This is a genomic window from Phenylobacterium sp., assembly GCF_030651185.1.
Classification (GTDB): Bacteria; Pseudomonadota; Alphaproteobacteria; order Caulobacterales; family Caulobacteraceae; genus Phenylobacterium.
Genome location: NZ_JAUSCJ010000031.1, coordinates 108,951 through 165,562 on the forward strand (window position 1 = coordinate 108,951; position 56,612 = coordinate 165,562).

Consider the following 56,612-nt stretch of genomic DNA (forward strand, 5'->3'; position numbering starts at 1 on the left):
TGTCCGACTGGAAGGCCCGGCGGCGGATCAAGGACGCCTCGGCCCGCGACATGACCATGATCGCCTATGACCCCTTCCCGGCCGCCCTGTGCCGCCCGAGCGGCGGCGGGTCGATCCGCACGGGACTGTTCAAGCGCGCCGAGCCGCTGGCGGGCGCCGGCACCTACGCCTTCCTCCACCAGACCCACGGCTGGTCGGCCGAGGAGGTGTGCCTGGCCTATGCTCTGACCGAGCCCGCCTTCGCCTCGGTCCAGGTGGAGCAGTTCCGCGTCGAAGCCATCGAGCGGCTGGCCCTGATCACCGACAAGGACTTGCCCACTGGGGTCGCCGCCCAGATCGAGATGGCCCGTTTCAGCGCCGACACGGGCGAGCAGCGGCGCGCTTAGCACAAAAATTCTAGCAAAAATCGTTACTTACAAGCATCATGCTTCTTTGAAGTGGAGAGAAGAATCGTGCGCTGCGACCTGTGGCCTATCGAGAAGGTCACACGCCGCGCGGCCCTGGCGCTGGTCGCCGCATCGAGTCTCGCCGCCTGCGCGCCGGGCCGCTCCGCCAGGCCCGTCCGACTGATCATCGGCACTGCGGCGGGCGGCGGCAATGACGGCTTCAGCCGCCTCCTCGCCCAGCATCTGCAGCGGCTGACCGGCCTGACCGTCCAGGCCGAGAACGAAGGCCGCGCGGGCGGCAGACTAGCTGCCAGTCGACTCCTGAGCGGGCCGGCCGACGGCTCAATGATCGCTTTCCTACCCACGCCGCTGATCTATGAAAACCTGCTGGCGCCCGCCAACGAGGCCCTGAACTTGACGCAATTCCGCTGGCTCGGCGGGATCGGCGCGGACCGCAGGGTGCTGGTGGTGAACCGGCAGAGCGGAGTCACCGCCTTCGATCAGCTCCTGACCCGTACCCGGCCCCTGATCGTGGCGGCGTCCAGCACCTCGAGCTCCAGCTATGTCGAGCCGCGGATCGTCAGCCTCCTCACCGGAGCCCGGCTGAAGCCTGTCCCTGGCTACAATGGCGGAGCGCGGAACCTGGCGGTGCTGTCGGGCGAGGCCGACGGCGTGATCGGCGACCTGGCCAGTCTCGATCCAATCCTGCAGACGCCGGGCGCCAAGGTCCTCCTGCGCCTCAACGACATGACCGAACCCGCCAGCGCCACCGCGCCCGGCCTCGCCGGCTTGGCGAGAGGCCCTGACGCGGAGGCGCTGCTGTCGCTGATCGCCGCCACCGCCGCCCTCGGACGCATGTTCGCTCTGCCTCCTGGAACACCGGCGGGCATCCTGGCCGCGTGGCGGTCCCGCCTGGACCAGGCCGTGGCCGACCCGGAGTTCCGGACCGCGGCGACCGCGCGCGGCTTCGCCCTGGAACATATCCCCGGCGCTGAGGTGGAAGCCACGCTGAGGCGGCTGTTTGCCCCCTCTTCACCGGTGGGGCCCGCGCTCCGCCGCGCCATGGCGGCCCTGGGCGCCTGATGCAGGCCGTCTTCGAAGCCCTGGCCGGACTGGTCGCCTCACCGACGGCGCTCGCCGCCCTTCTGGCCGGGACCCTGGCCGGCCTGCTGGCGGGTCTGACGCCCGGGGTGAACGGGCGCGCGGGCCTGATGCTGGTGACGCCGATCGCCGTCGGGTTCGGACCGAGCGCCGGAGCGGTGTTCCTGATCGCCTTCCACTCGGTTGTGCACACCTCGGGCTCCGTCCCGGCCATCCTGCTGGGGACGCCGACGTCGTCCACCGAGGCGGCCACCGCCGTCGACGGGTACGCCATGACGCGGCGGGGAGAAGGCGCCCGGGCCATCGGCGCCACGCTCTCGGCCTCGGCTTTCGGAGGTCTTGTAGGCGCCCTCTTCCTGTTCATGGCCGTGCCCGTGGCCCTGGCCCTCATCATCCATATCGGCGCCCCGGAGGTCGCGGCCCTTTCGGCGCTCGGCCTACTTTCGGTGGCGGCCCTCTCCGGGGGCTGGCTGGCGGGGGGATTGATGGCGGTGACGCTGGGGATCCTGATCGCCTGTGTCGGGATCGATCCCTTCTCCGGCGTGCCGCGCTTCACCTTCGGACTGCTGGGCCTGTGGGACGGGGTGAACGCCGCGGCCCTGGTGACCGGCCTCTTTGTGGTTCCCGAGCTGTGCGCCCGCGAGCCGGCGACCCTTCACCCCAATCCGCCCCAGGCCCGGTTGAGCGGCGTCATAAAGGGCTGCCTGGAGGTGGTGGAGCATCGCTGGCTGCTGCTGCGCAGTTCGATCATCGGGGTGGTGGTGGGCTTCGTTCCGGGCTTGGGGGCCAGCGCCGCCGTCTGGATCGCCTATGGCCACGCGCGTCAGACCCATGTCACGGCCATCCCCTATGGCGAAGGCGCCATCGCCGGCGTGATCGCGCCCGAGGCGGCCAACAATTCCAAGGAGGGTGGGTCCCTGGTCCCGACCCTCTTCCTGGGCATTCCGGGCTCCTCGGGCATGGGCATCCTGCTGGCCGCCTTCGCCACCCTCGGCATCGAGGTGGGCCCTCGCATGCTGACCAAGACCCCAGAATTCGTTTTCCTGCTGGGCTGGTCCAACATCGCATCCAACCTGTTGGCCGTGCCCTTGTGCCTGTTGCTGGCGCCGGCCATGTCGCGGTTCGCCAACCTGCGCCGCGACCAGGTCGTCCCCGTGGCCCTGGCCGCGGCCCTGGCGGCCACCGCCCTGACCCAACCCGGCGTTTCGGCCATGGCGCAGCTGGTGGTCTTCTCGGCCCTGGGCCTGCTGCTAAAGGGGTCCAATGTTCCCCGCGCCCCTCTGCTGCTCGGCTTCGTGCTGGGGCCTGGCATTGAGCTCGGCCTCATCCGATCGAGCATGGTCTATGGCTGGAGCGCCTTCGCCCGGCCCGGCGTGCTGATCATCCTTGGGCTGGCTGCGGCGATCATACTGGCCACGTCCTGGAGCCGGCCAGGCCTCTCGGCGAAGGAGACCGGCGCGCGCCTGACACCGGTGGCGATCGGCCTGATCGCCTTGGCGAGCGCCCTGGCCGTGGGCTTCGCCACCACCCTGCCCACCACGGCCGGCGGGATACTCTATGTGGCTGGCGGGCTTGGCCTGGTCTCCACCGCTCTGGCGGTGGTGCGGGTCTGGCCCCATTGGACACACGCGCCGTGGGCCGAGGCGCCGGATGGCCCGATCCTGGCCCTATTCGTCGGGGCCCTGGTGATCGGTGGGCTAATCAGCCTGCCGCTGGCGGCTGGGGTCCTGGTCTGCGCGGCCTTGATGCTGCGGGGCCGGGTCGGCTATCCGAAGGCGGCTCTCGTCGCCCTGCTCACCGCAGGCGCGGTGCTTGGCCTGGAGCGTCTTCAACCGTGACCGACAAGACAGCACCGCTCGCACCGGACGATCTGCCGGGCCTGGCCCAGGCGGCTTGGCGGCACGGCGCGCGGCACTGCGTGGCCTGCGGCGGTTACCATCGGGTCTGGGGCACGCTTCGGGCCGCCGGGCTGAATGGCGGGTTGGCCTCGGACGGACCAGACCTCGAACCGCGCATCGCCGCGGCTCTCGCCCCAGGGGCCAAGGTGCTGGTGGCGGGCGCCGCCGATCCCGCCCTCCTGGACCTCGTGGTCCGCACCGCCGCGGGAATCCCCCTGGAGATCACGGTCGCCGATGTCTGCCGCACCCCCCTGGAGGTAATCGGCGAGCTGCGCCCCTATGCCCGGATGAGCGTCAGGACGGAACAGATCGACCTGACCCGGCTCGATCGGGCCGGGCGCTGGGACCTGATACTCTCGCATCTGATGATCGCCCATGTCCCGCCCGGAGACCGCATCGAGGTCCTGACGCGACTGCGCCGCGCCCTCACACCCAAGGGCCGCTTGATCCTGGTGGCCAGGACGATCAGCGGCGCGGCGCGCGAGGATGCGCCCGGCGATGAAGATGCGTGGGTGAACCGCACCCAGGCGCAGCTCGCCGCAAGCGGCCTTCCTGGCCTTGGCGCGCCCGGCGAGTTCGAAGGCCTACTCAGGTCCTATGCGGCGCATCGCACCGAGCGGCTCTGGGACCTGGCGACGCCGCAGGCCATCGCCGATCTGCTGGCGGCCGGCGGCTTCGAGGTGGACGGGTTCGCCAGGATGGCCCGGGCGGGCCGCGACCCGGCGCGGGCCGATGACAAGGCGCGCTACGTCTTCGTCGCGCACTGAGCGCCCTTGGCCAGGATCAGCTTGCGCACTGCATTCTGCATCGGCTCCAAGGCCGCAGCGCTGCGCCCGCGCATGTGGCCGGCGCTCGGCAGGAAGTTCATCGTGGCGTTAGCCTCGAACACCAATATCCGCCCGTCGGCGTCCAGGCTGGCGTCCAAGCCGAAGTAGTCCAGGCCCATCCGGGCGCCGATCTCTCGCAGGGCGGCGCGGGTGATGTCGGGTAGACCCGCGAACCCGCCCTCCACCATCGCCTTGGCTTCCAGGCGCTGGGGGGAGTCATCGCCCATCTCCCGACCGGACCGCCCATGGATGTTCCAGTTTTCCGAGACCACGTGCTGGCGCACGACGATATCTTCGCCCACGAAGAAGAAGCGGGTCTTGCGATAGCCGCCGTCGGCGCGCCGGAAGTCGACGAACTCGGTGAGGTAGTAGTCGTTGGTCCGATCGCCATAGACGTCCTCGATCTCCTCGAGCGACGGCGCGAGCCCCAGCATCTGGCCATTGTGCGTGCCCGTCCGCCGGACGATGGCGGGGAAGCGGAAGTCTGCGGCCTCCACCTGCCGGCGCACGCGATCCAGGGTCGGATTGTGGAGCAGCAGGGTCTTGGGCATGTGGACGTTGTCGATTCCCGCGAGCCGAAGCGCGACCTGATGGCGGCGCGTCTGCAGGATGGCCCGGCCCGGATCGATGATGGGAAGCCTCAGCTCAGCGGCGAACTTCTCGACCACCGCCAGGGTCCGGGGGTGCAGGTCGGCGTCCGAGACCATGTTCCAGAGGACGCTGACGTCGCCGATTTTCCACCGGCGCGCCTTGCGGAAATAACTGGGGCCCAGGTGCAGCCGCCCCGATTTGAACTCACCCTCAGGCAGCAGTTTCAGCACCTTGTCAGCGTCATTGTTGCCCAGCAGGGGGACCACGCCCTCCTGGTCAAACTGGATCGTTCGATCGAAGTCGTTGCCGACGATGAACCCCACCCTCAGGCTGTTTTCGCTCAAAACCGATACCTCGCCCCGAGATAGAACTGCCGCCCGGTGTGGGTGTAGTCCTCGGAGTTCCGGCGCTCGATGGAGATCCAGCGGTCCTCGAATTCGTCGGTGAGGTTGATCCCCTCGAAGGTCAGGCTGAATTGCTCGCTGATCTTGTAGTTGGCCGAAAAGTCGACGTTCAGCGTGCTGTTCTTGCCCCGGGCGTCGTTGCCGTTGCCGCCCGGGACCGCGGCCAGATATTCGTCACGATAGGAGGCCGACACCCGGGCGCTGAGGCGAGTGTCCTCGTAGTAGAGCGTCGCGTTCCACGAGCGCGGCGACAGGCCCACCAGAGGCAGGACCGTGGTCGCCCGCGGGACCACCGAGGAGTCGGTGATGTAGGTCACCGTGGAGTCGGCGTGGGTGTAGTTCGCGATGCCGCCGAACCGGTCGAAGGGCGCGGGCAGGAAGCTGAACGGTCCCTGCAGGTTGATCTCGTATCCCTTCAGTTCGCCCCCGGCGGTGTTGAGCAGTTGGGTCACCAGGAAGATGGTGTCTGGGCCGTTGCGCGTGGTCAGCAGGCTGACCGGCAAGCCCGTGGCGCTGTAGGGCATCGTGGCGGCCGAGCTCTGAATGTAGGACTGCAGGTCCTTGTAGAAGACGCCTACGCTGAACTGGGTTTCGCTCGCCCGATACCACTCGAAGCTGAGATCGAAGGTGTTGGCCCGGACCGGGTCCAATAGCGGGTTGCCGATGGTCAGGGTGTGGGCGGTGTTGTTGATCGATCCGCCCGGCGTCAGGCTGGGCAGCTGCGGGCGCGCCATCACCTTGGCGGCGGCGACGCGGACCAGGACGTCCTCGCGCGGCTCCAGCACCAGGTTCAGCGCTGGCAGGGTGTCGTCGTACTTGCGCGACACCGCCACATAGTTGGTCCCCACATAGCCGCGGGCGATGCTGGTGGTGGACACGCGCCGGACCCCGAAATTGCCGCGCAGGGGCATGCCGAACACCGAGGTTGCGAAATCGGCCTGGACATAGAGCCCCAGGTCCCGCTCGCCAACTTCGCGGTTGGCGGCGCGTTGGTTGTCGGTGCTGACCCGGAAGTCGCCAAAGGCGTTGACGCAGTTGCAGTAGAGATCGACGAGGGCCGCGATCTTGGCCACATCCGGCGCCAGCCAGGCGTTGGGGGTTCCGGCCGGCGCGCCCAGGCCCCGCCCGAAGCCACTGACCAAGGTGCTGATCTGCGCCAGGGCGACGCCCGGCAGCGGGACCGCGGCGTCCTGTAGGCCGTTGACCGTGTTCTGGCGCCAGTCGGCGGTGACGAACCGGTAGTCCTTGAACAGCAGGCCGCCCTTCAGGGTCAGGCCGTCGGTTAGCTTGAACTCGCCATCCACCCCCAGCGTCTTGAAGCGGTTGGAGGTCTTGTTGGGCCGCTGGCGCAGCAGGGACGGGAAACCCTGGGCCGCGCTGGAGCTGAACTGCCAGTTGGACGGATCGGTGACGTCGAAGTTGTAGTTCAGGACCGGCAGGGTTTGGCTGGCGGAAAAATCGTAGCTGTAGCCGTCCTGATTATAGCGGTCGAAGGAGACCGTGGTCTGGACCGGATTGTCCTGGATCGACCGCGACTGGCCGATCACCGCCTTCATCTTGAACCGGCTGCTGAACTCGTGCTCCAGCCGCAGGGATAGCTGGCTGAACTCGCTGGAGAGTTCGTCGTAGCGGACCTCGCTGCGGATGTCGGTGTCGTCGAAAGTCGCGCTCACCATTTGGTTCTGGGCGCCGAACACCGGGTTGCGGACCAGAGTCTGCTCCAGCCGGGTCAGATAGGTGGTGAGGTATTCTTCCTGCCGGGTTCCGTCGAACAACGCGAACAGCGCATCGAAGGTGAAGGTGGTCGCCTCGGTGGGGGCGAACTGCACCGCCGCCGTGGTCCCGTAGCGCCGCCAGTCGTAGGTCAGGCGCTCATAGCGCGGGATGCGCGCGTGCCAGGCCGAGTTGACTGGACTGTACACGCCCGCGGGGCTGTTGCAGGCGCCGGCGTTCAAGAAGCAGCCGCCCGAGTTGGTGGGCACAGAGGGGTTCTCCCAGCGACCGCTGGTGGCGCCTTCCTCCAGGATGTTGCGCGCGCTGTAGGCCACCGAGACCAAGGCCCCCAGCTTGCCGTCGAACCAAGTGTCGGAGATCAGGGCGGTGGCACGGGGGTCGGCCTTTCTCGACAGGTCGTTGTAGCCATATTGAAGGCTCCCCGCAGCGTGGAAGCCCGGGTTGTCGAACGGTCTGGCGGTGGCCAGGTCGATGGTGGCGCCCAGCGACCCCTCCTCCACATCGGCGGTCTGCGACTTGCGCACCGTCACGCGGTTGAAGAGCTCGGAGGCGAAGACCTGGAAGTCGAAGCTGCGGCCCCGGTTGGCGCCGCCGGTGGTGTCCTTGCCCCCGGTGGTGGCCAGGGCCTCAAGGCCGTTCAACCGCACGCGGCTGAAGTCCCCCGGCAGGCCCCGCACCGTGATGGAGCGGCCCTCGCCGCCGTCCCGATCGATGGCGACGCCGGGAATCCGTTGCAGGGCCTCGGCCAGGTTCAGGTCGGGGAAGTCGGCCATGTCCTCGGCGTTGATCACGTCGACGAGGGCGGTCTCTTTCTTCTTGATCTCGATGGCGCTGGCCAGGCTGGCGCGGAAGCCGGTGACGATGAGCTCATCCACCTCACCGGTCTGGGCCTGCGCCTGACCCCCGGCCAAGACGGCCAGGACCGCGGCCACACCGGCGTGCGCCCACGGCTGACGCCGATGTTCGGATTTAGGCATAGGTCCTTGAATTCCCCGGTGGAGAGGGGGAATGGTCCGCCCCTCACACGAATGCAAGCGTCGCCGTGAGCGGAGAAGTGACTATTTTTAGGCCGGATGTCCGACATCCGCCCCTGCGGCCAAGCGCGCCGGAGCTTGACCCGCGGCCTTCGGCTCCCTAGCTCTCAGGCGAACGTTCTGACGAAAGATCCGTCCCATGACCGACGCCGCCAACGCCAACCCTGTCCACGAGTTCATCAGCCGCACCGTCACAGACAATCCAGTGGTGCTGTTCATGAAAGGCGTGCCTGAGCAGCCCCAGTGCGGCTTCTCCGGCATGGTGGTCCAGGTGCTCGACCATCTCGGCGTCGACTTCGTGGGCGTGAACGTCCTGCAGGACGCCTCCCTGCGCGACGGCATCAAGACCTTCAGCGACTGGCCGACCATCCCGCAGCTCTATGTGAAGGGCGAGTTCGTCGGCGGCGCCGACATCGTCAAGGAGATGTTCCAGGCGGGCGAACTGAAGCCCCTGCTGATCGAACAGGGCGTGCTCGCGGCCTAACCAGCCGGTGACGCAGCTTCTCGAACCGCCCGTAGGCCAGCAGGTCTTCGAGGCCAGCTTCACGCCGGAAGCCTCCGACATCGACGCCAATGGCCACGTGAACAACGTGGTCTATCTGCGCTGGATCCAGGACATGGCCACCGCCCACTGGGCCGCCCGCCAGCCGGCGGAGGATCAGTCGCGCTGGGCCTGGATCGTCCTGCGCCACGAGGTGGACTACCGCCGCGCCCTGCTGCCGGGCGAGACCGCGCACGCCCGCACCTGGGTGGCGAGGAAGCCCGAGGGGCCGCGCTTCGACCGCTATGTCCGGATCGACGGTCCTGACGGCGCCATGTGCGCCCAGGCGGTCACGTCCTGGTGCCTCATCGACGCGGCCACAGGCCGCCCCAAGCGCGTGCCTCAGGACATCGTCGACCGCTTCATCTAGAGCGGGATGCGAAAAAGTGGGAACCGGTTTTTCGCATCAATCCCGCTCTAAACATAAGGAAGCGATCACGTTTATGATTTTGGATCGGTTCGATCCAAAATCATAAACGTGATCTAGCGGCTCAGTTCCCCGGCCCGGTCCACGGATAGAACGGGTTCAGCAGGAACAGCGGGGTGCGGCCCGCAACCCCCAGCTCGGCATAGGTGAAGGTCAGGTCGGTGTGGCCCATGGCGAAGGACTTGCACGGGTCCAGGCGCTTGCGGCCGAAGGCGAGTGTCACCGCGTCCCCCTTCCGCTCCACGAAGAAGGCGAAGTCCTCCTTCTTGGTGCAGCCGTTGGAGGCGACCCGGATGGTCAGGGCCGCGCGCCCGGCGCTGGCCGAATAGAGCGGCTCGAGCTCTCCCAGGGACGAACCCGCGGGCGCGAGGATGGGCGGTGCGGCGGTGGCGCAGCCGGCGAGCAGGCTGAGCGCCCCGATCAACAGAAGACGACGATGCATGGGCGCACTCCGCCACAGATCGCGCCCAAGCAAAAGGCCCCGGATCGCTCCGGGGCCTTCGCAAACTCGCGAGGTCGAACTCAGATCAGGACGAATAGAATTCGATGACCAGGTTCGGCTCCATCTTCACAGCGTAGGGAACTTCGCTGAATTCCGGCTGGCGGATGAACTTGGCGGTCATCGCCTTGGTGTCCATCTCGATATAGTCGGGGGTGTCGCGCTCGGCCGACTGGATGGCTTCCAGGACCAGCGCCATGTTCTTGGAACGCTCGCGGACCGAGACGATGTCGCCCGGCTTCACGCGATAGGAGGCGATGTTGACGCGCTTGCCGTTCACCAGAACGTGGCCGTGGTTCACGAACTGACGGGCGGCGAACACGGTCGGCACGAACTTGGCGCGGTAGACGATGGCGTCCAGGCGCGATTCCAGCAGGCCGATCAGGTTTTCCGAGGTGTTGCCCTTGCGGCGGTCAGCTTCCTCGTAGGTGCGGACGAACTGCTTCTCGGTGATGTTGCCGTAGAAGCCCTTCAGCTTTTGCTTGGCGCGCAATTGCAGGCCGAAGTCGGAGACTTTCTGCTTGCGGCGCTGCCCGTGCTGGCCGGGGCCGTACTGGCGGGAATTCACCGGGGACTTCGGACGACCCCAGATGTTTTCGCCCATCCGGCGGTCGAGTTTGTACTTCGCAGAATGCCGCTTGGACATAGTAGCTCTTTCAACACGATCCGGGCCGGCGCCTTCATCAGTGAAGGCGCGATTTCAACGGCGGCGTCCAGATCACCCGTCATAGGTGTTCACAGCCGCCAGGGTGACCCGGCGGCGCGAAGGGGCGGTTTATGTCGTCGCAGCCCCTCTGAGTCAACCTCAGTCGGCGAGGACCACCGGCGGCAGGCGGTAGCCGCCCTCCAGCAGTTCCGTCTTCGGCAGATAGGCCCGCATGAAGAGGGCGAAGGGGCCGGCCGGGGCCGGCAGCCAGTTGGCGGTGCGCTCACCCCCCGGGGCGGCGTGGCCGATCCAGATGTCCAGGGAGCCGTCCTCGCCCATCACCAGGCCCTCGGTGCGGTCGCCGATGGCGTAGCGGTTCAGGGGGTTGTCGGTGAAGAAGAACTGACCGTCCTCCGTCGCCTCATAGAGGCTGAGCGACCAGAAGGAATGGACCGGCAGCAGGCCGCCGGCCGGGAAGTGCAGCCGCCAGGACTTGTTTCCGTCGAACAGGGCGCGCGGCAGGTCGCCTTCGGCCCGCATGTACATGGCCTCGGCCGGCGGCAGGGCGGCGAGCCCCGACACCGCCACGGAGGCCCGCAGGCCGTAGTCCTGGGCGAAGTCGCCCAGCCGCGCCGACGGGTAGGACCAGCCGTCGGTGAAACCTGCGCCGGAGAGCCCGCCCTTGCGCGCGGCGACCCGGGCCTCGGCCACGCCGGCCTCGATGGCCGCGGCCTCCTCGGCAGAGAACCGCTTGGCGTCGAAGTCGGCGAGGCCCAGGGGCGCCATGCCGGCGAGGAAGGCGCGGTCCTCCACCTGCGGCGGGTTCACCGCCATCAGCTGGGCGGCGGTCTCGAAATACTCCCCCCAGGGGGCGCCGCGATGGGCGAAGGGACCCGGCGGCGTCGCGGCGGGGCCCTGCATGGACAGCCCATGCTGCACGGCCTTGGCGCCTTCCACGTCGTGCGGCCCGTCCACCAGGATGCGGGCGAGCGCCCAGACGTGGTTGGTGGGCGAGCGGACGACATTGGGGCCTTCGGCGGCGTCGGTCGGCCCCACCAGGGTGAAGGTCCCGCCGCCCGGTCCGGTGGTGCGGGTCCCCAGGATGGCGAAGTTGTTGGTGTAGGCGTCCATCAGGGCCAGGGAGAAATAGCGCTCGCCGGTGGCGGGCACATTGATGGTCACCGGCCCCTGGGACAGGTCCACCTGGGCGGTGGAATAGAAGGTGTCGTTGTTGGGGGTGGTGACCGCGCGGGCATTGTGGTCGGCCAGCCGGCGCATGTGGCCAAAGACGTTCATTGGCGAGCCGCCCGCCAGGCCGCGGGCCCGGGTGGTGGCGATCTCCACCAGGGGCAGGGTGAAGAGCCAGGCGTCGCGGGCGGCGGCCTGCAAGGCGGCCAGGTCTGTCTTCGCCATCGCGTTCCCCCTCTAGCGGCCCACCCGTTCGGACAGGGCCTGGGAGGCGGCCTTGGCCTCCTCCCACCATTTGGCGACCATCTCGCCCGCATCACCGCGCTTCGCAAGCCTCATCCCCTGGCCGGCCCACAGCGAGAGCATGTCGGCCTGCCCCGCCTTGGCGGCGGCGGCGCGCAGGGGCTGGGTCAGGCGGTTCTGGACGGGATAGGCCGGGACCAGATCCTCGACGGCGCGCATCTCGCGCATGAAGCGGTTGTCGATGCCGCGCGCAGGACGGCCGGTGAAGGCCCGCGTCAGGCGGGTGGGATCATCGCCGGCGGTCTCCAGGGCGGCGCGCCAGGGCGCGCTCACCGCCGTCTGGTCGGCCAGCAGGAAGGCGGTGCCCATCTGGACGGCGTCGGCGCCCAAGGCCAGGGCCGCGGCCACGCCACGTCCGTCCATGATCCCGCCCGCCGCGATCACCGGGATGTCCACGGCGGCGCGGATGGTGGCGACAAGGGCCATGGTCCCGACAAGGCTCGCCTCCGTGCCGGCCAGGAAGTGACCGCGATGGCCACCCGCCTCCGCGCCCTGGGCGCTGATCCCGTCGGCCCCGACGGCGGCCCACGCGCGCGCCTCGGCGACCGTGGTGGCCGTGCCGACCACATGGCTGCCCACCGCGTGCAGGGCGTCGACCTGGGCCTTGGTCAGGATGGAGAAGGTGAAGGAGGCCACGGCGGGCGCGGCGCGCACCAGGGCCGCAAACTGAGCCTCGAAGTCCGGGGCGTAGTCATTGGGCTGGGCTGGCGGCGGCGCGCCGAGCTCGGCGTACCAGGGCGCGAGCCGCTCCAGCGCCGCGTCGATGACGTCCGTGCCGGGCGTCGCCACCGGGTTGATGAACAGGTTCACGCCGAAGGGCCGATCGGTCGCCGCCCTCAGCGCCGCCACCGCCGGCTCGATGTCGGCGGGCGCCAGGGCCCCGGCGCCGAGCGCGCCCAGACCTCCGGCCTGGGACACCGCCACCGCCATCTCCGGCGACGACGCGCCCACCATCGGCGCCTGCAGGATCGGGATCGGCAGGGCGTGCAGGAAGGCCGCAAAGTCCATGACGCCTACTCCGTGGCTTGCTTGGCCTTTTCCCGCGCCAGCTTATGCAGGGCGCGGCCGCGGCCCTTGGATAGGGCGGTGACGACCCCGCGGAAGGTGCGCACCTCCTGGTCGGAGAACCGGGCGCGGCCGAGCGCCGAGCGCAGGTTCTGCATCATCGACGGCTTCTTTTCCGGCGGATGGAAGAAGCCGGCGGCGTCCAGTTCGCTCTCGAAGTGATCATACAGGCCCTGCATAGCGGCGGCCTGAGCCGGCGGCGGGGCGTCGCGGAAGATGGCGGGCGCGCCGGTCTCCTGGGTCATCCGCCACTCATAGGCCAGGATGATCACCGCCTGGGCGAGGTTCAGCGACCGGAAGCGCGGATCGATGGGCAGGGTCACCACCGCCTGGCACAGCGCGATGTCGGCGGTCTCCAGTCCAGCGCGCTCGCCGCCGAACAGCAGGCCCACATTGCGGCCCTCGGCCACCTCGTGGATCAGGTTCGCCGCCGCCGCGCGCGGGGTCAGGATCGGCAGCTGCAGCTCGCGGGGCCTGGCCGTTGTCGCATAGACCAGATGCAGGTCGGCGATGGCCGCCTCGACGCTGTCATAGACCCGGGCGGCGTTCAGCGGCCACTCCGCGCCCGAGGCCGAGGACCAGGCCCGCTCCTGGGGCCAGCCGTCACGGGGATTGACCAGGCGCAGGTCGGCCAGGCCGAAGTTCGCCATGGCGCGCGCGACCGCCCCGATGTTCTGGGCGAGTTGCGGCGCGTTGAGGATGATGCAGGGCGGGGAACCTGTGGACATGGCGCGTTTTCCGTCCCTGCCCTCTTCATGGCAAGTGCGGCGTGCGAAGGTGATCCCATGAAACTCTCCGGTCTGGCCGTTTTCGCCGCTCTCACCCTGGCCGCCTGCGGCTCCGGCTCGCCCCAAAGGGCCTCGGAGACCCCGCCCCTCAACCTTGCGCAACTCACCACCGAGGTGTCGCAGATCGCCGAGCGGGCGCGGCCCGGCGTCCTGGGGGTCGGCCTGATGAACCTGGAGAGCGGCGAGAGCTGGGACTTCAACGGCGAGCGCCGGTTCCCCATGCAGAGCGTGTTCAAGGCGCCGCTGGGCGCCGCCGTCCTGGCGGAGGTGGACGCCGGCCGCCTGAGGCTGGAAGACACCCTCACCCTGGCCGAGGAGGACCTGTCCCCACCGCTGAGCCCCATCGCCGACGCCTATCCGGCCCGGCGGGACTACACGGTGCGCGAACTTCTGGTGGCCGCCACCGGCGCCTCCGACAACACCGCCGCCGACGTGCTGATGAAGCGGATCGGCGGCCCCGGCGCCGTCACCGCCTGGCTGGTGGGCAAGAAGATCGACGAGATCCGCGTTGACCGCTACGAGCGCCAGCTCCAGCCCGACAGCGTCGGCATGGCCTCCTTCCGCCCCGCCTGGAAGGGCTCGCAGGCCTATATGGCCGCCTTCAACACGGTGCCTCCGGCGGCGCGCCGCAAGGCCGTGGCGGCCTATCTCTCCGATCCGCAGGACACCGCCACGCCGCGCGGGACGCTCAACTTCCTCGACAAGCTGGACGACGGCGAACTGCTGACGCCCGCCTCCACGAAGCTGCTGCTGCAGATCATGACCGACACCACCACTGGCCAGGACCGCCTGAAGGCGGGCTTCCCGCCGGGCTCTAGCCTCGCCCACAAGACCGGGACGGCGCGCACCGATCAGGGGATGAACCCCGCCCTAAATGACGTGGGCATCGTCACCCTGCCTGACGGGCGACGCTACGCGGTGGCGGTTTTCCTGTCGGGCTCGACCCTCGACACCGCCGAAAACGAAAAAATCGTGGCTGACGTCGCGCGCGCAGTGACCCGGGGCGTGCATTGATGTTCCTTGGCTGAGAACGCCTTGCATCTAAACGGCTCTGGGCGCTTCCGCGCCCTTTGCGTCGAGGCCGACGCCTAGTATACGGCCCCAAAGCCAATTTTACGCCCCGGAGCGCATCGCCCTCATGGCCAAGATCAAAGTCGCCAATCCTGTCGTCGATATCGATGGCGATGAGATGACCCGCATCATCTGGCAGTGGATCAAGGACAAGCTGATCCTGCCCAATCTCGATATCGACCTGGCCTATTACGACTTGGGCATGGAGAGCCGCGACGCCACCGACGACAAGATCACCGTCGAGTCGGCCGAGGCGATCCTGAAGTACGGCGTCGGCATCAAGTGCGCGACCATCACGCCGGACGAGGCCCGCGTCGAAGAGTTCAAGCTGAAGAAGATGTGGAAGTCGCCCAACGGCACGATCCGCAACATCCTCGGCGGCGTCGTCTTCCGCGAACCGATCATCTGCCAGAACGTGCCCCGGCTGATCCCCGGCTGGACCCAGCCGATCATCATCGGCCGTCACGCCTTCGGCGACCAGTACCGCGCCACCGACTTCAAGGTGCCCGGCCCCGGCAAGATGACCATCAAGTGGGAAGGCAAGGACGGCCAGGTCATCGAGCATGAGGTGTTCGACTATCCGGGCTCCGGCGTGGCCATGGCCATGTACAACCTGGACGACTCGATCCGCGACTTCGCCCACGCCTCCTTCGCCTACGCCCTGCAGCGCACCTATCCGCTGTATCTCTCCACCAAGAACACGATCCTCAAGGGCTATGACGGCCGCTTCAAGGACATCTTCGCCGAGATCTTCGCCGCCGAGTACGCCGCGCAGTTCAAGGAAGCCGGCATCACCTACGAGCACCGTCTGATCGACGACATGGTGGCCTCGGCCCTGAAGTGGTCCGGCGGCTTCATCTGGGCCTGCAAGAACTACGACGGCGACGTGCAGTCCGACCAGGTCGCCCAGGGCTTCGGCTCGCTGGGCCTGATGACCTCGGTGCTGATCACCCCGGACGGCAAGACCATGGAGGCCGAGGCCGCCCACGGCACTGTCACCCGCCACTTCCGCCAGCACCAGAAGGGCGAGAGCACGTCGACCAACTCCATCGCCTCGATCTTCGCCTGGACGCGGGGTCTGGAACATCGCGCCAAGCTGGACGGCAACGCCGAGCTGGACCGCTTCGCCCGCACCCTGGAGCGCGTCTGCGTGGAGACCGTGGAAAGCGGCTCGATGACCAAGGACCTGGCCCTGCTGGTCGGCGACAGCCAGGGCTGGCTGACCACCGAGGGCTTCATCGACAAGGTCGCGGTGAACCTCGACAAGGCGCTCGCCCAACCGGCCTGAGCCGACAGCGCGGACCGCGCCTTGCGGCGCGGTCCGGCTAGCCGATCTATCTGAACAGGTTCAGCACTGTCGCCGACGAGGTGTTGGCGATCGACAGCGCCTGTACGCCCAGCTGCTGCTTGGTCTGCAGCGAGGTCAGCCGCGCGCTCTCGCGGGCCAGGTCGGCGTCCACCAGGTTGCCCACGCCGGCGTCGATGGAGTCCTGCAGCTTGCCGACAAAGGTCAGGTGGGCGGAGATCGCCTTGGATCCCGTGCCCAGCTTCGACAGCGACGTCGAGACATTGCCGATCGCCGTCCCGACGTCGGTCACCATCTGCTCGGCCAGCGCCTGGGTCCCGACGGACGAGGTGTTGGCGAGCCCGATGCCACCGAGCGAGAGATCCTGGGCCACGACCGTGATCTTCGAGGTACCGTCGTCATTGGCCAGGGCCGCGATGGTCGTGCCGCCGGAACTGATCATGTTCACACCGTTGAAGGTTGCGTTGGAAACCGACTTCGCGACCTGATCCCGCAGGGCCTTAAAGTCCTCGTTGAGGGCGGTGCGCGACGCGGTGTCGAGGCTGGAGTCAGACGCGGCCAGCGCCTTCTCCTTCATCTGCAGCAGGAGGTCGGAGACCGCCTCGCCGCCGGCGATCGCCACGTCGACGGTCGATTGCGAACGCTGGAGGGAGTCGCGGACCGCGTTCAGGGACGAGGAGGTGGCGCGCTGGTTCTGGGCGATGGCCCAGATGGCGCCGTTGTCCTTGGCCGACGCGATCTTCTTGCCCGTGTTGATGCGAGCCTGGACTTCCATTAGCTCGCCACTGGTCTGATTGAGATTCTGTAGAGCGATCATCGCCCCGATATTGGTATTGACGCTATTCGGCATCTTACAAACCCCACATTTTTTAGGTTTCATCCACTATTTTTAATGGACGTGAGCATTTTTGCTCTGCCTTATCTATAACGTGTGAGTCTTTCGGTCCGACTAAGAGAGCATTGAGAAATCGTGAATCGAAATTCGATTGACGACGATGCGGACGAAGTGTCGCATCCAGCAGCCCGAGCGCGCCATCACACCTGCAAACCGAGACCACGCTTGGCGTAACGGCGTTTTGGCGGACGAAGACTCCGGCCGGACTCGCCCCGGACCCTGTGCCGACTCGTCGCCAATCAATTCAAACCTTCGAAATCTTTGACCTGCTCAATTCAAGTCTTCGAAAGCTTTGAGAGAGGCGGCGGCGGCTGCCGGCCAGGCCCGAGAGCCCGGTCGGTCAGGACGATGTCTTGCCGGTCTTCAGTCGTTCGGGATGGGCAGGCGGGTTGATCAGTTCGGCCCGCTCCTGAGCGGTGACGGGACGCCAGCGGCCCTCCGGCAGGTCCCCCAGCTTCAGCGAGCCGATCCGCACCCGCAGCAGATCGACCACATGAAGGTCCACCAGTTCGCACATCCGGCGGATCTGGCGGTTGCGGCCTTCCTTCAGGACAAAGCGCAGCAGCTGGTCTCCGATCAGGGTGACCTTGGCATGGCGCAGCTGGCGCCGGTCCAGCTGCAGGCCGTGGCGCAGCATGGCCAGCTTCTTGTCGGTGATCTGTCCCGTCACCTTGACCCGGTACTCCTTCTCCAGGTCGGACTCCGGGCCGATCACGGCCTTGGCGACAACGCCGTCCTCCGAGAGGATCAGCAGGCCGCGGCTATCCATGTCCAGCCGGCCGACCGGGGCCAGCCGGTTCTCCAGGCTCGGGATCACCGCGTCGGCGCCGAACAGGGCGCCGGCGGTCAGCAGCCGCACGGCCGGAATCTGGTTCGGCTCGGGATGGGCCGAGACGATCCCCACCGGCTTGTTGATCACCACCGTCAGGGTGGATTCCAGCTTTGACTGAGCGCTGTCGCTCAGCACCAGGGTCTGGCCCGGCTCGATCTTGCGACCGGCGTCCTCGACCGTCTGGCCGTCGATGGTCACCAGGCCCTGCAGGATCAGCCCCTCGGCCTCGCGCCGCGAGCACACCCCGCTCTGGGCCAGCCAGCGGTTGACCCGCTGGGGCTCGGCTTCGTCATAGATCTTGGTCCAGGCCATGGCCGCTCTCTAGCAGCCGGCGCCCGGCCGCGCCAAAAAAAGAGGGCCGCCCCTGAAGGAGGCGGCCCAGTCGATGCTCGACTTGGAAGGTCGTCTAGAAGCGCTTGGTGACGCTGAGCTTGTAGGTGCGGCCCAGCGGATTGGCCGTGGCGGGATCGTAGCTGAGGTCCCGGCGGGCGAAGGGCGGATCGGCGTCGAACAGGTTGGCCACCGTCATCGTCGCCGTGGTCTCCCACGGCAGGCGCACGCGATAGGTGACGTCGGTGGTCACGAAGGCGTCCAGCTTGGCGCCTTGCGGCAGGATGTAGCCGAACACCGCGCCGTTGGGCCCGAAGATGTTGGTCCCCCCGAACCGGCCGTCGCGGGCGTCCTGCATCGAGTCGATGTAGCGCAGCGTCGCCCGCACATTGTGGATGTCGCGGCTGTACTCGGCGAACAGGTTGGCGCGCAGCACCGGGAAGGACGAGCCCCCCGCCGTACCGCCGTGCGTGCCGGCCAGTTCCTGGGCGTTCTGGACCTGGATGCCCTCGATGAACGAGGCGCCATTATCGTAGGCCACCAGATAGGAGCCATCGAGACCGAAGTTCATGTCCCCGCCCAGAACGTCGTCGGCCCGGTAGGTGGCTGCGAAGTCGACGCCGGAGGTCTTGGTCCCGGTGCCGTTGATGGTGGTCAGCCGCACCCGCTGGATATTGTTGGGCGCGCAGATCCCCGACTGGAAGGTGAAGCGCGCCACCAGGGACGCGAGACCCGGGGTGGTGCAGCCGTTGGGCAGGGTCGTCGACGCGCCGTTCGGGAAGATGGTGGCCAGCAGGCCGGCCCCGGATTCAGCCTCAATGGTGTCCTTGAAGTCGAAGGACCAGTAGTCGACCGTGGCGTTGAAATTGCCGAACTTGAAGATGGCGCCCAGGTTCAGGGTGTCGGCGGTCTCCGGCTTCAGGTTCGGATTGCCGCGGGTGTCGAAGGCCCGATACCCGCTGGTCTGGGTGATGAAGGCCTGGGTGGTGTTGGCGTCCGGCAGCAGGTTGGACTGGGTCGGCGCGCGGAAGGTGGTGCCGGCCGAGGCCCGGAAGGCCAGCCAGTCGGTGGCCTGCCAGCGGATCGCCAGCTTGGGGTTGGTGGTGGAGCCGACATCGCCGCTGTGCTGCTCATGGCGAACCGCCAGCTGGAACGACAGGTCATCGGTGATGGGAACCTGCAGTTCGCCGAAGGCGGCCAGCACGTCGCCCTCCAGGTCCTGCTGCGAGAGCGGGCCCAGGAAGCCGAACACGCCGTTGCCGAAGCCGGTGGCGCAGGTGGTGACGTTCTGCTCCGGGCAAGGGTTCAGCGCGATGTTGTTGATCGCGTTGACGTCCCGGCTGAAGCCGTTGCCACGGTACTGCGCGCCCGCCGCCCAGCCGATCTTGCCGGCGCCGAAGTCGATGCCGAGCTGGCCGCTGACCACCGCGTCCACCACCGTCAGCGTCGTCTCCGACTGGTAGCCATAGGGCTGGAACAGCCACTGGCCGATGGCCTTGCTGTTGGCGTTGGCGGCCGCTGAGCCCGCGACGTAGTTCGGGTTGACCTCGCCGCTGGCCGCATTGGCCGGGATGCCGGTGGAGAAGGGGTTGTAATAGAGGCAGTTGCCGACGCCGGCGACGCCGCCCTGGACGCCGGGCGCGATCGGATCGGTGTCGCAGCCGGGGCCGCCCAGGCCATTCAGGGCGTAGTAGAGCCGCGCGACCGGGATGTCATAGGTGACGATATCGCTGCGGTTGATCATGTGGGTGGCCGCCACATCCCAGCCGATACCGTTCTCGAACTGGCCGTTCAGCCCCACCGAGACGCGGATGCCGTCGAAGAACCGCTGGTCAGGCTTGGAGTCGCCGGTCAGCGGATTGCCGCCAGCGCCATAGGGCCGCCAGAGCAGGATGTTGGCGGCAGTGAAGCCCGCGGTGTTGATCGCCGTCTGCTGGGTGGTGGTCAGCTGGCCGAATAGGCTGCCCGGCAGGCAGGCCGCGACGCCGGCCGTGCCGCAGAGGCCCGGGTTGCTGCGGGAGATCAGGAACGAGCCCGAGGCCGTGCCCGGACCAAAGGCCTGGGTCGGACCATAGGAGGGCGAAGTGCCCTCATGCGGCACGTCGTGGCTGGCGTAGAGGGCTTCGGCGTGGAACTTGGTGGTCTCGGTCAGGTCCCAGTTGAACTGGGCGTAGAGCTGATAGTGCTCCTCGGTCTCCACCAGATTGTTGAACCGTCCGAACTGGAAGTAGCAGCTCTGCGTGCCGGCCGCCGAGGTGACCAGGGTGTTACCAAGCGCCGTGCAGCCCGGATCGATGATGCGGCTGGTCCCGGAGACATAGGTCCCCGGATTGCCGAAGCCCGACCAGCTGCCGTTTGGGTTCTCCAGATAGGAATTCACCGCCCAGTCGCGCTCGAGGGTGTCGAGCTCCGACCGGTGGCGGTAGCCGGCCGAGATCAAGGCGTCGCCCCGGTCGCCGACCCAGCCATAGTTGGCGCTGATGTTGTAGTCGCCGTCCGAGCCCTCGATGGCCGTATAGCTGCCGGTGACTTCCAGGCCGTTCAGGTCGGTGCGGGTGATGAAGTTCACCACCCCGCCGATGGCGTCGGAGCCGTAGGTGGCCGCGGCGCCGTCCTTCAGCACCTCGATCCGGCCGATGGCGGCGCTGGGGAGCAGATTGGTGTCGACGCCCGATCCGCCGGGTGAGCCGGCCAGCCGGCGCCCGTTCATCAGCACCAGGGTGCGAATGGCGCCAAGCCCGCGCAGGTTGATGTTGCCGGAGCCGGTGGTGGCCTGGCTGGCGAACTGGTTGGTCTCGCCCAGCACGCTCTGCACGCCGGGGATCGACTTGATGATGTCGACCATGGCCGGGGAGCCCTGCTTCTGCAGGTCCTGGGCCGACAGCACATCGACGGGAAGAGCGGCGTCTTCAGGGGTGCCACGGATATAGGAGCCGGTGACGATGACCTCGGCCACCTCGTTGGCGTCCTGCGCCTGGGCCGCTCCGGCGGCGAGACCCGCCCCCAACAGAATCGCGACGGCAGACGCGCCGCGCAGGCTGTCCAATCTCAGCATGGTCTTCCCCTAATAATTCGCTCGCCTCTCACTGGGCGCCGATTGCAAACAGTGTTGTCACCACTTGAACCCAAAGTCCACATCCTGGATTTCTGGTCTATTATTTAGAACTACAAGCCGTTTCGCTATGTGGAACAGCCTGCTAGGCTTCAGGGAGTCGGAGGGGCGATGGACACCACGGTGGCCAAGGGGATGGCGGTTCTGGAGGCCTTGGCGCGCGCCAAGCGGCCCCTGCGTCTGGCCGCCCTGACCGAGCAGCTCGGCCTGCAGAAGAGCAACGTCCACCGGCTGCTGAACACCTTCATGGAGCTGGGCTACGTCCAGCAGGATCCAGAGACCTCCCGCTACTTCGCCTCCCTGAAGACCTGGGAGCTGGGGGCGGGGATCATCTCCACCAACAGCCTGCGTCGCAGCGTGGCGCCCCACCTCCAGGCGATGCAGGAGAAGACCCGTGAGACGGTGATGCTGACCGTGCCGGTGGATGACGAGGTGCTGTTTCTCGACCGCGCCGCCCAGGTCCGCGCCCTCCGCTACCTGCCGCTCAACGGCACCCGGGCCCCCATGGTCTTCACCGCCGCCGGCCGCGCCATCCTCAGCCGCCGGCCAGACCCGCGTGACGCCGTGGCGCGCAGCATCGCCGCCTGCCCCCCCGAGGCGGGATTTGTGCTGTCCCAGGTCCTTGAGGACCTGGAAAAGGCGCGGCGGGACGGTTTTGCGAGCCTGGTCGGCGGCTTCACCCCTTGGGCTCGTGTGGTGGCCGTCGCCCTGCCCGGCCCCGGCGGCGCGCCGGCCGCGGCCATCGCCATCTCCGGCCCCGAGGAACGCATGGCCGGAGACCACCTGGCCGAGGTTCTCGACGTCCTGCTCGCCACCGCCGCCGAGATCGGCGAGGTCAGCCCGGCCTAGGCAGGTCTTCCCTGACCTTGCAGCGGCGGGTTAGAGACCTCCCATGACCCAGTCCGACTCCATCTCGCTCACCCCCGTCTCCGCCGGACGCTGGACCACCTTCGCCGGACCGGAGTGGCAGAACCCCGGAGGCGGGCTGTGGGGCGGCTACGCCATCGGCCTGTTCATCAAGGTGCTGGAGGCCGAGCCCGAGGCGGTGGGCGAGGCCCTGTCCCTGACCCTCACCTATGCCGCCGCCCTGCCCTCGGGCCAGGTGGACATCCGCACGCGGCGGCTGCGGCAGGGCGGTTCGATCGGCGTCTGGGAGGTCGAGCTGCTGGCCGCGGGCAGCGACCAGGTCGGCGTCCACGGCATGGTCACGATGGCCCGGCGACCGGAGACCCCGCCCTTCGCCTTCGCCGTCATGCCCGACGCCCCGGCGCCCGAAAGCCTCCCCAGCCCCGACCACCCCGGCACGCCCCTGCACTATGGGGCCCTGGCCTTCGAGCGCCGAGGCCAGGACACCTTCCCGCCGCAGGTCAGCGGCGATTCCCGCAGCCTCGTCTGGGTCCGCTCGCGCCGCGGACCGTGGGACAAGGCCCTTCTGGGCATGGTCACCGACAACTCGGCCCCGCGCGCCATGTACGCGCTCGGCCGCACCATCAACAACACCACCCTGTCCCTGACGGTCTATCTGCATGCCAGCGTCGAAGAGCTCGCCAAGGTGGGCGACGACTTCATCTTGATCGAGTGCGAGGGCCGGGTCGGCGGCGGCGGCGCCTCGGACGAACGCTCCAGCTACTGGAGCCGCGACGGCAAGCTCCTGGCCACCAGCGAGCAACTGACCTGGTACCGGCCGGTGCAGAGGCGGTCGCCGGAATAGGGTGTCAGAGAAGGCCCGCCTCCAACGCGGCGCGGTGGAACACGGGCTCCCAACCGGGCTCGATCGCCATGACGGAGAGGACCGTGTCGGCCAACACGATCCGTCGGTGGGCGATCTCGAAGCGCGGCTCCCAGGGTAAAGCGTCGACCTCCCCGAGCCAGACTGATCGCACGAGCACCAGCCCCGCCTCCGGGCCCGAGAAGCAGGCCGAACGACAAAAGCCCAAGAGCCTCGCGTCGCCGACGACTGCGCAGGTCTCTTCGAGCACTTCCCGTCTGAAGGTCTCCTCCCAGGTTTCGCCAGGCTCAGGGCGTCCGCCTGGCCAGTCCCAGCGCACGCCGTCGTTGCTTATCAGAATGACCCCGCCATCCTTCGCCACGCAGAAGCCGCACGCGCCATGAGGCACGCCGTCCGGCGCCACCCCCGGCGGATGCCAGGCTGACAACCAATCGCCGCCGTTCGTACGGACGGGAAACGCCTCTCCATCCGCCGCCGGTCTCATGCCCCTACTCCGCCTCCACCGGCGCCAGCTTGCGCCCGAAGAAGTCCAGGGTCGTGCGCATCCGGTGCAGCAGGTGCGTCTGGGTCCAGCCGGCGCGGTGGCGCAGGCCGGGGTACATCATGGTCTCGAAGGTGGTCCCCTGGGCCTGCAGCGCCGCCATCAGCCGGGTGGAGTTGTCGAAGGTGACGTTGTCGTCGGCCATGCCGTGCATCAGCAGCAGGCTTCCGGACTTCAGCCGGCCGACGCGGTTCAGCACGTCGGAATCCGCATAGCTGGCTGGATCGGTCGTCGGCGTGCCCATGTAGCGCTCGGTGTAGTGGGTGTCGTAGAGCGTCCACTCGGTGGGCGGCGCGCCGGCCACCGTGGCGGCGTAGGGGCTGTTCTCCGCCGTCATCAGCAGCAGGCTCATATAGCCGCCATAGGACCAGCCGGTGACCCCGATCCGGGCCGGATCGACGTAGGGCAGCGATTTCAGATAGGCGACGCCCGCCATCTGGTCGTCCACCTCCAGCTTGCCGAGCCGCCGGTCGATGGCGGCCTTGAAGGCCACCGAGCGGTTGGGGGTGCCACGGTTGTCGAGGGAGAAGAGGATATAGCCCGCCTCCAGGTAAAGCTGGTCGGCGGGGTTGTGCCAGAGCTTGCGCACCGTGGCGCTGCCCGGCCCGCCATAGACCTGGACGATCACCGGATAGCGCCTGGCGGGATCGAAGCCGGGCGGGGTGCGCAGCGACCACCAGAGATCCTGGCCATCGGCGGCCTTCACCGTCCCATATGTCGGGGTCCGCAGGCGCGCGGCATAGGGCGCGTAGGGGTGGCTGTGGTTGAGGCTGTTCTCCTCGATCCAGCGGACCAGGCTCCCGTCGGCGTGATAGAGGCCGGTGCGGGGCGGCGTCGCCGGATCCTCGTAGGAGCCGACAAAGGCGCCGCCGGCCTTGGCCATCTTCACCGTCCACCAGCCGCCGGCCGGAGTCAGGGCCTTGGGGTCGCCGCCGCCCTTGAGCGGCGCTTCATAGAGCCGCCGTTCGACGGGATTGTCCTTGAACGCGGTGAAGGTCACCACGCCGCGTGCCTCATCGACGCCGGCGACATCATCCACCGGCCACTGGCCCTGGGTGACGGTCGCGACCCGTTTGCCGGCGGCGTCGTGCCGGTAGAGGTGGCGGTGTCCGCTCTGCTCCGACGACCACAGGAAGCCGCCGTCCTTCAGGGGCCGGAAGTCGTCGGTCAGTTCCACCCAGTGGGGGCTGGTCTCGGTCAGCAGGACGCGGGTCTTGCCGGTGGCGGGGTCGGCGGCCAGCAGGTCGAGCCGGCGCTGGTCGCGGCTCTGGCGCTGGACATAGAGGGTCTTGCCGTCCTTGGACCAGTTGACGCGGGCCAGGTAGATGTCGGTCTCAGCGCCGAGGTCGATCTCCACCCGCTCACCCGTCGCCACGTCTGTGACGAACAGCTCGACCACCGAGTTGGGGCGGCCGACCCGGGGATAGCGCTGATTGACGATGGTGGCCCCGGTCGCCCCGATATCGAGACGCTCCACCACATCAACCCCGGTCTGGTCGACATGGGTCAGGGCGATGCGGCTCTCGTCGGGGCTCCACCAGTAGCCGGTCTGGCGGGCCATCTCCTCCTGGGCGATGTAGTCGGCCGTGCCCCAGGACTTCAGCTCCGTCCCATCGGTGGTGAGCGCCCGTTCCGCGCCGCCCTGCGAGGGCAGGACGAACAGGTTGTCATCGCGCACGAAGGAGACGAAGCCGCCCCTGGGCGAGACCTTGGCGTCGATCTCGTCAGCGGCGGAATTGGTCAGGCGGCTGATCCTGCCGCCCGCCACGGTGTAGAGCCAGAGGTCGCCCTCCACCGGGACCAGGATGAAGCGCCCCTCCTCGTCCCAGTCATAGGCCACCACGCCCCGGGTCTGGACGCCCTGCCGCTCGCGGCGGCTCTTCTCGGCTTCGGAAAGCTCCCGGTCCTCAGGCATCAGGTCGCGCGCATCCAGCAGCAGGCGCGGCTCGCCGCCCGCCACGCCGGCGGCCCAGAGGTCGGTCATCCGTACGTCATCGGCCTTGGCCTTCAGGTAGGTGACCAGGGTCCCGTCCGGCGACAGGGTCACGCCCCGCGCCCGAGGTCCCGTGAGGTCCGGAGCCGCATAGACCCGCTCGGCCGTCAGTTTCTCCGCGTTCGCCGCACCGACCATCAGACCCGCCTACCGCTCCACAAGGCCGGGGATGAAAGGCGTGGTCGGAGCGGTTGGCAAGGGTGAAGCGGAGGGGATGACCACCCCCTCCGCCTCGATCAATCTCAGACCAGTTCGGACGGCTTGAGATTCAGTTCCTTCAACAGCGGCTCGGCATAGTCGACCCGGCCGGTCAGGGTCTTCGGGTCGCCGCTGGCCAGCTGGTAGACCGCCTCGGCGATGTACTCGATGGGTTGCACACGGTCCTTGGACTGCTCGTTGATCAGGCCGTGTACCGCCACGCCAGGGGTGTCCACCAGGCCCGGCGACACCACGTTGACCGCGATGTTGTCGGCATAGACCTCCGACGCCAGGCCGGTGGAGAACCGCTCCAGGGCCGCCTTGCACAGGCCATAGACCGTGCCGCCGCGGCCGCCGCGATAGGGCTTGGCGGGGTGGATGCCGGCGGGCGAGGAGATGTTGACGATGTGGCCGGCCTTGCGCTCGATCATCGAGGGCAGGACCAGCTGCGACAGGTGGAAGGGCGCATAGACCTGCACCTCCATCATCAGCTTGAAGCGCTTCTCGGTGAACTCCACCACCGGGGTGAAATAGGTGATGGCGGCGTTGTTGATCAGGATGTCGATGGGGCCATAGGCGGCCACCGCCTCCTCCACCAGACGCTCCCGCTCGATGGCCTGAGCCAGGTCGGCCTTGATGAAGGTGGCCTCGCCGCCGGCCTTCTTGATGCGCTCGACGGTCTCCATCAGGGTGCCGGGCAGGCGGCTCTCGCCGTCCTGGGCGGTGCGGGCCGAGACCACGACCTTGGCGCCCTCCATGGCCAGGCGGGCGGCGATGGCCTCGCCGATGCCGCGGCTGGCGCCGGTGACCAGGGCGACCTTGCCCTTCAGATTTCCATTGGGGTTGATGCTGGCGGCCATGAAATAACGCCCTCCCTGGGCTTTGTTATGGTTCAAACAATGCGCAAACCTCGCGCTCTTGAGCCGCCCGCGCAAGCCTCTGGCTCGCCTTCTGGGAGGAACCTCTAGGAAGCTTGGCCGCTCATGGTAATCATCGTGCGACTTCAGCGAGGCTTCAGCCCATGTGGCGGACCATCTTCAACCTGATCCTGGTCCTGCTGATCGGGGCCTGCGCAGCCTTCGTCGCCGCCCCCTGGTTCGCCTTCCGCGCCTTGAAGGCCGACGCCCGCGACGGCGACGCGCAGGGCCTGGCCGAGCTGGTGGACTACGACGCCGTGCGCGCGACCCTGAAGACCCAGCTGGGCCCCACCCCCCATGCGACGACCGCGCCCGCCCCCACCATCTGGACCGATCCCATCGGGGCCATGAAGCGGGCGCTCGAACCCCTGACCCCGCCGCCCCCGGCCGTGGAGCGCTATGTCAGCGTCCAGGGCCTGCACGACCTGACCCGCGGCTATGAGCCCGGCAAGGCGCCCCCCGAGCCGCCCATGCCCGACAACCTGTCCGACCAGGTGTTAAGCGCTGTCCAGGAACCCTGGCCCTCCCTGCGCTACTGGGGTCCCAACCGCTCGCGCTTCGTGGTCCGCGCGCCCGACGCGCCCACCCGAGAGACGGTCTTCACCTTCCAGCGGCGCGGCTGGTTTGAGTGGAAGCTGGTGCAGATCCGCCTCCCGGCCAAGGATCAAGCTCAGCCATAGTTCTTGTTTTGTTCTCTCGCTCTGCTAGGCTGGCCGCCAACCAGAGAGGGAGAATTTCATGACCATCGGATACGTCACCATCGGGGCGCTGGATGTCGCGGATTCCCTGCCATTCTACGACGCCGTGCTCGGCGCCATCGGCTATCACCGCGCCTTCCTGGACGGCGGCTGGGCCGGCTACGGCCCCAAGGACGGCGACGCCAACACCTTCATCTGCCCGCCCTTCGACGGCGAGCCCGCCCGGCCCGGCAACGGGATCATGGTGGGCTTCCTGGCGCCCTCCAAGGAGGCGGTCGCCGCCGCCCACGCCGCGGCCATCGCCCATGGCGGCGCCGATGAGGGCGCGCCGGGCCCCCGCCCCGCCGACTCCACCAGCTTCTACGGCGCCTATGTCCGCGACCTGACCGGCAACAAGCTGTGCATCTTCACCAAGCCTTAGCTTGACCGGCGGCGGGGTCGGTCGGATCGTGCCGGCCTCGTCATTCCGGAGCCAAGCCATGCGCATCGCCGCCGCCCTCGCCTGCGCCCTGATGGCCGGCGTCCCGCTGACCGCCCAGGCCGGGGCCTGCAAGGCCTGGAGCGCACCGGTCCTGGCGGCGTCCATCTCCTCCAAGCCCATCGACGAGGCCAGCGGTCTGGAGGCGTCGCGAGCCTATCCGGGTCGGCTCTATCACCACAATGACTCCGGCGATGATTTGCGGTTCTTCATCACCGACATGACCGGCGGCGACCTGAAGATCGTCAACCTCAAGGGTCCGAAGCCGGCGGATATCGAAGAGATGTCCCTCGGCCCCTGCGGGTCGAAGACCTGCCTCTACCTCGGCGACGTCGGCGACAATGCCGGCGCCCGCTCGGAAGTCAGCTTCACGGTCCTGCTTGAGAAAAAGACCTATGCCGCGATCGAGACTCCCCTGCGGGTTGTCCGCGCCCGCTATCCGGACGGGCCACGCAATGTCGAGGCCTTCGCCCTGCACCCCAACGGCGACCTCTTCGTGGTCACCAAGCCCGTCGACAAGCAGATGACCAATCCCGGCCCCGCCTCTGTCTATCGGCTGTCGGCCAACCAGCTGCGCCAGACCGACGGGGTCCAGGTCTTCGCCAAGCTGGGCCAGCTGGACCTGCCGAAACTGCTACCCGACCTGCCCTTCCCCGGTTGGATCCCCACCGGCCTGGACATCAGCCGCGACGGCAAGCGCGCGGTGCTGCTGACCTATATGGCGGTGGTGGAGCTGGGCTTCGACCTGGCCCGCGGCGTGCCGGCCACACTGACCGCCGGCGACAATGTCTCGGTGTTCCGCGCCCCGCCCCTGGCCCAACAGGAAGCCATCACCCTGCTGCCCGACGACAGCGGATTCCTCTACGACAGCGAGGCGGCCCGAAAAGCGCCGACCTTCCCGCTGAACAAGGTGATCTGCACGGCGCGGTAATCGCCACCTGGTGTCATCCCGGAAAGCGCGTTTGCGCTTGTCCGCGACCCAGACGCGCGGGGCGTGCCGGATGCGTCGGTGAATATGGGTCCCGGTCTTCGCTACGCGAAACCGGGATGACACCTTGTAGTTGGTTACCCCAGCGCCGCCTTCACCGCCGCCACGCCCTCGGCCGCCTTGGAGCCGTCCGGAGCCCCGCCCTGGGCGAAGTCGGGACGGCCTCCGGCGCCCTGGCCGCCCATGGCGATCACGGCGGCCTTGGCCAGTTCGGCGGCGTTGAACTTGCCCGCCGCCGAGCCCATTACCGCCACGGCGATGGCGGCCTTGCCGTCGGCGACGCCGACCATGGCGATGACGCCGTCGGGGACCTGCTTGCGGTATTCCTCGACGATGGGACGCAGGTCCTTGCCGCCGACCCCGTCCATGACCCGGGCCATGAACTTGGTCCCGGCGACCTCCTCGATGGCCGCGGCCTCGCCGCCCGAGCCGCCGCCGCCCATGGCGAGCTGGCGCTTGGCCTCGGCCAGGTCCTTCTCCAGCTTGCGGCGCTGGGCGTCCAGCGCGTCGACGCGGGCCAGGACCTCGGCCACCGGGGTCTTGAACTGGTCGGCGAGCGCCTTGGCGACGGCCGCCTGGTCGTTGAGATAGCGCCGCGCGGACTCACCGGTCAGCGCCTCGATACGCCGGATGCCGGCGGCGACGCCGGTTTCCGAGACGATCTTGAAGAGGGCGATGTCGCCGGTGCGGGCCACGTGGGTGCCGCCGCAGAGCTCGACCGAATAGTCGCCGTCACCCTCCAGCGCCTTGCCGAGCGCCAGCACGCGGACGCTGTCGCCGTACTTCTCGCCGAACAGGGCCATGGCGCCGGCCTCGATGGCTTCTTCCGGAGCCATCTCCTTGGTCACCGCCGGCAGGTTCTGGCGGATCACCGCATTGACCTGCGTCTCGATGGCGTCGAGCTCGGCCAGGGTCAGCGGCCCGCCGTGGCTGAAGTCGAACCGCAGGCGTTCGCCGTCGACCATCTGGCCCTTCTGCGAGACGTGGGGCCCCAGCACATTGCGCAGGGCGGCGTGCAGCAGGTGGGCGCCGGAATGGTTGGAGCGCGTGGTGAGGCGGCGCTCGGCGTCCACGGTCAGGCGCACCCGCGCGCCAGGGGCCAGCGACCCGTGCGTGATCTCCAGCACATGGACGTGCAGGTCGCCGGCCTGCTTCTGGGTGTCGATGACGCGCCCCTTGCCGCCGTCCCACTCGGCCTCACCGGTGTCGCCGGCCTGGCCGCCGCTTTCGGCATAGTAGGGGGTGCGGTCGAACAGGGCCTGGACGGTCTGTCCGGCCTTGGCGCTGTCGATCTCGGCGCCCTCGGCCACCAGAGCCAGAAGTTCGGCCGTGGTCTCGACGCTGTCATAGCCGAGGAACACCGTGGCCCCGAGCCGCTCGCGAATGGCGAACCACTCGCCGGCGGCGGACGCCTGGCCCGATCCGGTCCAGGCTTCACGGGCCTGGGCGCGCTGCTGGTTCATGGCGGCCTCGAAGCCTTCCATGTCCACGGTCATGCCCTTGCCGCGCACGGCGTCCTGGGTCAGGTCGACGGGGAAGCCGTAGGTGTCGTAGAGCTTGAAGGCCGTCTCACCGGAAAGCACGCCGCCCTCGCTCATCTTGGCGGTGGCTTCGTCCAGCAGAGCCATGCCGCGGCCCAGCGTGCGGCGGAAGCGTTCCTCCTCCTGGCGCAGGGTCTCGACGATCACCGGCTCGGCGCGGCGCAGTTCGGGATAGGCGGCCCCCATCTCGGCGATCAGTACGGGCGCCAGGCGGTGCATCAGGGGCTCTTCGGCCCCCAGCAGGTGGGCGTGGCGCATGGCCCGGCGCATGATGCGGCGCAGGACATAGCCGCGGCCTTCGTTGGACGGCGAGACGCCATCGGCGATCAGGAAGCTGGTGGAGCGCAGGTGGTCGGCGATCACCCGGTGCGAGGGTCCATTGGAACCGCCGGCCACCAGCGACTTGGACGCCGCGATCAGGGTGCGGAACAGGTCGATGTCGTAGTTGTCGTGAACGCCCTGCAGGACGGCGGCGATCCGCTCCAGGCCCATGCCGGTGTCGATCTGCGGCTTGGGCAGGGGTTGGCGCGAGCCGTCGGCGAACTGCTCGAACTGCATGAAGACCAGGTTCCAGATCTCCACGAACCGGTCGCCGTCCTCATCGGGGCTGCCGGGCGGGCCGCCAGGGATGTGGGCGCCGTGGTCATAGAAGATCTCCGAGCACGGACCGCAGGGTCCGGTGTCGCCCATCGACCAGAAATTGTCGTTGGTGGAGATGCGGATGATCTTCTCGTCCGGCAGGCCGGCGATCTTCTTCCACAGCTCAGCCGCCTCGGTATCGGTATGATAGACCGTGACCAGCAGCTTCTCCGCCGGGATGCCGAACTCCTTGGTGAGCAGGGTCCAGGCGTGCTCGATCGCGCCTTCCTTGAAATAGTCACCGAAGGAGAAGTTTCCCAGCATCTCGAAGAAGGTGTGGTGGCGGGCGGTGTAGCCCACATTGTCCAGGTCGTTGTGCTTGCCGCCGGCGCGCACCGACTTCTGCGACGAGGCCGCGCGCGGCGCGGGCGGGGTTTCGGCGCCGGTGAAGTAGTTCTTGAATGGCACCATGCCCGCATTGACGAACAGCAGGGACGGGTCGTTCTGCGGCACCAGCGGAGCCGACGGAATGATCAGGTGATCATTCTTCTCGAAATAGCCCAGGAAGGCGCTGCGGATCTCGTTCAGGCTCGGCATGGCTCTAGACGCTAGACTTCAAAATGGGACGCGTATTGCGCTGCGATATTGGGGTCCGTTTACGAGACTTGGAGGTCGTCGCAAAGAAAAAGGACGCCCGGACCGAAGTCCGAGCGCCCTTCTCTTGCGTGAACGACCGTGCGGGGTTCGGCCCTTCGCCGTCAGCCACGCGGTTTGCGGGGGCGCGGCGACGGGTTTCAAGGGCCAAAGCGGCCGTTCACGTGAACGGGTGGGAAGGTAACCTGGCGGCGGATCGAAGCCCGTCGCCAGAGCCGTCTATTCCTCGTCTTCGCCCGCCGTGGGACCGACCAGCAGTTCCTCCTGGATGGTCTCCTTGGCGCCGCGGACCTGCTTTTCGATCGCGTCGGCGATGTCGGGATTGTTCTTCAGGAACTCTCGCACATTGTCGCGGCCCTGGCCGATGCGCTGGCTGTTCCAGGAGAACCAGGAGCCGGACTTCTCGATGACCCCGGCCTTGACCCCAAGGTCGATGATCTCGCCCAGCTTGGAGATGCCCTCGCCGTACATGATGTCGAACTCGACCTCACGGAACGGCGGGGCCACCTTGTTCTTCACGACCTTCACACGGACGTTGTTGCCCATGATCTCGTCGCGGATCTTCACCGATCCGGTGCGGCGGATATCCAGGCGGACCGAGGCGTAGAACTTCAGCGCATTGCCGCCGGTGGTGGTCTCGGGGCTGCCGTACATCACCCCGATCTTCATGCGGATCTGGTTGATGAAGATCACCAGGGTGTGGGTCTTGGAGATCGAGGCGGTCAGCTTGCGCAGCGCCTGGCTCATCAGACGGGCCTGGAGACCCGGCAGGCTGTCGCCCATCTCGCCTTCGATTTCCGCCCGCGGCGTCAGGGCCGCCACGGAGTCGATGACGATGATGTCCACCGCGCCGGAGCGCACCAGGGTGTCGGTGATCTCAAGGGCCTGTTCGCCGGTGTCCGGTTGGGAGATCAAAAGATCGTCGAGTTTGACGCCCACCATCTTGGCATAATTAGAATCAAAGGCGTGTTCCGCGTCAATGAACGCCGCCACCCCGCCCGCATTCTGCAATTCTTTGATGATGCTCAACGTCAATGTGGTCTTGCCCGATGATTCCGGACCGTAGATCTCCACCACGCGGCCACGCGGCACGCCCCAGACGCCCAAAGCCGCGTCCAAAGCCAGAGAACCGGTGGATATGACCGGGATATCCGCGATGACCTTGCTGTCCAAACGCATGATGGAACCCTTGCCGAACTGCTTTTCGATCTGTGCGAGCGCCAAATCCAATGCCTTCAAACGGTTGTCTTTTTCCGTTGTATGCGCTTTTTCCTGCACTGCTTTGTCTTGAGCCATGATGCCTCCAGTATTTAAATTATATAGGTTTGAAATTATACTCTTTTAAGGACTCCATTGTCAATCCCAGTAAAAATTAGCCAAAGCCAATACTGCCAGCGCGGCTGTATCCACTTTCAAGACCGTGGGACCCAAAGAAACCGGGATACAACCGTGCTCTTGGGCCAAAGCCACCTCATCCGGAGTAAAATCCCCTTCCGGACCGATCAAAAAAGTCACACTCACGGGTTTTTGATGTTTGTCGAGCACCTCACGGATAGGGGAATTATGCCCGTTCAGCGACGGGATCACAGCCAGCCCCTGCGGGTCAAGACCTTTGAGGGCCTCGGCCAGGGGGGTCATCAGGCTGATACGGGGAATATCAGCCCTGCCGCACTGTTTGGCGGCGTTTTGAACCACCTTCTGAAAACGCTCCTGCTTGGATCTTTGTTTATCGCCGGAAAAAATAACTTCCGTGCGTTTGGTCTTTAAAGGAATGAGGACATCAACGCCCAATTCAGTGGCTTTTTCCAGGATAAACTCAAATTTGGCTTTTTTGGGCACGGCACAGGCCAAAATGATACGGGGCCTTCCTTCCTTGCCCTTTTCCAGCACCGACCTGACCTGCAGGCGCACGGCAGTGTCCCTGACTTCCTCGATCATTGCCAGCGCTTCCCCGCCCTTGCCGTTAAAAACGCAAACCTCGCTCCCTTTTTTCAAACGCAAAACGTCTTTAATATGGTGGATCTCATGGGGATCGGTGATCACAATGACTTTGGAAGCAAGATCCGCCTGGGGACAATAAAAGCGATGCATAAAATTAAGTGGATCGGGGCGGGATCGGCGCCCCGACTTCTCTGGAATTGTTGAAGTCGGGGTCGGCCACCCGCCCTATCAACTGCTCCTATTCGTCGCAGTTGATAAACAGGGCTCCTTCGATCCCGCACAGCTAATCTATAGAAAAAGCAGTGGATCGGGGCGGGATCGAACCGCCGGCCTCATCATTGCGAACGATGCGCTCTCCCAAACTGAGCTACCGACCCGAATTCGTAACTTATTATTTTAGAGCAACTTCCAAATTCTCTTGCGAATCTTTAGTTTTGACAAAAGAACAATGTGCTAAAACTGTGCTATTTCCGAAAGTCAAATTATACAATAAATTGTCCGGTTGTATATTGATTTTCTCAATAGCTGCCCTCATTTGATCTTCGCCCAGGTGCGCGTAACGCTGGGTCATTTGCGGTGTCGTATGACCTAATAACCGCTGGACCGTATACAGGTCAACATTGTTGCGCACCAGCTGGGACGCGAACGTATGGCGTAGATCGTGGAACCTGAAATCAACGATCCCTGCCCTTTTGAGCGCCGTATGAAACGATCTTTTAAAACTCCCAAACGGTTTTTCTGTTTGAGGGTTAAAAAAGATGTGGTCATTGCCGGGCGTACGCTCCACCGTATTTAACGCCTGGCGGACAACGCTGATCAGGGGAATGTGGCGGGAACGCTGGGTCTTGGTCATCGACTCATGGATAAAGATCACGTTCTTTTCAAAGTCCACATAATTGCTGCAGGGCGACTGCTTCCACTTGAGGGAAATGATCTCACCCCAACGCATGCCTGTTTTTAAAGCGATCAGGACAATGATCCTTGTCAGAGGCTGGCAGCAAACCAAAAGACGTTCCTGTTCTTCTTCCGTGAGCCAACGGCAACGGCTATTGTTTTGCGGGAGATTCTTAGTCCCGGCCGCGGGATTGGCCCCGTGAAGCATTCCCCATTCGATGGCGCGATTGAACATGGATTTGAGCGTTTGCAAAGCCCTGTTGACCGTTGCGGGACGCGCACCTTCAAGCCGTCGTGCCATGTATTGGCGGACCATGATCGGATCGATCTGGTCCAATCGCCGGCCTTTAAATTCGGCGATCAACTGCTTGATGGTGTATTCCTGGTTCCTTTTGCCTTTTAACTGCAGCCGGACATGCATTTTGACATACTGCGCGGCGAAATCCTCAAAGAGCAACTTCTCATTCTTTTTAATGTCGAGATATTTACCCTCGATGATGTCCATCTCGATCTTTTTGAGGATACGCTCGGCGCTTTCCTTGTAAGGCGAAACCATCTTCCTGACTTGCCGGCCGCGAGGATCGGCATAACTGATCCCCCACTTGCTGCCGCGTTTGAATATTTTGCCCATTTGAAACCTCCTTATGAAACCTCCTTTCTTGCAAATGGGCCTACCACCAATAAGTTAATAGTAGTATAGGCCTTTGAAAGGAGATTTCAACAGGGATCGATCAGTTATAGTTTTGGGGTTCTGCTTTAACGACTTTCTTCTCCAGCCATAGATCGAGACGCTGGATATCGAAGCGTACCCCGCCGTTGACCTTGTTAAATGGGATCGTTCCCCGGCGGACCCATTTGCGGATGGCACTGATACTAAATCCCAAATAGGTCGCTACCTCCGGCACATTCAAGAAACGTTTCTCCATGTCACTACCTGCCTTCCTTAAACACAAAATCATGCCTGCTGTACCTCGAGGACTTTTTCCTCTTTTACCGTCTTTTTTATTGGATACTTCTCATAAAGCCGTTCCAAACTTACAAATTGAAAATGATCATCCACCCTGCGGCGTTCTGCAATGTAGCTAAGTTTTTTTCTCATCTCCTTGGTATGGCATATATAGATCACGCTTTCATTCTCAACATCTTGTCGTTCACCATAAGCATCAAAGATTTCTCTATAACGATCAACGCTCTTTAACGTACGCTCATATTCAAGAAAGAACTTACGCTCAGTTTTGTCTTGGCGCTTATGCCAAAAAAGAGCATCGGGGATTTTAGGGGTAGAAAAATCATCGCGCCAATCGCTATCCGGCAAAGAACGGATAAAGCTTTCCGAACACCATTTTACTACATTCATGCCGGAATACTGTTCTAGGACAGTACGGATGCGATTGAGCTCTAAGGAATGGGGGACTAAATGAATAACGGGAGCGCGGACTTTAAAATAACACAGTTCAGGAAACCAAATACCGACAAGGTCGTACAAGTCCTGTTTATCAATGTACCAGACGCCATTTTTGACATTGGGACTGTAGTATCTTAAATGGGCGACACCCATCTCATACAAGGTGACCCGGATGGCTTTGGCATTGTCCCTATCAGGATAAAAATGACGGTTGATGTCCTCAATGGTCACGACGCCCTGTTGGGCGATGAACCCGAGGATCTGGAACTTGTGCGGGATGGGTTTTGTGTTTTCCCACATGACCTGAACTCAATATTGGGGGGATATTTTTTAACGGACTGACGGGGGATCAGCTAAAGAAATACTACCAAGAAAGGTAAAATCTGTCAAACATTATTTTAGTTTATATCAATATTTATTGATGTTTCTAAACTATACAGAAGGACGCCCCCGCGGTCCCTTTGGCGGGACAGAACGCGGGGGCGTTTCGTGAAAAGCCACCCCGCCCCATTTCGGGATGGCTTCAAGGAGGTCACTTATTTATCCAACCCCAGGAATAGGGCCAAATTCTCCATTGGCTGAACACTGATAATCACCGGCACAAACCCTGGGGCGTTTTGCAATTGCTCGAGCATGGCGGGGTCGATGTGGAATTTTCCGCCGGAGGCGGATCCGCCTTTGGCGGAGATCCCCCCATCACTAAATCTCATCTCAAAAGCGCTATCCACTCTATCAGAGTTGAAATCAATACCGCCCTTTGCCGAACGCATCGCCGCGTCCGGTCCGCCCTGCTTTACGGCCGCCATGGCCGCGTCGCCTTGGGAGACCGTCATTGCCTTATCCTCAAACTTATCAACCAAAATATTGTACGCCCAGGCAGCTTTTCTAAATTTCTCTGCAGCTGTACGATCCCCCGGATGTGTGTCTGGATGGTATTTATGTGCAGTTTGAGCGTACGCCTTTCTTAAATCGCGTTTTGTTGCTATATCATCCGGGGATACCTCCAGATCTGCATATAGATCTTCAGATCCTTTTATTCGAAGTTTATCTCCGGCTTGTTTTATATCGATTCCCATCTTTTCAAATACTTTCGGGTCCCAAAGTCCATATTCAGCAGTACTTGCCAAGTAGGAAAAAACTTCCAAGATACGGCTTAGTTCACCCAATCTTTCTTTTGCTTCCTTAAGTTGATGGCCATTGATACGGCGATGGATATCCGTTATCAGCCCTTCCCACCGGGAATTAAATTGCTCAAATTCTAACCACACCTCAAAATCCGAAATCATTTTGTATTCATCTTCTAAACCAACTTCCATCAAACGATTTTTGATCGCACTTAAGGCTGCCAATACATGCTGTGCTTTCTGAAATTCCTTATTAGTCATTGCCAGTATAAACTGCCCATGCCCATAGACAGCATCATGGACCGCCCGAAGCAGATCACCCTCTGAATGGGCGCTGTCCAGCTGACGCGCCAAATCATTGGCAACATCGCTTTGTTTCCACGAAGCCACTTGGTTTTCCAAATAGACTTCCGTATCTTTTAGACCAGTGTTACCGATTTCTTGAAACACAAATTGTCTCTTAAGTGAAACAACTTTCTTCCATTGAAAATTATCTGGAAGAACTATATCCAGAGTGCCTCTAAAAACATCATCACTATTTTCGGGCCTTTGTATAACTATCCGAATAGAGTCCTCTTCTGTCATTGGGTCGTACTCCCTGTAGATCACGCCTGGGGCATGTATTTGCCCCTGCCAATAGCCAAGAACCGCCTCACCCGTCTGCAGATGCATCATATCGTCAATATCTTCAACGCCGATCTCTTGCCGGGAAACGGCTTCTTTGGAAACAATTCTGCTTAACTCCTGATATAGCAATTGGGACTGCCGTTGAATGCCTTGCAATGTTCTGCCCATTCTATCCTTTTGACCTTCCGCGAGTAGCTGACGGTCAATCTGGGGTAGAAAAGAATTCAATTTCGCCTCTTGAATGATCCCGTCAATAATTTGGGGTATTTGCAGATCTCCCGCTTCTTTAACCGTCACCAGTTTCATCTGCCTACCCTTCGGGTCGATATAGATGTCCCCTACTTTAGGAGCATTAGACTCATACCTGTCCAGATGTTCGATAAGATCCGAAATATACTGTTCGTCAAACAAAACTCTGATGAAGGATGCTAAAAAATGCCGTTTATTTCTTTCAATAGTTAAATTATCGGGAAAAACGATGTGTTCCAAAATCTCTCGAAGAAGACCGGCATAACTCTTAAAATAAATGATCAGTTGCGTTCCATCTTTATATGTAAAAGCGGGGACATTCTGTCCATCGGCTGTTTGAAAATCCCTCGCTTTTATTCCTATACGCCTGAATGACACTGCGTAGGACTGTCCTTCAATCTCTACAGCCCCATGTGCGGAAATTTCCCTTATAATACCGATCATCTGACGAAAAGCATTATTAAGAAAATTTAAACGATCTAAAATATCTTGGCGTTGACTATCAGAGCGGTTTAATATTTCCTCAAGTTGATCGGCCCATTCACCGATCTGTTCCGGCATTTGAATTTGTGCATTCTTTGCCCGCGCGTCTGCTGTTAACTCCCTTAAAACCTGCGTCCGCCTAATCGCATCGGGTATATTGTCTATATCCAAACCTCCTATGTCATGTTCTCCTGCTTGTTGGAACGCAACGGCTGCTGATTCGATGGATGAAAGTCTCGTCGCATTCATCGCCGCATCCCCTTTAACTGCTTCGGCCCTGGAAACAAGTTCGGTGAGAAATTTCGAATAAAGATAATAGTAAATAAATATTTGTAACATTCTCAAATCCGTCTCTTCTTTGCCCTTTGTCCATCCCTGCGTCTGCGCGTACGGCTCAAGTTCATTATCTATATAATGGCGGATCTCCCTTTTAATGTTCTCAAATTCTTCACTCGATAACTTCACATTAAAGGCCATGTCCTCAATCACAACCCGGTCGGGAGTAGGGGTTTGTGAAGTCCCCCAACCTCTATATCTATCGGTCACATAAATTCCGCCATATGCCGTCTTTGGCGATGTAAAATCAATTATTTTACCTGAACCGTCTTCTTCTACATTCCCATAACGATAACTAGGGCCGCGAAAAACCACAAAAATAGGCGACTTATCGAGACTGCCGTTCCAATCCACACCATCATCGGCATACGACGAAGCTTTGGATAAAAATGTGTTGCGAAGCCTTTCCAAAAACTCATCTTCGATTGCCATTCTTTCTTCATAAGACAGTTCCTTAGCATTTTTATTATATTGATTCCAAGCCTTATTACGCAAGAAGTCTACGGAGTTGATCCCGATCATATACACCCGGTTATAGGCTGGATTCGCTCCGAAAGGATTCTTAGGGTCTGTTTGGAAATACCGTTGTGATACCCCTCGCAAAGTAAAAGGCTCAATTTTCTCAAATCCTAAGTCACGAATACGTTGCTCCTTATCCTGGACAACCTGCCTTACGGACGGCACATCTACCCACATTGCTTGATCCAAATTTCTCTTCACACCTGATACCATAGACAAATTTACTGTCAACCCAACCAGAGAAGCAGCATGCCGTTCAACTGGTATTTTCGTATCCTCAATTTCTATACGCATAGCCATATCAATAAACCCAAAACCGCCCGAAAAATACTTCCTTGGAATCACCTGCTGGGTTACAGGGTCTTGTTCTTCTTTGATATAGTTGTAGACGCCTTTCTTGAAGGCCTTGAGGTATTGCTGGTAAATCCCTTCTACGTCCCCTCTCTGGATTCCCGCTTGCGCGGGAATGACAGAGGAAGAATATTCGACGCCTTTAACCTTGTTCTTGTCTGAATAGACCTGAGAGAGGATGCTGTCTTTTATCTTCTTCTTGTACCAAGTAGCAAGGATAAGAGAGTTGTAGACCTGTCTTAATTGGGCGAAGTTCTTGTTGTCGTTGACTTCCTTGGTCAGTTGGGGGATGACGATCTCGCGGACGATCTGACTACCTAAGGCGTTAACATCCTTGTCGTTCCCATGCTCTGGGTCCCCGACAGAAGCATTCGGGGACGACAAATCCTTGTTGTTCTTTTTAAGAGCCAGATAGTCTTGCTCCAACATGACTTTAAGCCTTGACTCCACCACATAGGCCGTCCCCGCCTGCGCGTTCTCGTACACTACGGCTTTCTCCGGTACGATCCAGACCTTGTTAAACGTATTCACAGGGATGTTCGTGGTCCCGAATTTCTTTACTGCTTCTTCATAGATCCTCTTCCAGAAGATCTTGCCGAATTCATCCTCTGGATAGATCAAAGAGGCGGTGATCTGTTTAAGAAGGTAGTCTTGGGCTAAGAGGTCACGGCCCATTTCGGTTTGGCCAAAGGATTCAGGAACAATACGTTCTTTTTCATAGGGCGACAGGTTGACCCAGAGGTCTTTTTCGGGGACGGTCAGGGAGGCCAGGAAATATTTGATGAGCTTGGAAGACTCCTCTTTGAGCTGGTCATTGCCCAAGGCGGAATCCCCTTTATCCAGGATAAAATCAAAACTGAAGGGGTTATCGGGATGAACCTTGAGACCTTTGAGGACCGGGGGGTTGAATGCAGGACTAAGAGAGACACGGACCCCTGGCGCTGGTAAGAATACCCCCCCCTGTGCCTGGGCTGGTAAAGGGCCGAAGGTATTGACCAAAAAAGCAACGATAATGAGGATGGATAATGGGGTTCGTGCCATATAGTATAAATATGACACTTTTAAGGCCTAAAACAAGGGTTTGGAGCACATTCTGAGGAAACGTTTCCTTCGACGGGCATCAAACAAATTGACTTATTACGAGGTACAAACGCGTTACAGATGGCTTTACAAACAGGTTTATAGTGTATCAAGCGGTTTGTGTGCAAATGGCTTTCCTAAGTCTCCAATTTGCAAGGGGTTTTTGTGGCCTGCGGGCCCCAAAAAGTTCCAGACCCCTCCCCCTCAACCAGTGGGTTGTTAAGAGGGGGAGGGGTCTGGAACAACCCCTAGATGCAAATTGGAGACTGGAATAAAAATGAAGTGAAATAGTTAAATTTTAATAAGTAAAAATAATTGGATAAAAAAATGAAATAATCGATGTGTTAAAAAAATCGGGTAGATTACGAAGGATGGCTTAATTTTGAAGAACTTTTTGAGCTAAACGATGTAATTCTGGGTTAGCCAAGGCAGCCGTTTTCTTTTTGACAGCGCGCGAAAAATATTCTCTTTCAGTCTTTGTCAATGGCTCGCCTTTCAACTTCTTCCTGAAAAGGTCTTTCTGCTTGGAAGAAAATACCTGCGATAAAGCGAACTCCAAGGACATTTCCTCATGCTTGGCGCTCATGCCCCTGGCTTCTTGGTCCTTAAGAGTAAAATAATTCTGGAACATATTCTGAAGGCGGTCTGAATTTAACCGGTAGGACCCGGCCTTGACTTGAGCGCCATGACTTAAAGCCTCTCTAAAGAATTTGACCTGCTCTTTTTGCTTGGTGGTTAATTTACTCTCAAAAGCTCTGGTCCAATCAAGATAAAGGCCATTGGCTTTATACAGGGCTAAAGATAACAAAGATAGTCCCTTTAAAACTTCTTTATCTGTCTTACTTTTTAACAAAGCTTCGACCCGGACATAGTCGAAACCATCCTCCTTGGCCGCATTGGCCAGCATGACAGGAAAACCCTCAAGGAAACGGACATTCTTGGCTTTAACCAACTCTGCCAAGGCCTCGTTCACGTCAAAGCTCTCCTTGCTCTCCAAAAGCGGGTATCCGAGCCGGCTTGCTTTTTCTAATAATTGTTTATTTTTCATGAGATCCTTCCTTTTTAAATACTCCCTCGAAATAGTCCCAATTCTTGATCAACCGCTCTTCCGCCACATCGTATTTGGCTGTTTCGATATACCGTTCTTTCAATACATCCAGATCGATCTCATTGCGCTTGGCCCTGAATAGCGTCAAACAATCTTCAATATCAACGGTCGTCCCGCGAAACAGCTTGCTGATCATAAGATCGTAGGCATTAAGCACGCCCAGGTAAATATGGGACAATTCCTTAATGAGCAAATGATTGTTCTTCTCTAACGGAGATCCCAATAATTCCGTCGTATGGATCCGCCTACCTTTAAAAAGATCAAAGATAAATGCTTCTCCGGGTCTTTGCCACCCAGAACCTGTTACCGGCCGGTATCCCAACTGTTCCAATATCTTGATCAAATAACTGTACTCTTGCTCTACAGGGACAAGCAAGTCCACGTCCTTGGTGGACGCTTTAATTCCCAAAAGAGTCAATGCTGTCCCGCCGCAAGCGATCAAATGGACCTTCTTATTCAAGAATCCATTCCACGCGCTAAGGGTTTCCAACAATTCCTGTTGTGTTAAACGGTATTCCATATTTTGTACGTTTCTATACACTATGTTGTACGATTATGTACAACTACTTGTACTAAAGCATACAATAATTATTGCCGATTGTCAAGGACATTGCATTTTATATGTTCTATGCTGTAGTACAGTTGTTCTATACTATAGAACATACGTGATCTTCAGCACATTTCCAGCACGGCCCGTTTAGAATTTCTGCTTAAACCGATGTGCTCGGGATTTCCCGAATAAAAAGGCTGATCTTGACATCATCAGACCGATGCGCTCAAACGTGCTAAAAACGTGCTGGGTGAAAGGGTAAAACGTGCTATTTTGTAGCAAATCGTGATCTTGAAACTTTACTGCAACTTATTGGTAGTAGACCTATTTGCAAGAATTGGAAGGGGTTACGAAAAGCGGCCCGGGGCGTTGCGAACGATGCGCTCTCCCAAACTGAGCTACCGACCCAGATTCAGGAAGATATCCTAACAAAACCCGTGGGGATTGACAAGATTTTGTTATAGGCCCTGGCTCTGTCCCGGCGGACTGGCCCGGGCGCTGACGGTCACTTCGGGGTTGGAAATACTTTTGGGCTGGCTGGGGTCGGCACGATTGACAATGGTGACTGAAAAAACATTGGCCGTGGCATCAAAAGCCGGGGTCACACTGACAACCGCGCCCACCAGCGTATCGGACGAAAGGCAGGAACTCGGGCCTGAAGCGGCCGTCTTGACGCAGCTGCGCAGATTGGACGCGACCACCGTATAACACATCCATTGATCGTCGCTGTAATCCGCCGGCGTCGGCGGATCGTTCGGCGCATTGGTCGTGATGTTAAAGTCCCGACGGAAACAAAAACCATTGGCCGTTGGAGAGTAACCCTGATCATTCCTGTATCCGGAGATCAAAGACGCATTGTTGATAATGGCGTTGACAACAGCGCGGGTGTTCAGCGTCAGCAAGGTGCTGGCGTTCTGGTTTTGCGCGTTCTTACGGACAGCCGAATCGGAAGAGATCACCCCGATCATGATGATGCCGATGATGATGATGGAAATGAGAAGTTCAGTCAGGGTTATGGCGCGCATAGCGGTCTCACAGATTGTCGGGCCATGTGACATTCACCGTCACGGCACGGGCGCGGCTCACCGGGTCCTCATCAACGCTATAGGTGCAATTGGCAACACCATTAGGACAGGGGCGCGGGTTGGGGCCTGTCTTCAACGGGCCGGTATCCCACGTCCCGGCATCCACTTCGTTGCGCATGTCCTCCAGGACCTTCTGGCCCACGTAAGCCGCTGTCAAAGACCTGTCGGTCCGGGCCGAAGGTTTTTTAATGTTGCTGATGGTGGCTAAAACACCTGTCACGGCAATGACGAAAACAACGGCCGCGATCACGGCCTCTGCGATGGAGAAACCGCCCCGCCATAGGCGGGGTCGGAGCATGAAGAGTCGCATTATAATGTCCTTTTAAGGGCAGTAACCGCTGCAGGTGGGCGTGGCAGAGGCCTGGGTGACGGTCAACGTCATCGTACCTGGGCCCGTTGTACGGGTCGCTGTACAGGAGAACGTGGCCCCGTCCCCCGAGCACGAATAGGTCAAATTGTTGGAAAGGATCCCCAGCCCCAGATTGGAATTGATGGCACTCACATCCCCGCTGCCCGACGCCGGCCAGTAACTGCCGTTGTTATTGTTATAATAGATCTGCTGGGCCGCATAAATGGCGGTCAAATTGACCGTGCCGTCCTTGCGATACGACCTGTCAATGGATTTGGTGTAATTGGGAATGGCAAAGCCGGCCATGATCCCCAGAACGACAACAACGACGATCAATTCCGTGAGCGTAAAACCCCGCAGCCGTTGGAAGGTCATTTCCATGTTTTTATGCTGGCACAGATGGCCCCGGAACAACTGATGGCCCCGGCATCGCTGATGCTCAACGTATACGCGCCCGTATTGCGCGCAATGGAAGCGACCGCGCTGGCATTGTTGGCAACCGTGGGAACGTCAAAATAAGAAGAACTGGGAATGGTGACGTCCAGGGAGGCCAACGTAGTTGCGTAGGCGTCACTATTTTCCAGGGCATATCTTTTTTGCGACAATAATAGGGTGGTCAGCGTCTGGACCCCCTCGCTGGCGGTGTACCGTTCCGTCTGGCCGATATAACGCGGTAAAGCCACCGCGGCCAAAATCCCCAAAATGGTCACCACGATGATGATCTCAATGAGGGTGAACCCTTCATTTCTCCAGTTGCTTGAATTTTCCGGCATAGATCTTGGTGACCGAACCATTGATGTTATAGGTGAACTGGATATAATCCGTTGCTGACGCAGCGCCATTGACCAGCAAGCTTGCTTTCAGGACCGGTGGATCCTGCACGCCGGTACCGCCGGTCCATACATAAGAGAACCGCAGGTTCCCGGCCGGGGCTTTGATGCTCATCTCCGGCCTGGGGGCAACGGCATCATCGTTCCAGTTGTTGCACTTTCTCATGTCGTCAGAGATCCCGTAACAATCACTGACGGATTTTTTGGCCACGCCTAAAAAGTTGATGGCTTCCATGGCTTTGGCCACATCAATGTTCTTGGTGACCTGCGGCAGGGCGACAGAGGCCAGGATGCCCAGAATGATGATCACAACGATGATCTCAACAAGGGTAAAGGCGGATCTGCCGGTGCTGTTCCTGGCGCGTATCATTCTTTTCAACTATTTATTTAACTGCGCAAAATGGCCGGTGAATGCCTTGTCTATGGAACCATTCGAGTGATAGGTGAAAACAACGGTATCGGCGGCAACGCTGATCGACGTAGCTGTTAACGTCGTGCTGGCGTCTGCGTCTACTCCTGTACCTGTAGCGGCAGTCCATACATAAGTAAACCTGAGCGGGTTTGTCACCGTCCCCACAGGAGCCAGGACCCCCATGTCCGGATTGGTGGGGTTCCAGTCATCGCACTTGGTCAGATCCTCGGTGATCGTAAAACAGTCACTGACGGATTTCGCGGCAGCGCCCAACATATTGATGGCTTCCGCGGCCTTGGCCGTCTCCAGATTCTTGGTGATCTGCGGCAAAGCCACCGCGGCCAGAATACCTAAAATGATAATGACGATGATAATTTCGATCAACGTAAAACCACCCCTGTGATCGTGTTTCATAGACCCCCCCTTGTTCTGGTTATATTTCCTTTTAAGTATATCCTTCTGCGCTTGAACCGTCAAACCAAATAGGCGAACTCTTAGCCCCCTCCGGAAAGATTGAACAACGGCAAAAACATGGCGATGACGATCATTCCGATCAGCGCCCCCATAAAAACAAGCATCACGGGCTCGACTAAGGTGCCGAAACGCTTCATGAACGCCTCCACGTTGTTCTGGTAGAACGTGGACACGTGTTTGAGCATTTTATCCAGTTCCCCGGTCTCTTCCCCCACCTTGATCATCTGCACGGCCATGGAGGGAAAAAACCCGCTCTCAGCCATGGGTTCGGCCAGCAACTTGCCCTCGCGCACCGACTCGCGGATCTGGACAATGATCATAGCGCATGTTTTATTGGACACCAATTTCTCGCTGATCTCCAAAGCATACAGAATTGGCACGCCGCTGTCCATGAGGATCGCCATTTGCGAGGCAAAACGCTCAACGATGATGAGTTTATAGATCCCGCCGGCAACCGGCAGGTTGAACATCATGTTCTCAAAGGCCAGCCGGCCGGTATCGGTCTTGACGTACTGCCGGACAAAAAAAATGAAAACGGCAATAGAGGCGACGATCCAGAGGAACTGATGTTTGATGAAATTAAAGGTCCCCAAAACCGCCACGGTCAGCCCCGGCAGCTCGGTCCCCATGTCCTTAAAGATCGCTTCAAATTTCGGCCCGACGAACAAAGCGAAAAAAGCCACCGCGCCCATGGAAATGACGAACAGGACCGCCGGATAAACAAGGGCGGAAACAATGGTGGAACGGAACGCCGCCTGCTGTTCCGTGTAAAAAGTCAATTTGTTCAAGACCATGGGCATGGTGCCGGAGGCCTCACCGACCTCCACCAGACTGACCCAGAACTGGCTAAACACCTTGGGGTGCTTGGCCAAACTGCTGCTCAAAGATTTTCCCTGCTCCACATCATCGCGCACCTGTTTGAGGGCCACGGAAAACACCTTGCTTGCCACCTGGGCGCTGATGACGTCCAGACTGCGCAAAAGCGTGACCCCGGCTTCCAGCATGGTAGCCAGCTGGCGCGCAAAGACCAGCATGTCTTCGATCTTGACCTTATTGTGGGTGAACCCTTCGGAGGCGGAGACCTTGGATCTTGTGGCTGCCATTTTCGGCGAAGCGGGCTTGACGCTTAAAACAAAATACCCGTCGCCCTGAAGTTTTTCCACCAGGGCCTGTTCATGCAGGGCCTCAACAACTGCGGTTTTGGTTTTTCCGACGGCGTCCTTGGCTGTGTAAGAGAACATCGGCATAGGATTATCCCGCAGTGATCCCCAGGACCTCGTCCAGACTGGTGATGCCCTCTTCCACCTTTTTCATGCCGGACTCAAAGAGCGTGTCCATCCCGTTCTTGCGCGCCGCGTCCTTGATCTCATTGTATCCGGCCGAACGGGTGATGAGCAAACGGATCTCATTATTGATCGCCATGACCTCCGCGATGACAACACGGCCCTTATACCCGGTGTGATTGCATTCCTCACACCCTTTGGAGCGGTAAATAAGATCGCTTTTGATCTTATAATCCCCCACCATCTGTCCGGCGCTTTCATAGGGCTCCTTGCATTTGACACACAGCTTCCTGGCCAGCCGCTGGGCTATGATGATCAAAAGCGACGGGGTCAAAAGGAAATGCGGCACGCCGATGTCAACCAACCGTGTCACTGCGGAAGGCGCGTCATTGGTATGCAGGGTGCACAACACCAGATGGCCGGTCAGCGCCGCGCGCGTGCAGATCTGCGCGGTTTCCAGATCGCGCACTTCGCCCACCATGATGATGTCCGGGTCCTGGCGCAAAAACGAGCGCAGGGCCGCGGCAAAGGTCAGGCCGATGTCGTTGCGCACGTTGACCTGATTGATGCCGTCGATCTTAAATTCCACGGGGTCTTCACAGGTCATGATGTTCTTGGAAGGGTCCATGACCCCATTGAGCGCCGCGTACAGAGTGGTGGACTTGCCCGAACCCGTCGGACCGGTGACAAACAAAAGCCCGTAAGAGGCATCGAGCGCCTTGCGGATGAGGGTCAATTGTTTGGCGTCAAAACCAAGACTGCTCAGTTCCAGTTTGACCGCGCCCTTGTCCAAAAGACGCATGACCACCTTTTCCCCCCATACCGTCGGGAGGGTGGAAATGCGCAGGTCCACGGTGCGGTCTTCCAGTTTGGCGGAAATCCCGCCGTCCTGGGGCAGACGTTTTTCCGCGATGTCCATTTTCGCCAGGATCTTGATGCGCGAAACAATGGGCAAATGCAAATGCGGCGCCGGCGGCGGGATCTGGTACAAAACACCGTCGATACGGTAACGGATCTCAAGCTTGTCTTTGAAGGGTTCAATGTGGATGTCGCTGGCCTTCTCGTCAATGGCCTGGCGGATCAAAAGATCGACTAATTTGACCACCGGCGCTTCTCCGGCCTTGGCGATCAGCCGGTCGATGGAAAGTTCGGCATCCGTTGACACCTCCCCTGCCGCCGGCGCACGAATGTCGTCTAAGGACACATAGGTCTTTTCCACGGCCTTATCGAGCATGGAACTCTTCTCATCCCCGCCTTTACTGATGACATAGAACTCGTTAATGGCGCGGGTTAAGTCCGTTTTGGTGGCGATCACCAGATTAAGGTCGCATCCGGTCAGGATCTTGAGATTGTCAATGACGATAAAATCCAACGGATCGAACATCGCGCAGGTCAAAGAATCCATGTTCCTGGTCAACGGCAGGACCAAATTCTTCTTGGCAAAATCGTAAGGAATGAGCGTCTGCAGGTCCTGATCGGCTTTTGGTTTTAAAAGCCCAGAGGCATACGAAGCATAAGGGATCATCAATTGCGTTCCCAGGGTCGTGGCCAGATCCTCTTCCTTGACGGCACCCTGTTTGATCAAAAGATCGCCGATACGCCCCTTGTGCTGTTTCTGGAGGTTGATGACCTCCTGAAGTTGATTTTCCGTGATCAACCCCTGTTTGATGAGAAGCTCCCCGATCCGCGGACGTGACATATTATTTTCCCGGCTCCATGGAAGACAATTCCTTGTTCATCGTGTCGATACGGTCCAATGAAAACGTTCCCTTCCCGGGAACTTCAGGCGCAAAAAGCAGCTTCTGTTTGTTATTCTCATCAATGATATGCGGCGTCATGAAAATAATGAGTTCCCGCTCGGTGTTGCTCTTGTCCTTATGCCGGAAAGCCATTCCCAAAAACGGAATATCGCCCAGGATCGGCAATTTGGTGATCGTATTGGAATCATCCCTGCGTAAAAGGCCGCCGATGATAATGGTTTCGCCGTCGTGCACCTTTAAAATGGACTGGGACCCGCGTTCTTCCGGGTCCTTAAAGGTCTGGGTGCCGAATGTCGCCCCCGTGCGGGCCTGAATGACCTTCGGATAAACAGCCATAAGGATCTCGCGGGTCAATAAATTCGCCTGCGGGGTCACGGTCAGGAATACCCCGGTCTGGACGCGCTCGGCCTGCTGTGTCTGTGTGGACGTGCTTTGGCTGGACGCCGTAATGGAAGAAATGCCAACGGCCTCATTGGTCGATATTTTGATCTCCGCCGTTTCATTGTTCAGGGTCAGCAAACGCGGCCGCGCCAAATTGCGCGTATCCAGCCGCGTGCGCAGAAAATTAACGACCGCTGTCATGCCCACGGTGCTGATCGTGCCCGCCGTATAGGCGACGGTGCCGCCCTCGTTAAGGACCTCCCTCTGGTCGAACGGGATGAACGTGTCCTTGGATGGTCCCTTAAAACTGAAAGGACTATTCCCGAATTTCACTCCCATCAAGTCCGATGTGGTCTTGGAAACGTCGAGCATTTCCACCTCGATCAGGATCTGGGGCACCGGCACATCCAGTTTGGCAATGGTCTCCTCGATCAGGCCGAACTGACTTTCCACGTCGGTCACGATCAAACTGTTGGTGCGCGCGTCTTCAACGAGCGTGCCGGACTTGGAAAGCACCGCCTTGACCGCGGCAAAGATCCCGCCGGAGGAACTCGACGCAGAAGCGCCGGAAGAACCAAAAGAAGAAGGAGCACTGGCAACGATGGCGGACGAACCGCCCAAACTGGAACTGAGGGAATTGTTGGTGATGGAAATGGTATTTTTGATCTTCGAAGACGGGACCGACGCGTATTTCAATGGATAAACGCGCGTCACGGTCTCCCCTTTGGACGAAGGTTTGGAGCGCACAATGAATACATCACTGTCCGGGTCCATAGCATAGGTCAGGTCATTGGCGTCAAGGATCTTGTCCAACGCATCCTTGACCGGGATGTTCTCCATAAAAAGCGTCACTTTGCGCGCGGAGACGTCCTGCGCCGTGATAAAATTCATCCCGGACTGCTGGGAAAATATCTTCAGGACATCCATCAGCGCCGCATCCTTGAAATCCATCGAAACCTTCCTGGAACCGGCGTCGGATCGTTCCAAATTAAAGAACTTTTCTTCAATACCATCGGCCAGGGCCGGATGGGCCAGCGACACCAGCAAAAACGCGCATAAGAAAATATTCATGATTTTCTCCACGGGTGACGGCATTATTATTTTTGCACTTCCACGATAAAATTCTTCCCCTGGGCGTTGAACTCCACCTCGCCTTTACGGATGGCCGCGACATTCGCCTCCTGGACCACATCCCCGATGCCGACCACCAGATCATTGACGATGGCCTGCGGTTTGGGGCCGGCCCACAACACGCCGCTGACCTTCAGCTTCGGCGCAACGAACGGCTTGGGCGGCGGCGTTTGCGTTTTGACGGCCGCGGGAACGGGCAAAGACGGACCGGCTGTACCGGCGGCCTTGGCCGCCTGATCGTTCGTCTTGCCGGCCGGCATTTGAACGGCGAATGGATTTTTCAACTGGGACAAGAATACGCTGAACGCGGACTCATCCATCTGTGCGGGCGCGCTTTCCTCGACGCACAACGCCTGCCAGGGACCTATGAACAATCCGAAAATGAACAGAAATGTTATTCTCATTTTTTCATGCGCACACAAGATACGGAGATCTCCGCCGTCAACGGACCTGTGGCTTTGGCGCTGTCTTTGGCCCCACCGGTATTGGTCCCACCGGTCAATGACTCGATCTTTAAGAAATACGGCGAACGTTCGATGGTCCGCACAAAAGCCAAAAGGTCATTAAATTTTAAGGCGCTGACGCTCAAACGCATGCGGGAGCTGTCATACAATTTTGTGCTTTTTGAAGGACCCGGCGCGTAATTGAGGATCGCAACATTGTTTTGCGCGGCATAGTCGGTGATCTGACCGATCAGTTGCTTGTCCTCCAACGGACCAGGCAAAGCGGCAAAAAAATCTTTTAATGCCTTCAGCGAGATCTTATGCTGGCCGATGACATCCATTTTTTCCTGCAAGAGCTTCATGCCCTGCTGATGCTCTGCGGCCCGCGCACGGTAACTGTCAAAGATCATCAAAAGTCCAATGATGCCCAGCACCACAAAAACGGCAGACAGGGTCCTGTCCTTGTGCGCCAACAATAACGGCAGGATCTTATTGACATCCAGCCCCTTCATATCTTTCATAAGGCCTTCTACGAACAGGTGATCAAGAAATACGTCACCGCAACGCCGTTGATGTCCTGCCTTTGCATGGACGTCAACTGCACTGCGGACAAATACCGCGACAGTTCTTTGCTGGACCTTAAAACCTCCACCAGCCCGTTCACGGAACGCAATTGCTTGTTGGAGTCCTCAGCGTAGACGTAACCGGAGATATCCACCGTCACTTTATCGTCGTTGCCGTAACGCACGTTCAGATCTTTGAGCCATACGCCTTCGGGGAGCGATTGGACCGTATGGGCCAATAAAAACGCCACGTCGGTCTTGATCCGTATTTTTTTGTACTCTTTGAGCTTGCCGCGATTATCGGCGGTCTTCTGCTTGATGTCCTCAACACGGACCGACAAAAATTCGCCCTGGGCTGAAGAAAGGCCGGTCACCTGCGATTCCAGCCCTTTGAGTTTCCATTGGGCCGCGGCAAAAGCCGCGACAAGGACCGCAACGCAAAGGGCTGCCGTCTGCAGAACCGGGATGAACTCCCGGACGTCAAACGGAAGGCCGAATACCGTTGCTTTGGAAGATGCCGCACTTTTCTTTTGGATAAAATTAAAGACCGACATCTCGGGTAAAACGTTGGACACGCACGCACCCAACGCGTACAGACCCTGCGCCTGGCAGGCCTCAAAATGGGCAATGTTCAAAGACTCAAGGAGATGTTTAACAGGAAGGTTGAGGTCATTGCCGACGAGCTTTGCCAATTCTGCGGCCTGCGCACAGGACCCAAGGACGATGATCTCATCGATCTTATCATCGGAGATCTGGCGATCATAATAATCCATCGAATTGTGCGCTTCGTTCAAAAGCCGGCTTTTGACCACCTCCGCGTCCGGTTCGCCCTGGCCGCCCGCCGCGAACAGGGAAAATTCACGCATAAACTGGATGATGCCCCTGTCAAAAAACATCATCCGTCCGACCCGGCCGTCCACATGCAGGATGCAGGTCCTCCGGTCGGTGCGCATATGATTGCGGGAAACCAAGACCTTGGCCAACCCCATGGCTGCGGGCTCCGCCCCGACGACGACAAGGTTGGCCTGCGCGCAAATGCGCTCATACCTGTCCAGGATGTCTTTGCGGACCGCGCAAAAAATGACGCGCAGCTTTTTGATCTTGTCTTCAACGAAAGGGACTGGATGATAAACGAACGCGAGTTCCGACATGCCGAAAGGGACATACTTTTTGACCTCGAATTCAACAAGGCCTCCCAATTCTTCCGGCTTGACCGCGGGGACCGCGAAGGACCTCAGGATAACGTCCTTGGACGGTAAAGACAAATAGACCCTGGAGGGATCGATCTTGTGATCACGCAGGGTCTTTTGCAAGAGGGCAACGATCTGCAGATCTGCGGTCAGATCCGAGGTGAACGGCGAGTCGGGCTGTTTGACGGCATCGCCCAGAGGCACCAAAACAGCCCCGACGGGAAGGTTCCCCTCCGCCTCAACGAGGGTGAAGCTGTTTTCACTCCAAAAAATCCCTAATTTCCGTGGACCAGCCATAAAATCCCTTACAAAAAGATTTATTATATATTTAAAACTATTAGACAATAAGGCCGCGGCTTTGTCAACGGCTTTAGCAGAAATTTTCACCCCGTCGGCGGGAACGATCAGTAGGAGATCTGGACGTTGGTGAGACTGCCCTGGGTGGCGACCGTGGAATTATAGGTCCTGTTATTGGCACTAAAGGTGGTTGTGCCATTGGCAAAGGCGCCCGCGGAATAGGTATTCCAAAAAATACCTTTGGCCAGCTGATCGGCCTGGATCTGCTCCACCTGGGCCTGGGAAGAATTGCTTTGGGTCATGTGCTGGGAAAGAATGCTGACGCTTAAGATCATCATCACGATCACGATCATCAGGACAGTGACCAGGACCATCCCCGATTCATGATCTCTGCTGTTATTCAATTGACCGAACATATCTCACCTTAAGGGTCATGGTAACTCAAACAGCGCGGGCACAGGCACGGATTGCGCATCAAATAATCAAGATACACATGCCCGCAATAACGGCATTGACGGAAATACCCGGCCTCCTGGGCCCTGCGGTCCTGCTCCCCTCTAAAAGTATAGAACATCCAGACCCCCAGCACAATGGCCAAGGACAAAATCAACGCCACGGCAAAGATCGCGCTAAAATCCCAAATGAACATTATCGGGCCTTGTGGGGTTGATCAATATCACGCATGCCAAGCCAGCCGACGAAATAGGCCCCCGGGTACGGGTCAGCCACGGCCCTTTCCACCGCCTTGTCTGTTGCCGCCGTGGCATACACTTCTTCGCGCGGCAATGAAGACCCCGTGTAATAAAACCCGACGGACTCCCGCGGGTTGGGCACGGAAAAACCGACCCAGACGAACGTCAGGACAAGAACGTGCGCCGCAATGGAGATCGCTCCCGCCCCTAAGTCCATGCCGCGGATCATATCATTTCTCCCGGGCCGCGATGATATGGACCCGGCCGGCGTTCAATCCCCGGCATAGGTCCAAAATATCAGCCACCCGCCCCAAAGAAGCCCTGCGATCGACGCGGACAAAAATGACGCTGGGGACATATCTTTGTCCGGCAAGGACCTTTTTAAGGTCATTGAGCGTGACAACCTTACCGTCCAGGTACAAAACATTCTCGGCGGTGATATCAACCGTGGTGCGGTTTTCTTCCGCAGTGCCGGACAAAAGACGCGGCATGCGGACCTCAATGCCCGAGGGGTTGGCAAAAAAAGAATAAAAGCCGGCCATCACAACGGCCAAAAGGCAGAAATTGACCAGCGCAAGGACGACGACCGGATGCAAGGAAGGCACGCGCACATACCAGCGGTCAAACGTTCTCATCGTCGGCGGCACCCCTCTGGGACTGCAGTTCGGACAATTGCTGCAGGACATTGGCGGTTTGAGCGATGGCCGTTTCCACCTGTCCGGCGATCGCGTTGGTGCGAAACGCGCAAAAACTGTAAAAAGCGAACGACACCACTGCCACAAAGAGCCCGGCAACGGTCGTCAACAATGCCTGCCAGACCGCCCCGGCCATGTCTCCGGCGGCCAATGGGCTTAAAGCGTTTGAACGCGCCTGCGCGGCCTGAAAAAGAACGACAAGGGCATTCACGGTGCCTAAGATCCCGACGAGCACGGCCGCGTTGGTCGTAAAGGACAAAATACCCAGGCGGCTGTAAAGGTCATGGGCCCGGCGGGCGAACGTTTCTTCCATCACCCCGGTGATCATGTCGCGGGAAACGCCGAATTTCAATATCCCCGCCTTGAGGACCTCCCCCATCAGGTCCGGGACGGACTCGCAGGACGCCATGGCTTCTTTGAGCGTCCCGCCGCGCAGGACATCCAGGACCTGTTTTTGCCTGGCATCCAGGCCTTTGGCCAGACGGGCCAACTGGATCCATTGACGCAGCCCCGTTGCCAAAACCACGATGGACAACAAAAGCAGCGGCCAGATCATTGGTCCCGCCTTGAACAACAATTGCCAGCCGTTAGCGACGATGACGGTCATCTTTTCTCCTTCCGGGCGATCCAGTCCAGGCGCTCCTGCGCGTAGGCGGACTCATCGGTTTTTAACTGGATGATCTTTTGATAGGTGACTTTCGCGCCGGCCCAGTCCTGACGGTCCTCGAACACCTTGGCCACGCGCAAATACGCCTTGACCACCCATTCGCTTTCCCGGGGACTGTCCAGGGGGATCTTCAAATAATGATCAACGGCTTTGTCATCCTCACCCATCAGTTCACAGGTATCTGCCATGTTAAACAAAAACTCGGCGTTTGTCACCCGGCTTTTTCCCTGGGGCCTTTTCAGCGCCTGCTCGTAGATGCGCAGTTCCTCCGGGTAGTTTTGCGCGGCGCGATAGATCTGTCCCATTTTCAAATACGCGTCGCGCACGTAATCAGGCATGGTCGCGGCGATGCTCGCATAAGCGGCCAGGCCTTTGGGGGCGTCAAATTCCCGCGCGAATATGCCTGCGATCGCCAGCTTGATCTTCGAGGACAGAACAGGATCCTGGGAAACGACGGCTTTGTATTGGGCCAAGGCCAGATCATACGCGCCCTGCACTTCATAGGCCTGGCCCAGCTCATAATGCACCTGATCGATCGCCGGATTATCCGGGAAACGGTCCATGATGGGTTTATAATATTCCACGGCCCCGGCATAATCCCCGTTCTTGAGATAATACTGGGCCAGCCATAAAAGGGCTTCAAATTCCACGTCGGACTTGGGATATTTATAGATGATGATCTTGAAACGCTTGACCGCTTCCTTGATCTGCCCCAGTTCATACTGGCATTTGGCGATGCCGATATCGGAATTCTTCGCCACAATTTCTTCGTCGGGATAAAGCCGCAGGATCTTTTGAAAGACGCGCAAGGCGTCCTCCGGCTGCTTGAGATTCAAATACGAAAGCGCCAGGATATAATTGGCCTCGGGCGCGAAATCGCTGGGCTGGGACAAATTCTTTAAAAAACTTTCCATCCCGTCGATGGCGGCTTTCCAGCGCCCGCCTTTAAAATCAGCCACCCCCTGGTAATAATGCAGTTCCCCTAAGAATTTGCTGTTGGGAAAATTGTTCCGCAGTGTGTTGAAAGAAAGCACGGCGCTCTCGACACGATCGGATTTTAAGAACGCAATGCCCTGACGGTAAAGCGCGTAATCGGAAAAATCCTGGTCAGGATAATCCCGCAGGACTTCATCATACGCGTGCACGGCCTCTTCCATTTTTCCGGCATCCTGGGCGGCATCGGCCAATTGCACCATGGCATTGGCCTTTGTCTGGGCCTTGGCCGCGCTGGCGGCCAATGCCCGGAATATTTTGACCGCTGTATCCAGATCGCCAGTTTTGACATACGCCCACGCCAGGCCCAGCTGGGCTTTTTCCGAAAGCTGGGTATCGTCGGGACGACGGGCATGGTCAACGACATATTTGAAATCCTCCAGCGCCTTAGGGAATGCCCTGAGCATGAAATACGCATTGGCGCGGCCCAGATACGCGTCCAGCCGCTGAGTTGAAGACGTAAAATCCTTGATCAGCCCCGAATAGACCTCCACCGCCTTGTCCCAATCCCCCCGCTCATACGACAAATGCCCCGAGGCGACGAGCAGGTCTTCCTCGGAAAGCCCTTTGGTTTTGGCGAGATCGCGGCCCTCTTTCAATGATCTTTCCGCCGTTTCATAACGGCCCCTTTTAATATCGCACCACACCTTCCCGGTCAAACCCCTTAAAGCAAGGACCGGGTCCTGGGACTTTGCCGCTTGCTCATAATAGGGTGCGGCCTGGTCGTATTTTTCAGAATAATAATAAGCATCAGCGATGTTCAGCGCCACTTCCAGCGCCCGCGGTGATTGGGGATAGACCCCCGCGTGCTGCTGGAACACCTGCAAGGCCTTGGCATAATCCCCCTCATTAAAAAAACTCTCCGCGACTTTGAGCAAAGAATCCTCTGCCAATTGATGTTTGGGGAAACGCTGGATCAGCTGGCCGAAGGTTTCCCGGGCTTTCGCGTGGTCTTTCTGGTCAAAATACGACCAGCCAAGCGAATACAGGGCCTGCGGGATATAGGCGGAGTCCGGATCATGGCTGATCAGGTCCTGATAACGCTCCCGCGCCAACGGAAAATCTTCCAGCTTCAAATGCGTTTCAGCGATCCAAAAAAGCAAAGCATCTTTGCCTTCGGCCATGGGGTTAAGAGATTTGAACATTTCCAGGGCTTTGGCGAACTGGTTCTTGAAATAATAACTTTGCCCCAGCAAAAATTTGCTCTGATCGATCTTGCTCCCCTGGGGGAACTTGTCCGTGTATTGTTCCAGATAACGGATGGCGACATCGTGAAAACCGTCATCATAAGCGCGCTGGGCTGTGGCGAAGAGTTCCTGGTCCTCTGTCTGGGCAAAGACCGCCTGAACACCGCATACGGACGCAAAAACAAAATAAACTGATAATACGAAGACGGATGGTTTCAT

At 60.6% G+C, this 56,612-nt stretch carries 53 protein-coding genes and 1 tRNA gene (2 of these 54 cut by a window edge); 13 read left to right on the forward strand and 41 right to left on the reverse strand.

The window, feature by feature from the left end; translation table 11 throughout:
• The 4 genes from Q7J39_RS15490 to Q7J39_RS15505 form a co-directional block, all read left to right on the forward strand.
• Positions 1-386, forward strand: the 3' portion of a protein-coding gene (locus Q7J39_RS15490) for an aldo/keto reductase (RefSeq protein ID WP_304826987.1). It extends 502 nt beyond the left edge of the window; 386 of the gene's 888 nt are visible here — the last part of the coding sequence; the start codon falls outside the window, past its left edge; it ends in the stop codon at positions 384-386.
• 66 nt (positions 387-452) lie between these two features.
• Positions 453-1,469 (forward strand): tripartite tricarboxylate transporter substrate-binding protein, encoded by a 1,017-nt coding sequence (locus Q7J39_RS15495; RefSeq protein ID WP_304826989.1) that lies wholly within the window; start codon positions 453-455, stop codon positions 1,467-1,469.
• On the forward strand, positions 1,469-3,325 hold the full coding sequence (locus Q7J39_RS15500) for a tripartite tricarboxylate transporter permease (protein ID WP_304826992.1): 1,857 nt from the start codon (positions 1,469-1,471) through the stop codon (positions 3,323-3,325). Before Q7J39_RS15495 ends, Q7J39_RS15500 begins: the two co-directional genes overlap by 1 nt.
• Positions 3,322-4,152, forward strand: a complete 831-nt coding sequence (locus tag Q7J39_RS15505; RefSeq protein ID WP_304826996.1) for a bifunctional 2-polyprenyl-6-hydroxyphenol methylase/3-demethylubiquinol 3-O-methyltransferase UbiG — start codon at positions 3,322-3,324, stop codon at positions 4,150-4,152. Before Q7J39_RS15500 ends, Q7J39_RS15505 begins: the two co-directional genes overlap by 4 nt.
• Here the strand turns inward: Q7J39_RS15505 and Q7J39_RS15510 are convergent.
• Both Q7J39_RS15510 and Q7J39_RS15515 read right to left on the reverse strand, forming a co-directional pair.
• A complete protein-coding gene (locus Q7J39_RS15510) occupies positions 4,131-5,147 on the reverse strand; it encodes a RimK family alpha-L-glutamate ligase (RefSeq protein ID WP_304826999.1) in 1,017 nt (338 codons plus the stop codon). The two genes, Q7J39_RS15505 and Q7J39_RS15510, sit on opposite strands and share 22 nt — an antisense overlap.
• Positions 5,144-7,918, reverse strand: coding sequence for a TonB-dependent receptor (locus tag Q7J39_RS15515; protein WP_304827002.1), 2,775 nt, complete (start codon positions 7,916-7,918; stop codon positions 5,144-5,146). The genes Q7J39_RS15510 and Q7J39_RS15515 overlap by 4 nt, the downstream gene beginning before the upstream one ends.
• A gap of 196 nt (positions 7,919-8,114) precedes the next feature.
• Here Q7J39_RS15515 and grxD point away from each other — a divergent pair, with 196 nt between their 5' ends.
• Together grxD and Q7J39_RS15525 are read left to right on the forward strand one after the other, a co-directional pair.
• On the forward strand, positions 8,115-8,459 hold the full coding sequence (gene grxD, locus Q7J39_RS15520) for a Grx4 family monothiol glutaredoxin (protein WP_304827005.1): 345 nt from the start codon (positions 8,115-8,117) through the stop codon (positions 8,457-8,459).
• A gap of 7 nt (positions 8,460-8,466) precedes the next feature.
• Positions 8,467-8,886, forward strand: coding sequence for a thioesterase family protein (locus Q7J39_RS15525; RefSeq protein ID WP_304827008.1), 420 nt, complete (start codon positions 8,467-8,469; stop codon positions 8,884-8,886).
• A 121-nt stretch (positions 8,887-9,007) separates the two neighbouring features.
• Here the strand turns inward: Q7J39_RS15525 and Q7J39_RS15530 are convergent, their stop codons facing one another.
• The 5 genes from Q7J39_RS15530 to Q7J39_RS15550 all read right to left on the reverse strand — a co-directional run bounded on the left by Q7J39_RS15530 (position 9,008) and on the right by Q7J39_RS15550 (position 13,372).
• Complete coding sequence (locus Q7J39_RS15530) at positions 9,008-9,385, reverse strand: hypothetical protein (RefSeq protein WP_304827011.1); 378 nt, start codon at positions 9,383-9,385, stop codon at positions 9,008-9,010.
• An 85-nt stretch (positions 9,386-9,470) separates the two neighbouring features.
• Positions 9,471-10,088, reverse strand: a complete 618-nt coding sequence (rpsD, locus tag Q7J39_RS15535) for a 30S ribosomal protein S4 (protein WP_304827014.1) — start codon at positions 10,086-10,088, stop codon at positions 9,471-9,473.
• A 159-nt stretch (positions 10,089-10,247) separates the two neighbouring features.
• Complete coding sequence (locus Q7J39_RS15540) at positions 10,248-11,501, reverse strand: DUF1254 domain-containing protein (RefSeq protein WP_304827017.1); 1,254 nt, start codon at positions 11,499-11,501, stop codon at positions 10,248-10,250.
• A gap of 12 nt (positions 11,502-11,513) precedes the next feature.
• Entirely contained in the window at positions 11,514-12,587 is a 1,074-nt protein-coding gene (locus Q7J39_RS15545; protein WP_304827020.1) for a nitronate monooxygenase family protein, read from the reverse strand.
• Positions 12,588-12,592: 5 nt separating this feature from the next.
• Entirely contained in the window at positions 12,593-13,372 is a 780-nt protein-coding gene (locus Q7J39_RS15550) for an RNA methyltransferase (protein ID WP_304827023.1), read from the reverse strand.
• A gap of 57 nt (positions 13,373-13,429) precedes the next feature.
• Between Q7J39_RS15550 and bla the strand changes: the two genes are divergently transcribed.
• Positions 13,430-14,446 carry a class A beta-lactamase gene (bla, locus tag Q7J39_RS15555; RefSeq protein WP_304827026.1) on the forward strand — a complete coding sequence of 339 codons (1,017 nt, stop codon included), beginning with the start codon at positions 13,430-13,432 and terminating at the stop codon, positions 14,444-14,446.
• A gap of 124 nt (positions 14,447-14,570) precedes the next feature.
• The gene (locus Q7J39_RS15560; RefSeq protein WP_304827029.1) at positions 14,571-15,791 is read left to right on the forward strand and encodes an NADP-dependent isocitrate dehydrogenase; all 1,221 of its coding nucleotides are present in this window, start codon (positions 14,571-14,573) and stop codon (positions 15,789-15,791) included.
• Positions 15,792-15,837: 46 nt separating this feature from the next.
• Here the strand turns inward: Q7J39_RS15560 and Q7J39_RS15565 are convergent, their stop codons facing one another.
• The 3 genes from Q7J39_RS15565 to Q7J39_RS15575 all read right to left on the reverse strand — a co-directional run bounded on the left by Q7J39_RS15565 (position 15,838) and on the right by Q7J39_RS15575 (position 20,921).
• Positions 15,838-16,659, reverse strand: coding sequence for a flagellin (locus Q7J39_RS15565; protein ID WP_304827032.1), 822 nt, complete (start codon positions 16,657-16,659; stop codon positions 15,838-15,840).
• Between the two features lie 385 nt (positions 16,660-17,044).
• A complete protein-coding gene (locus Q7J39_RS15570) occupies positions 17,045-17,848 on the reverse strand; it encodes a pseudouridine synthase (protein ID WP_304827035.1) in 804 nt (267 codons plus the stop codon).
• 94 nt (positions 17,849-17,942) lie between these two features.
• Positions 17,943-20,921: a TonB-dependent receptor gene (locus tag Q7J39_RS15575; RefSeq protein ID WP_304827038.1), complete on the reverse strand. Its 2,979-nt coding sequence runs from the start codon at positions 20,919-20,921 to the stop codon at positions 17,943-17,945.
• Between the two features lie 168 nt (positions 20,922-21,089).
• On the opposite strand from Q7J39_RS15575, the gene Q7J39_RS15580 reads away from it, so the two are divergent.
• Positions 21,090-21,827: an IclR family transcriptional regulator gene (locus tag Q7J39_RS15580; RefSeq protein ID WP_304827041.1), complete on the forward strand. Its 738-nt coding sequence runs from the start codon at positions 21,090-21,092 to the stop codon at positions 21,825-21,827.
• Between the two features lie 43 nt (positions 21,828-21,870).
• Positions 21,871-22,689, forward strand: coding sequence for a thioesterase family protein (locus tag Q7J39_RS15585; RefSeq protein ID WP_304827044.1), 819 nt, complete (start codon positions 21,871-21,873; stop codon positions 22,687-22,689).
• A gap of 4 nt (positions 22,690-22,693) precedes the next feature.
• On the opposite strand, the gene Q7J39_RS15590 is transcribed toward Q7J39_RS15585, so the two are convergent.
• The 3 genes from Q7J39_RS15590 to Q7J39_RS15600 form a co-directional block, all read right to left on the reverse strand.
• On the reverse strand, positions 22,694-23,191 hold the full coding sequence (locus Q7J39_RS15590) for an NUDIX hydrolase (RefSeq protein WP_304827048.1): 498 nt from the start codon (positions 23,189-23,191) through the stop codon (positions 22,694-22,696).
• A 4-nt stretch (positions 23,192-23,195) separates the two neighbouring features.
• Positions 23,196-25,379, reverse strand: coding sequence for a S9 family peptidase (locus tag Q7J39_RS15595; RefSeq protein WP_304827052.1), 2,184 nt, complete (start codon positions 25,377-25,379; stop codon positions 23,196-23,198).
• A gap of 104 nt (positions 25,380-25,483) precedes the next feature.
• A complete protein-coding gene (locus tag Q7J39_RS15600; protein ID WP_304827055.1) occupies positions 25,484-26,299 on the reverse strand; it encodes an SDR family NAD(P)-dependent oxidoreductase in 816 nt (271 codons plus the stop codon).
• A gap of 161 nt (positions 26,300-26,460) precedes the next feature.
• On the opposite strand from Q7J39_RS15600, the gene Q7J39_RS15605 reads away from it, so the two are divergent.
• The 3 genes from Q7J39_RS15605 to Q7J39_RS15615 are packed head-to-tail and all read left to right on the forward strand — an operon-like array spanning position 26,461 to position 28,463.
• Complete coding sequence (locus Q7J39_RS15605) at positions 26,461-27,036, forward strand: DUF2939 domain-containing protein (RefSeq protein ID WP_304827058.1); 576 nt, start codon at positions 26,461-26,463, stop codon at positions 27,034-27,036.
• A 58-nt stretch (positions 27,037-27,094) separates the two neighbouring features.
• Positions 27,095-27,475, forward strand: a complete 381-nt coding sequence (locus Q7J39_RS15610) for a VOC family protein (protein WP_304827060.1) — start codon at positions 27,095-27,097, stop codon at positions 27,473-27,475.
• A 58-nt stretch (positions 27,476-27,533) separates the two neighbouring features.
• Positions 27,534-28,463 (forward strand): hypothetical protein, encoded by a 930-nt coding sequence (locus tag Q7J39_RS15615; RefSeq protein ID WP_304827063.1) that lies wholly within the window; start codon positions 27,534-27,536, stop codon positions 28,461-28,463.
• A 134-nt stretch (positions 28,464-28,597) separates the two neighbouring features.
• Here the strand turns inward: Q7J39_RS15615 and alaS are convergent, their stop codons facing one another.
• Positions 28,598-31,237 (reverse strand): alanine--tRNA ligase, encoded by a 2,640-nt coding sequence (gene alaS, locus Q7J39_RS15620; RefSeq protein WP_304827067.1) that lies wholly within the window; start codon positions 31,235-31,237, stop codon positions 28,598-28,600.
• 276 nt (positions 31,238-31,513) lie between these two features.
• A complete protein-coding gene (recA, locus tag Q7J39_RS15625) occupies positions 31,514-32,590 on the reverse strand; it encodes a recombinase RecA (protein WP_304827070.1) in 1,077 nt (358 codons plus the stop codon).
• A 60-nt stretch (positions 32,591-32,650) separates the two neighbouring features.
• The gene (locus tag Q7J39_RS15630; protein ID WP_304827073.1) at positions 32,651-33,385 is read right to left on the reverse strand and encodes a 16S rRNA (uracil(1498)-N(3))-methyltransferase; all 735 of its coding nucleotides are present in this window, start codon (positions 33,383-33,385) and stop codon (positions 32,651-32,653) included.
• A 153-nt stretch (positions 33,386-33,538) separates the two neighbouring features.
• A tRNA-Ala gene (locus tag Q7J39_RS15635) sits at positions 33,539-33,612 on the reverse strand.
• A 14-nt stretch (positions 33,613-33,626) separates the two neighbouring features.
• On the reverse strand, positions 33,627-34,760 hold the full coding sequence (locus tag Q7J39_RS15640) for a site-specific integrase (protein WP_304827076.1): 1,134 nt from the start codon (positions 34,758-34,760) through the stop codon (positions 33,627-33,629).
• 100 nt (positions 34,761-34,860) lie between these two features.
• A complete protein-coding gene (locus tag Q7J39_RS15645; RefSeq protein ID WP_304827079.1) occupies positions 34,861-35,055 on the reverse strand; it encodes a helix-turn-helix domain-containing protein in 195 nt (64 codons plus the stop codon).
• 29 nt (positions 35,056-35,084) lie between these two features.
• Positions 35,085-35,834: a hypothetical protein gene (locus Q7J39_RS15650; protein WP_304827082.1), complete on the reverse strand. Its 750-nt coding sequence runs from the start codon at positions 35,832-35,834 to the stop codon at positions 35,085-35,087.
• Between the two features lie 236 nt (positions 35,835-36,070).
• The gene (locus Q7J39_RS15655) at positions 36,071-40,264 is read right to left on the reverse strand and encodes a DnaJ domain-containing protein (RefSeq protein WP_304827085.1); all 4,194 of its coding nucleotides are present in this window, start codon (positions 40,262-40,264) and stop codon (positions 36,071-36,073) included.
• A gap of 415 nt (positions 40,265-40,679) precedes the next feature.
• Positions 40,680-41,351, reverse strand: coding sequence for a hypothetical protein (locus Q7J39_RS15660; RefSeq protein WP_304827088.1), 672 nt, complete (start codon positions 41,349-41,351; stop codon positions 40,680-40,682).
• Positions 41,341-41,871 (reverse strand): DUF6036 family nucleotidyltransferase, encoded by a 531-nt coding sequence (locus tag Q7J39_RS15665; RefSeq protein WP_304827092.1) that lies wholly within the window; start codon positions 41,869-41,871, stop codon positions 41,341-41,343. Before Q7J39_RS15665 ends, Q7J39_RS15660 begins: the two co-directional genes overlap by 11 nt.
• A 548-nt stretch (positions 41,872-42,419) precedes the next feature.
• Positions 42,420-42,986, reverse strand: a complete 567-nt coding sequence (locus Q7J39_RS15670; protein WP_304827096.1) for a hypothetical protein — start codon at positions 42,984-42,986, stop codon at positions 42,420-42,422.
• A 7-nt stretch (positions 42,987-42,993) separates the two neighbouring features.
• Positions 42,994-43,356, reverse strand: a complete 363-nt coding sequence (locus Q7J39_RS15675) for a hypothetical protein (protein ID WP_304827099.1) — start codon at positions 43,354-43,356, stop codon at positions 42,994-42,996.
• Between the two features lie 12 nt (positions 43,357-43,368).
• On the reverse strand, positions 43,369-43,776 hold the full coding sequence (locus Q7J39_RS15680) for a type IV pilin protein (RefSeq protein WP_304827101.1): 408 nt from the start codon (positions 43,774-43,776) through the stop codon (positions 43,369-43,371).
• Positions 43,767-44,168 carry a type IV pilin protein gene (locus Q7J39_RS15685; protein ID WP_304827104.1) on the reverse strand — a complete coding sequence of 134 codons (402 nt, stop codon included), beginning with the start codon at positions 44,166-44,168 and terminating at the stop codon, positions 43,767-43,769. The genes Q7J39_RS15680 and Q7J39_RS15685 overlap by 10 nt, the downstream gene beginning before the upstream one ends.
• A complete protein-coding gene (locus Q7J39_RS15690) occupies positions 44,137-44,595 on the reverse strand; it encodes a prepilin-type N-terminal cleavage/methylation domain-containing protein (RefSeq protein WP_304827107.1) in 459 nt (152 codons plus the stop codon). The genes Q7J39_RS15685 and Q7J39_RS15690 overlap by 32 nt, the downstream gene beginning before the upstream one ends.
• 9 nt (positions 44,596-44,604) lie before the next feature.
• Positions 44,605-45,051 (reverse strand): prepilin-type N-terminal cleavage/methylation domain-containing protein, encoded by a 447-nt coding sequence (locus Q7J39_RS15695; protein WP_304827110.1) that lies wholly within the window; start codon positions 45,049-45,051, stop codon positions 44,605-44,607.
• An 80-nt stretch (positions 45,052-45,131) separates the two neighbouring features.
• Entirely contained in the window at positions 45,132-46,358 is a 1,227-nt protein-coding gene (locus Q7J39_RS15700) for a type II secretion system F family protein (RefSeq protein WP_304827113.1), read from the reverse strand.
• A 4-nt stretch (positions 46,359-46,362) separates the two neighbouring features.
• Positions 46,363-48,093, reverse strand: coding sequence for a GspE/PulE family protein (locus tag Q7J39_RS15705; RefSeq protein ID WP_304827117.1), 1,731 nt, complete (start codon positions 48,091-48,093; stop codon positions 46,363-46,365).
• A 1-nt stretch (position 48,094) separates the two neighbouring features.
• A complete protein-coding gene (locus Q7J39_RS15710; RefSeq protein WP_304827121.1) occupies positions 48,095-49,606 on the reverse strand; it encodes a secretin N-terminal domain-containing protein in 1,512 nt (503 codons plus the stop codon).
• Positions 49,607-49,632: 26 nt separating this feature from the next.
• A complete protein-coding gene (locus Q7J39_RS15715; RefSeq protein ID WP_304827124.1) occupies positions 49,633-49,986 on the reverse strand; it encodes a hypothetical protein in 354 nt (117 codons plus the stop codon).
• A gap of 80 nt (positions 49,987-50,066) precedes the next feature.
• Positions 50,067-50,630 (reverse strand): hypothetical protein, encoded by a 564-nt coding sequence (locus tag Q7J39_RS15720; protein ID WP_304827128.1) that lies wholly within the window; start codon positions 50,628-50,630, stop codon positions 50,067-50,069.
• A gap of 8 nt (positions 50,631-50,638) precedes the next feature.
• Complete coding sequence (gene pilM, locus Q7J39_RS15725) at positions 50,639-52,159, reverse strand: pilus assembly protein PilM (protein WP_304827130.1); 1,521 nt, start codon at positions 52,157-52,159, stop codon at positions 50,639-50,641.
• A gap of 107 nt (positions 52,160-52,266) precedes the next feature.
• Positions 52,267-52,533 (reverse strand): hypothetical protein, encoded by a 267-nt coding sequence (locus Q7J39_RS15730; protein ID WP_304827133.1) that lies wholly within the window; start codon positions 52,531-52,533, stop codon positions 52,267-52,269.
• Between the two features lie 274 nt (positions 52,534-52,807).
• Positions 52,808-53,080 carry a hypothetical protein gene (locus tag Q7J39_RS15735; RefSeq protein WP_304827136.1) on the reverse strand — a complete coding sequence of 91 codons (273 nt, stop codon included), beginning with the start codon at positions 53,078-53,080 and terminating at the stop codon, positions 52,808-52,810.
• A 1-nt stretch (position 53,081) separates the two neighbouring features.
• Positions 53,082-53,486, reverse strand: coding sequence for a biopolymer transporter ExbD (locus tag Q7J39_RS15740; protein WP_304827139.1), 405 nt, complete (start codon positions 53,484-53,486; stop codon positions 53,082-53,084).
• Complete coding sequence (locus Q7J39_RS15745; protein WP_304827142.1) at positions 53,473-54,153, reverse strand: MotA/TolQ/ExbB proton channel family protein; 681 nt, start codon at positions 54,151-54,153, stop codon at positions 53,473-53,475. Before Q7J39_RS15745 ends, Q7J39_RS15740 begins: the two co-directional genes overlap by 14 nt.
• Positions 54,150-56,612: a tetratricopeptide repeat protein gene (locus tag Q7J39_RS15750; protein WP_304827145.1), complete on the reverse strand. Its 2,463-nt coding sequence runs from the start codon at positions 56,610-56,612 to the stop codon at positions 54,150-54,152. The genes Q7J39_RS15745 and Q7J39_RS15750 overlap by 4 nt, the downstream gene beginning before the upstream one ends.
• On the reverse strand, positions 56,609-56,612 hold the 3' end of the coding sequence (gene uvrA, locus Q7J39_RS15755; protein WP_304827147.1) for an excinuclease ABC subunit UvrA. Its footprint extends 2,789 nt past the window's final position; the window shows 4 of its 2,793 coding nt (coding positions 2,790-2,793); its start codon lies beyond the right edge, outside the window — the gene reads right to left on this strand; its stop codon occupies positions 56,609-56,611. Before uvrA ends, Q7J39_RS15750 begins: the two co-directional genes overlap by 4 nt.

Excerpts from the sequence above, each read along its gene's own strand:
- pilM (WP_304827130.1), bottom strand. The coding sequence starts at position 52,159 with ATGGCTGGTCCACGGAAATTAGGGATTTTTTGGAGTGAAAACAGCTTC.
- Q7J39_RS15730 (WP_304827133.1), bottom strand. The coding sequence starts at position 52,533 with ATGGTCCTGGTCACTGTCCTGATGATCGTGATCGTGATGATGATCTTA.
- recA (WP_304827070.1), bottom strand. The coding sequence starts at position 32,590 with ATGGCTCAAGACAAAGCAGTGCAGGAAAAAGCGCATACAACGGAAAAA.
- Q7J39_RS15530 (WP_304827011.1), bottom strand. The coding sequence starts at position 9,385 with ATGCATCGTCGTCTTCTGTTGATCGGGGCGCTCAGCCTGCTCGCCGGC.
- Q7J39_RS15680 (WP_304827101.1), bottom strand. The coding sequence starts at position 43,776 with ATGGAAATGACCTTCCAACGGCTGCGGGGTTTTACGCTCACGGAATTG.
- Q7J39_RS15690 (WP_304827107.1), bottom strand. The coding sequence starts at position 44,595 with ATGATACGCGCCAGGAACAGCACCGGCAGATCCGCCTTTACCCTTGTT.
- Q7J39_RS15500 (WP_304826992.1), top strand. The coding sequence starts at position 1,469 with ATGCAGGCCGTCTTCGAAGCCCTGGCCGGACTGGTCGCCTCACCGACG.
- grxD (WP_304827005.1), top strand. The coding sequence starts at position 8,115 with ATGACCGACGCCGCCAACGCCAACCCTGTCCACGAGTTCATCAGCCGC.
- Q7J39_RS15670 (WP_304827096.1), bottom strand. The coding sequence starts at position 42,986 with ATGCGCGCCATAACCCTGACTGAACTTCTCATTTCCATCATCATCATC.
- Q7J39_RS15610 (WP_304827060.1), top strand. The coding sequence starts at position 27,095 with ATGACCATCGGATACGTCACCATCGGGGCGCTGGATGTCGCGGATTCC.
- Q7J39_RS15565 (WP_304827032.1), bottom strand. The coding sequence starts at position 16,659 with ATGCCGAATAGCGTCAATACCAATATCGGGGCGATGATCGCTCTACAG.
- Q7J39_RS15705 (WP_304827117.1), bottom strand. The coding sequence starts at position 48,093 with ATGTCACGTCCGCGGATCGGGGAGCTTCTCATCAAACAGGGGTTGATC.
- Q7J39_RS15735 (WP_304827136.1), bottom strand. The coding sequence starts at position 53,080 with ATGATCCGCGGCATGGACTTAGGGGCGGGAGCGATCTCCATTGCGGCG.
- Q7J39_RS15615 (WP_304827063.1), top strand. The coding sequence starts at position 27,534 with ATGCGCATCGCCGCCGCCCTCGCCTGCGCCCTGATGGCCGGCGTCCCG.
- Q7J39_RS15560 (WP_304827029.1), top strand. The coding sequence starts at position 14,571 with ATGGCCAAGATCAAAGTCGCCAATCCTGTCGTCGATATCGATGGCGAT.
- Q7J39_RS15645 (WP_304827079.1), bottom strand. The coding sequence starts at position 35,055 with ATGGAGAAACGTTTCTTGAATGTGCCGGAGGTAGCGACCTATTTGGGA.
- Q7J39_RS15575 (WP_304827038.1), bottom strand. The coding sequence starts at position 20,921 with ATGCTGAGATTGGACAGCCTGCGCGGCGCGTCTGCCGTCGCGATTCTG.
- Q7J39_RS15710 (WP_304827121.1), bottom strand. The coding sequence starts at position 49,606 with ATGAATATTTTCTTATGCGCGTTTTTGCTGGTGTCGCTGGCCCATCCG.
- Q7J39_RS15550 (WP_304827023.1), bottom strand. The coding sequence starts at position 13,372 with ATGTCCACAGGTTCCCCGCCCTGCATCATCCTCAACGCGCCGCAACTC.
- Q7J39_RS15675 (WP_304827099.1), bottom strand. The coding sequence starts at position 43,356 with ATGCGACTCTTCATGCTCCGACCCCGCCTATGGCGGGGCGGTTTCTCC.
- Q7J39_RS15700 (WP_304827113.1), bottom strand. The coding sequence starts at position 46,358 with ATGCCGATGTTCTCTTACACAGCCAAGGACGCCGTCGGAAAAACCAAA.
- Q7J39_RS15685 (WP_304827104.1), bottom strand. The coding sequence starts at position 44,168 with ATGCCGGAAAATTCAAGCAACTGGAGAAATGAAGGGTTCACCCTCATT.
- Q7J39_RS15630 (WP_304827073.1), bottom strand. The coding sequence starts at position 33,385 with ATGCATCGCTTTTATTGTCCCCAGGCGGATCTTGCTTCCAAAGTCATT.
- Q7J39_RS15650 (WP_304827082.1), bottom strand. The coding sequence starts at position 35,834 with ATGTGGGAAAACACAAAACCCATCCCGCACAAGTTCCAGATCCTCGGG.
- rpsD (WP_304827014.1), bottom strand. The coding sequence starts at position 10,088 with ATGTCCAAGCGGCATTCTGCGAAGTACAAACTCGACCGCCGGATGGGC.
- Q7J39_RS15695 (WP_304827110.1), bottom strand. The coding sequence starts at position 45,051 with ATGAAACACGATCACAGGGGTGGTTTTACGTTGATCGAAATTATCATC.
- Q7J39_RS15595 (WP_304827052.1), bottom strand. The coding sequence starts at position 25,379 with ATGGTCGGTGCGGCGAACGCGGAGAAACTGACGGCCGAGCGGGTCTAT.
- Q7J39_RS15745 (WP_304827142.1), bottom strand. The coding sequence starts at position 54,153 with ATGACCGTCATCGTCGCTAACGGCTGGCAATTGTTGTTCAAGGCGGGA.
- Q7J39_RS15515 (WP_304827002.1), bottom strand. The coding sequence starts at position 7,918 with ATGCCTAAATCCGAACATCGGCGTCAGCCGTGGGCGCACGCCGGTGTG.
- Q7J39_RS15605 (WP_304827058.1), top strand. The coding sequence starts at position 26,461 with ATGTGGCGGACCATCTTCAACCTGATCCTGGTCCTGCTGATCGGGGCC.
- Q7J39_RS15590 (WP_304827048.1), bottom strand. The coding sequence starts at position 23,191 with ATGAGACCGGCGGCGGATGGAGAGGCGTTTCCCGTCCGTACGAACGGC.
- Q7J39_RS15540 (WP_304827017.1), bottom strand. The coding sequence starts at position 11,501 with ATGGCGAAGACAGACCTGGCCGCCTTGCAGGCCGCCGCCCGCGACGCC.
- Q7J39_RS15655 (WP_304827085.1), bottom strand. The coding sequence starts at position 40,264 with ATGGCACGAACCCCATTATCCATCCTCATTATCGTTGCTTTTTTGGTC.
- Q7J39_RS15570 (WP_304827035.1), bottom strand. The coding sequence starts at position 17,848 with ATGGCCTGGACCAAGATCTATGACGAAGCCGAGCCCCAGCGGGTCAAC.
- Q7J39_RS15740 (WP_304827139.1), bottom strand. The coding sequence starts at position 53,486 with ATGAGAACGTTTGACCGCTGGTATGTGCGCGTGCCTTCCTTGCATCCG.
- bla (WP_304827026.1), top strand. The coding sequence starts at position 13,430 with ATGAAACTCTCCGGTCTGGCCGTTTTCGCCGCTCTCACCCTGGCCGCC.
- Q7J39_RS15720 (WP_304827128.1), bottom strand. The coding sequence starts at position 50,630 with ATGAAAGATATGAAGGGGCTGGATGTCAATAAGATCCTGCCGTTATTG.
- Q7J39_RS15660 (WP_304827088.1), bottom strand. The coding sequence starts at position 41,351 with ATGAAAAATAAACAATTATTAGAAAAAGCAAGCCGGCTCGGATACCCG.
- Q7J39_RS15545 (WP_304827020.1), bottom strand. The coding sequence starts at position 12,587 with ATGGACTTTGCGGCCTTCCTGCACGCCCTGCCGATCCCGATCCTGCAG.
- Q7J39_RS15580 (WP_304827041.1), top strand. The coding sequence starts at position 21,090 with ATGGACACCACGGTGGCCAAGGGGATGGCGGTTCTGGAGGCCTTGGCG.
- Q7J39_RS15600 (WP_304827055.1), bottom strand. The coding sequence starts at position 26,299 with ATGGCCGCCAGCATCAACCCCAATGGAAATCTGAAGGGCAAGGTCGCC.
- Q7J39_RS15715 (WP_304827124.1), bottom strand. The coding sequence starts at position 49,986 with ATGGATGAGTCCGCGTTCAGCGTATTCTTGTCCCAGTTGAAAAATCCA.
- Q7J39_RS15750 (WP_304827145.1), bottom strand. The coding sequence starts at position 56,612 with ATGAAACCATCCGTCTTCGTATTATCAGTTTATTTTGTTTTTGCGTCC.
- alaS (WP_304827067.1), bottom strand. The coding sequence starts at position 31,237 with ATGCCGAGCCTGAACGAGATCCGCAGCGCCTTCCTGGGCTATTTCGAG.
- Q7J39_RS15585 (WP_304827044.1), top strand. The coding sequence starts at position 21,871 with ATGACCCAGTCCGACTCCATCTCGCTCACCCCCGTCTCCGCCGGACGC.
- Q7J39_RS15640 (WP_304827076.1), bottom strand. The coding sequence starts at position 34,760 with ATGGGCAAAATATTCAAACGCGGCAGCAAGTGGGGGATCAGTTATGCC.